43 protein-coding genes and 1 pseudogene (2 of these 44 only partly in view) are annotated in these 57,671 nt (G+C 68.7%); 18 read left to right on the top strand and 26 right to left on the bottom strand.

Annotated elements, in window-relative coordinates:
* Nucleotides 1-562, top strand: the 3' end of a protein-coding gene (locus tag AC5Y5Z_RS15730) for an acyl-CoA dehydrogenase family protein (RefSeq protein WP_473138949.1). The gene continues 566 nt to the left of window position 1, outside the view; 562 of the gene's 1,128 nt are visible here — the last part of the coding sequence; the start codon falls outside the window, past its left edge; the stop codon is at nt 560-562.
* A gap of 9 nt (nt 563-571) precedes the next feature.
* On the opposite strand, the gene AC5Y5Z_RS15725 is transcribed toward AC5Y5Z_RS15730, so the two are convergent.
* The 6 genes from AC5Y5Z_RS15725 to AC5Y5Z_RS15700 form a co-directional block, all read right to left on the bottom strand.
* Nucleotides 572-1,504 (bottom strand): enoyl-CoA hydratase/isomerase family protein, encoded by a 933-nt coding sequence (locus tag AC5Y5Z_RS15725; protein WP_499926116.1) that lies wholly within the window; start codon nt 1,502-1,504, stop codon nt 572-574.
* Complete coding sequence (fadD4, locus tag AC5Y5Z_RS15720) at nt 1,501-3,021, bottom strand: fatty-acid--CoA ligase FadD4 (protein ID WP_499926114.1); 1,521 nt, start codon at nt 3,019-3,021, stop codon at nt 1,501-1,503. The genes AC5Y5Z_RS15725 and fadD4 overlap by 4 nt, the downstream gene beginning before the upstream one ends.
* Nucleotides 3,022-3,044: 23 nt before the next feature.
* Complete coding sequence (locus AC5Y5Z_RS15715; protein ID WP_499926112.1) at nt 3,045-4,271, bottom strand: calcium:cation antiporter family protein; 1,227 nt, start codon at nt 4,269-4,271, stop codon at nt 3,045-3,047.
* A gap of 372 nt (nt 4,272-4,643) precedes the next feature.
* Nucleotides 4,644-6,467, bottom strand: coding sequence for a phosphoenolpyruvate carboxykinase (GTP) (locus AC5Y5Z_RS15710; protein WP_463827992.1), 1,824 nt, complete (start codon nt 6,465-6,467; stop codon nt 4,644-4,646).
* Nucleotides 6,468-6,635: 168 nt separating this feature from the next.
* A complete protein-coding gene (locus AC5Y5Z_RS15705) occupies nt 6,636-8,168 on the bottom strand; it encodes a hypothetical protein (RefSeq protein ID WP_499926110.1) in 1,533 nt (510 codons plus the stop codon).
* Complete coding sequence (locus AC5Y5Z_RS15700; protein WP_499926108.1) at nt 8,165-9,184, bottom strand: hypothetical protein; 1,020 nt, start codon at nt 9,182-9,184, stop codon at nt 8,165-8,167. Before AC5Y5Z_RS15700 ends, AC5Y5Z_RS15705 begins: the two co-directional genes overlap by 4 nt.
* Nucleotides 9,185-9,282: 98 nt before the next feature.
* On the opposite strand from AC5Y5Z_RS15700, the gene trmB reads away from it, so the two are divergent.
* The 3 genes from trmB (at nt 9,283) to mmpL3 (ending at nt 13,647) form a co-directional block, all read left to right on the top strand.
* On the top strand, nt 9,283-10,020 hold the full coding sequence (gene trmB / locus AC5Y5Z_RS15695; protein ID WP_463827989.1) for a tRNA (guanosine(46)-N7)-methyltransferase TrmB: 738 nt from the start codon (nt 9,283-9,285) through the stop codon (nt 10,018-10,020).
* Entirely contained in the window at nt 10,017-10,760 is a 744-nt protein-coding gene (locus tag AC5Y5Z_RS15690) for an NYN domain-containing protein (protein WP_463827988.1), read from the top strand. The genes trmB and AC5Y5Z_RS15690 overlap by 4 nt, the downstream gene beginning before the upstream one ends.
* A 70-nt stretch (nt 10,761-10,830) precedes the next feature.
* The gene (gene mmpL3 / locus AC5Y5Z_RS15685) at nt 10,831-13,647 is read left to right on the top strand and encodes a trehalose monomycolate exporter MmpL3 (RefSeq protein ID WP_463827987.1); all 2,817 of its coding nucleotides are present in this window, start codon (nt 10,831-10,833) and stop codon (nt 13,645-13,647) included.
* A 156-nt stretch (nt 13,648-13,803) separates the two neighbouring features.
* Here mmpL3 and mymT read toward each other — a convergent pair whose 3' ends face one another.
* The 3 genes from mymT to ilvD form a co-directional block, all read right to left on the bottom strand.
* The gene (gene mymT / locus AC5Y5Z_RS15680; protein ID WP_246398338.1) at nt 13,804-13,950 is read right to left on the bottom strand and encodes a copper-binding metallothionein MymT; all 147 of its coding nucleotides are present in this window, start codon (nt 13,948-13,950) and stop codon (nt 13,804-13,806) included.
* A gap of 119 nt (nt 13,951-14,069) precedes the next feature.
* Nucleotides 14,070-17,381 carry a PE family protein gene (locus AC5Y5Z_RS15675; RefSeq protein WP_499926104.1) on the bottom strand — a complete coding sequence of 1,104 codons (3,312 nt, stop codon included), beginning with the start codon at nt 17,379-17,381 and terminating at the stop codon, nt 14,070-14,072.
* Nucleotides 17,382-17,500: 119 nt separating this feature from the next.
* Nucleotides 17,501-19,219 (bottom strand): dihydroxy-acid dehydratase, encoded by a 1,719-nt coding sequence (ilvD, locus tag AC5Y5Z_RS15670; RefSeq protein WP_499926102.1) that lies wholly within the window; start codon nt 19,217-19,219, stop codon nt 17,501-17,503.
* Between the two features lie 100 nt (nt 19,220-19,319).
* Here ilvD and ricR point away from each other — a divergent pair, with 100 nt between their 5' ends.
* From ricR to AC5Y5Z_RS15655, 3 genes are all read left to right on the top strand, one after another.
* On the top strand, nt 19,320-19,610 hold the full coding sequence (gene ricR / locus AC5Y5Z_RS15665) for a copper-sensing transcriptional repressor RicR (RefSeq protein ID WP_463827984.1): 291 nt from the start codon (nt 19,320-19,322) through the stop codon (nt 19,608-19,610).
* Between the two features lie 81 nt (nt 19,611-19,691).
* Entirely contained in the window at nt 19,692-20,954 is a 1,263-nt protein-coding gene (locus tag AC5Y5Z_RS15660) for an MFS transporter (protein ID WP_463827983.1), read from the top strand.
* Nucleotides 20,955-21,072: 118 nt separating this feature from the next.
* Nucleotides 21,073-22,083 (top strand): L,D-transpeptidase, encoded by a 1,011-nt coding sequence (locus tag AC5Y5Z_RS15655; RefSeq protein ID WP_463827982.1) that lies wholly within the window; start codon nt 21,073-21,075, stop codon nt 22,081-22,083.
* Between the two features lie 9 nt (nt 22,084-22,092).
* On the opposite strand, the gene AC5Y5Z_RS15650 is transcribed toward AC5Y5Z_RS15655, so the two are convergent.
* Both AC5Y5Z_RS15650 and AC5Y5Z_RS15645 read right to left on the bottom strand, forming a co-directional pair.
* The gene (locus AC5Y5Z_RS15650) at nt 22,093-22,665 is read right to left on the bottom strand and encodes a serine acetyltransferase (protein ID WP_499926099.1); all 573 of its coding nucleotides are present in this window, start codon (nt 22,663-22,665) and stop codon (nt 22,093-22,095) included.
* Between the two features lie 123 nt (nt 22,666-22,788).
* The gene (locus tag AC5Y5Z_RS15645) at nt 22,789-24,774 is read right to left on the bottom strand and encodes a M13 family metallopeptidase (RefSeq protein WP_499926097.1); all 1,986 of its coding nucleotides are present in this window, start codon (nt 24,772-24,774) and stop codon (nt 22,789-22,791) included.
* A 42-nt stretch (nt 24,775-24,816) separates the two neighbouring features.
* Here AC5Y5Z_RS15645 and AC5Y5Z_RS15640 point away from each other — a divergent pair, with 42 nt between their 5' ends.
* Nucleotides 24,817-25,437, top strand: coding sequence for a hypothetical protein (locus tag AC5Y5Z_RS15640; RefSeq protein ID WP_473138903.1), 621 nt, complete (start codon nt 24,817-24,819; stop codon nt 25,435-25,437).
* A complete protein-coding gene (locus tag AC5Y5Z_RS15635; RefSeq protein WP_499926095.1) occupies nt 25,434-26,123 on the top strand; it encodes a hypothetical protein in 690 nt (229 codons plus the stop codon). Before AC5Y5Z_RS15640 ends, AC5Y5Z_RS15635 begins: the two co-directional genes overlap by 4 nt.
* Here the strand turns inward: AC5Y5Z_RS15635 and AC5Y5Z_RS15630 are convergent.
* Nucleotides 26,120-26,638 carry an XRE family transcriptional regulator gene (locus AC5Y5Z_RS15630; protein WP_463827977.1) on the bottom strand — a complete coding sequence of 173 codons (519 nt, stop codon included), beginning with the start codon at nt 26,636-26,638 and terminating at the stop codon, nt 26,120-26,122. The genes AC5Y5Z_RS15635 and AC5Y5Z_RS15630 overlap by 4 nt on opposite strands.
* Nucleotides 26,635-29,610: an MMPL family transporter gene (locus AC5Y5Z_RS15625; protein ID WP_499926093.1), complete on the bottom strand. Its 2,976-nt coding sequence runs from the start codon at nt 29,608-29,610 to the stop codon at nt 26,635-26,637. The genes AC5Y5Z_RS15630 and AC5Y5Z_RS15625 overlap by 4 nt, the downstream gene beginning before the upstream one ends.
* Before the next feature lie 381 nt (nt 29,611-29,991).
* On the opposite strand from AC5Y5Z_RS15625, the gene AC5Y5Z_RS15620 reads away from it, so the two are divergent.
* Nucleotides 29,992-30,495 (top strand): hemophore, encoded by a 504-nt coding sequence (locus tag AC5Y5Z_RS15620; protein WP_499926091.1) that lies wholly within the window; start codon nt 29,992-29,994, stop codon nt 30,493-30,495.
* On the opposite strand, the gene AC5Y5Z_RS15615 is transcribed toward AC5Y5Z_RS15620, so the two are convergent.
* Nucleotides 30,496-31,698, bottom strand: a complete 1,203-nt coding sequence (locus AC5Y5Z_RS15615) for a lysylphosphatidylglycerol synthase transmembrane domain-containing protein (RefSeq protein WP_473138900.1) — start codon at nt 31,696-31,698, stop codon at nt 30,496-30,498. It abuts the gene before it with no gap.
* 233 nt (nt 31,699-31,931) lie between these two features.
* Here AC5Y5Z_RS15615 and AC5Y5Z_RS15610 point away from each other — a divergent pair, with 233 nt between their 5' ends.
* Together AC5Y5Z_RS15610 and AC5Y5Z_RS15605 are read left to right on the top strand one after the other, a co-directional pair.
* Entirely contained in the window at nt 31,932-32,909 is a 978-nt protein-coding gene (locus AC5Y5Z_RS15610) for a YihY/virulence factor BrkB family protein (RefSeq protein WP_499926088.1), read from the top strand.
* Nucleotides 32,910-32,956: 47 nt separating this feature from the next.
* Nucleotides 32,957-34,099: an AI-2E family transporter gene (locus AC5Y5Z_RS15605; protein WP_499926086.1), complete on the top strand. Its 1,143-nt coding sequence runs from the start codon at nt 32,957-32,959 to the stop codon at nt 34,097-34,099.
* A 15-nt stretch (nt 34,100-34,114) separates the two neighbouring features.
* On the opposite strand, the gene AC5Y5Z_RS15600 is transcribed toward AC5Y5Z_RS15605, so the two are convergent.
* On the bottom strand, nt 34,115-36,592 hold the full coding sequence (locus AC5Y5Z_RS15600) for a PE family protein (protein WP_499926084.1): 2,478 nt from the start codon (nt 36,590-36,592) through the stop codon (nt 34,115-34,117).
* A gap of 320 nt (nt 36,593-36,912) precedes the next feature.
* On the opposite strand from AC5Y5Z_RS15600, the gene AC5Y5Z_RS15595 reads away from it, so the two are divergent.
* Complete coding sequence (locus tag AC5Y5Z_RS15595) at nt 36,913-40,158, top strand: PE family protein (RefSeq protein ID WP_499926082.1); 3,246 nt, start codon at nt 36,913-36,915, stop codon at nt 40,156-40,158.
* 40 nt (nt 40,159-40,198) lie between these two features.
* Here AC5Y5Z_RS15595 and AC5Y5Z_RS15590 read toward each other — a convergent pair whose 3' ends face one another.
* From AC5Y5Z_RS15590 to AC5Y5Z_RS15575, 4 genes are read right to left on the bottom strand one after another with little or no spacing between them, the layout of a single operon-like run.
* Complete coding sequence (locus AC5Y5Z_RS15590) at nt 40,199-42,307, bottom strand: glycoside hydrolase family 3 protein (RefSeq protein WP_499926080.1); 2,109 nt, start codon at nt 42,305-42,307, stop codon at nt 40,199-40,201.
* Nucleotides 42,304-42,798, bottom strand: coding sequence for a TIGR04338 family metallohydrolase (locus tag AC5Y5Z_RS15585; protein WP_473138894.1), 495 nt, complete (start codon nt 42,796-42,798; stop codon nt 42,304-42,306). Before AC5Y5Z_RS15585 ends, AC5Y5Z_RS15590 begins: the two co-directional genes overlap by 4 nt.
* Nucleotides 42,795-43,544 (bottom strand): DUF2786 domain-containing protein, encoded by a 750-nt coding sequence (locus tag AC5Y5Z_RS15580; protein ID WP_499926077.1) that lies wholly within the window; start codon nt 43,542-43,544, stop codon nt 42,795-42,797. The genes AC5Y5Z_RS15585 and AC5Y5Z_RS15580 overlap by 4 nt, the downstream gene beginning before the upstream one ends.
* A gap of 32 nt (nt 43,545-43,576) precedes the next feature.
* Nucleotides 43,577-44,416 (bottom strand): alpha/beta hydrolase, encoded by an 840-nt coding sequence (locus AC5Y5Z_RS15575; RefSeq protein WP_499926075.1) that lies wholly within the window; start codon nt 44,414-44,416, stop codon nt 43,577-43,579.
* 72 nt (nt 44,417-44,488) lie between these two features.
* Between AC5Y5Z_RS15575 and AC5Y5Z_RS15570 the strand changes: the two genes are divergently transcribed.
* The 5 genes and pseudogenes from AC5Y5Z_RS15570 (at nt 44,489) to AC5Y5Z_RS15550 (ending at nt 50,323) form a co-directional block, all read left to right on the top strand.
* Nucleotides 44,489-45,478 carry a sigma-70 family RNA polymerase sigma factor gene (locus AC5Y5Z_RS15570; RefSeq protein ID WP_499926073.1) on the top strand — a complete coding sequence of 330 codons (990 nt, stop codon included), beginning with the start codon at nt 44,489-44,491 and terminating at the stop codon, nt 45,476-45,478.
* Nucleotides 45,475-46,893 carry an alpha/beta hydrolase domain-containing protein gene (locus AC5Y5Z_RS15565; RefSeq protein ID WP_499926071.1) on the top strand — a complete coding sequence of 473 codons (1,419 nt, stop codon included), beginning with the start codon at nt 45,475-45,477 and terminating at the stop codon, nt 46,891-46,893. The genes AC5Y5Z_RS15570 and AC5Y5Z_RS15565 overlap by 4 nt, the downstream gene beginning before the upstream one ends.
* Nucleotides 46,894-46,948: 55 nt before the next feature.
* Entirely contained in the window at nt 46,949-47,674 is a 726-nt protein-coding gene (locus tag AC5Y5Z_RS15560; protein WP_463827963.1) for a pirin family protein, read from the top strand.
* 45 nt (nt 47,675-47,719) lie between these two features.
* Entirely contained in the window at nt 47,720-49,129 is a 1,410-nt protein-coding gene (locus AC5Y5Z_RS15555; protein ID WP_463827962.1) for a YhgE/Pip domain-containing protein, read from the top strand.
* A 71-nt stretch (nt 49,130-49,200) separates the two neighbouring features.
* Nucleotides 49,201-50,323: pseudogene (locus tag AC5Y5Z_RS15550) on the top strand (phosphodiester glycosidase family protein).
* Between the two features lie 147 nt (nt 50,324-50,470).
* Here the strand turns inward: AC5Y5Z_RS15550 and AC5Y5Z_RS15545 are convergent.
* The 7 genes in view from AC5Y5Z_RS15545 to AC5Y5Z_RS15515 are tightly spaced (at most 59 nt apart) and all read right to left on the bottom strand, a layout consistent with a single transcriptional unit that may run on beyond the window.
* Nucleotides 50,471-51,193 carry a mammalian cell entry protein gene (locus tag AC5Y5Z_RS15545; protein ID WP_499926068.1) on the bottom strand — a complete coding sequence of 241 codons (723 nt, stop codon included), beginning with the start codon at nt 51,191-51,193 and terminating at the stop codon, nt 50,471-50,473.
* On the bottom strand, nt 51,160-51,711 hold the full coding sequence (locus AC5Y5Z_RS15540) for an Rv1363c family protein (RefSeq protein ID WP_499926066.1): 552 nt from the start codon (nt 51,709-51,711) through the stop codon (nt 51,160-51,162). Before AC5Y5Z_RS15540 ends, AC5Y5Z_RS15545 begins: the two co-directional genes overlap by 34 nt.
* Complete coding sequence (locus tag AC5Y5Z_RS15535; protein WP_499926064.1) at nt 51,708-52,685, bottom strand: RDD family protein; 978 nt, start codon at nt 52,683-52,685, stop codon at nt 51,708-51,710. Before AC5Y5Z_RS15535 ends, AC5Y5Z_RS15540 begins: the two co-directional genes overlap by 4 nt.
* A complete protein-coding gene (locus tag AC5Y5Z_RS15530; protein ID WP_499926062.1) occupies nt 52,682-53,437 on the bottom strand; it encodes an Rv1363c family protein in 756 nt (251 codons plus the stop codon). Before AC5Y5Z_RS15530 ends, AC5Y5Z_RS15535 begins: the two co-directional genes overlap by 4 nt.
* Entirely contained in the window at nt 53,407-54,963 is a 1,557-nt protein-coding gene (locus AC5Y5Z_RS15525; protein WP_499926060.1) for an MCE family protein, read from the bottom strand. The genes AC5Y5Z_RS15530 and AC5Y5Z_RS15525 overlap by 31 nt, the downstream gene beginning before the upstream one ends.
* Nucleotides 54,957-56,063, bottom strand: coding sequence for a virulence factor Mce family protein (locus AC5Y5Z_RS15520; protein WP_499926172.1), 1,107 nt, complete (start codon nt 56,061-56,063; stop codon nt 54,957-54,959). Before AC5Y5Z_RS15520 ends, AC5Y5Z_RS15525 begins: the two co-directional genes overlap by 7 nt.
* Before the next feature lie 59 nt (nt 56,064-56,122).
* Nucleotides 56,123-57,671, bottom strand: partial view of a virulence factor Mce family protein gene (locus AC5Y5Z_RS15515; RefSeq protein WP_499926058.1) — the 3' portion only. Its footprint extends 62 nt past the window's final position; the window shows 1,549 of its 1,611 coding nt (coding positions 63-1,611); the start codon falls outside the window, past its right edge — the gene reads right to left on this strand; the stop codon is at nt 56,123-56,125.

Below are 57,671 nucleotides of genomic sequence, written 5' to 3'. Positions count from 1 at the left end.
CCTGCCCAAGTTGGGTTACAAAGGCGTGGAGTCGTGCGAACTGTCCTTCGACGGTTACCGCACGCCTGCCTCGGCAATATTGGGTGGCGTTGCGGGACAGGGCTTTTCCCAGATGATGAAAGGCCTGGAGACGGGTCGCATCCAGGTTGCCGCCCGCGCGCTGGGCGTGGCCACCGCCGCGCTGGACGACGCGCTCGCCTACGCCCAGCAACGCGAGAGTTTCGGCCGGCCCATCTGGAAACATCAGGCCGTCGGCAACTATCTGGCCGACATGGCGACCAAACTCACCGCCGCCCGGCAACTGACCCGCTACGCCGCCGAACGCTACGACAGCGGGCAGCGCTGTGACATGGAGGCGGGCATGGCGAAGTTGTTCGCCTCCGAAGTAGCCATGGAGATCGCGTTGAACGCGGTGCGGATCCACGGCGGTTACGGCTACTCCACCGAGTACGACGTGGAACGCTACTTCCGGGACGCGCCGCTGATGATCGTCGGCGAGGGAACCAACGAGATTCAGCGCAATGTGATTGCCGCGCAGCTGGTGGCCCGCGGCGGCCTCTGAGCGGCACCGCTACGCAGCCGCGAGCTCGTCCACCAGCCCCCACGCCAGGGCGGTTTCGGCGTCGATCGTCCGGCCGGAGAGCACCAGATACGCGGTGCGCCAGCGTCCGATGCGCCGTGTGACGCTCACCGTGCCGCCGGCGCCGGGGATCAACCCCAGGCTCAGCTCCGGCAGCCCGAACACCGAATCGCGCTGCGCCACCACCCATCCGCAGAACGCGGCCATCTCCAGACCGCTGCCCAGCACCTGTCCGTGCACCTGCGCGCGGCAGGCTCGCCCGAGCCGGCCGGTCAGCTCGTCGAGCACCAGCGCCGGGCTGTGCCGGGTGCGGGCCAGGTGCGCACCGGCCGGGTCGGCGAAGGTACCGAACTCGGCGAGGTCGCCGCCGCTGCAGAACGACGGACCGTTGCCGCCCAACACGATTCCGGTGACCGAGTCATCGAGCTGTGCAACGCTGAGCGCCTCGAGCAGGGCCGCCCGGGTGTCGGTGGAGAAGGCATTGTGCCGGGCGGGCCGGTTGAAGTCGATTCGCAGTATGTCGTCTTCGCGTTGCACCGCAACCGGATCGGCGCTGTCCGGCAGTCGCGCGGGACCGCGTTCGGCAAGCCAGCGCGCGAATTCCGGACCGGCCTGCAGCGTGGAATAGGCCAGCGATTCGGTCAGCAATCCGGCCGACGTCCCGGGTTGGACGCACCGCAACACATCGTCACAGATGGTGCTTGCGTGCGGCCAGCGCGCACAGCGCGCCGCCAGTTCGGCCAGCGTGTCGGCAACCGAGTCCACGGTGACCACCCGGCGATCGGGGCAGGGATGCTCGGTCAGGGTGAAAGTCGCTGCATCGAGCCAGTATTCGTTGTCGACCGACCCGTGGGCGACGATCACACCCGGCAGCGCCGCATCGTCCGACGCGGGGGCGCTGCGCAGGTCGACGGCCCGCATCATGAATACTTGTCGACCAGCTGGTTCTTGTAGAGCTTGCCGGTGTCGGTACGCGGCAGTGTTGCCTCGAAAGCGATCGTCCGCGGACATTTGTAGTGCGCCAACCGATCTCGTAGCCAACCGAGCAGTTCGTCAGCGAACTCATCGGTGGCGTCGGCCGGATCGACGGTCTGCACGACCGCCATCACCCGCTGGCCCATCTCGTCGTCGGGAACCCCGAACACCGCCGCGTCCAACACCTTCGGATGAGTGACCAGCAGGTTCTCCGTCTCCTGCGGATAGATATTCACCCCACCGGAGATGATCATGTGGTGTCGCCGGTCGGTCAGGTAGAGGTAGCCCTCTTCGTCGAGGTAGCCGATGTCGCCGACGGTCATCCAGCCGTGTTTGTCGCGTGAGTCAGCGGTTTTCGACGGGTCGTTGAGGTACTCGAAGGAGTACCCGCCTTCGAAATAGATTTCGCCGGGGTGGCCGGGGGGCAGTTCGGCACCGTCTTCGCCGACGATGTGCAAGGCACCCATCATGGGTTTGCCCACCGAGCCGGGATGCGTCAGCCAGTCCTCGGCGGTGATCAACGTCGAACCGATCGCCTCCGAGGAAGCGTAGTACTCGTCGACGATCGGCCCCCACCAGTCGATCATCTGCTGCTTGATCTGCACCGGGCACGGCGCGGCGGCGTGCATCACCCGTTTCAGGCTGGACAGATCATACGAGTTACGCACGGCCTCCGGCAGTTTCAGCATCCGGACGAACATCGCCGGCACGAACTGGCCGTGGGTCACCCGGTAACGCTCGATGGCGGCCAGCGTCTGCTCGGGATCGAACTTCTCCATCACCACGGTGGTCAGTCCGGCGCCCTGCACCGTCATCGACCACACCGAGGGGGCGGTGTGGTACAGCGGCGCCGGACTCAGATACACCGTGTCGGAGTCCATCCAGAACCCGACCAGCGCCGCCATCATGCCGGGCACCTCCGCCGGCGGCAGGTGCGGCAGTTCGCGTTTGATGCCTTTGGGCCGGCCGGTGGTACCCGAGGAGTACTGCAGCAGGTCTCCTTCGATCTCGTCGTCGATCGGTGAATCCGGTTGCTCTGCAACGCATTCCGGGTATCGCTGCCAGCCGTCCAGATCGGTGTCCGCGATCAGCAGCAGACCGGGGAGGCCGCCGGGCAGGTGGTCGCCGAGCCCGGCGCAGGTCTCCCGCAGCGCGGCGGAGCCGATGATAACTTTGGCGTTGCTGTTGTCGACGATGTAGGCCGCCTCGGCGGCGGTCAGATGGGTGTTGATCGGCACGTAGTACAGCCCGCTGCGGCGCGCCGCCCACATCACCGCGTGCAGGTGTTCGTTGTTCTCCATCAGGATCGCCACCGCGTCGCCTTCGCGCAGCCCCGCCTGACGGAAGGCGTGCGCCAGCCGGTTGGCGCGCGCTTCGAGTTCGCCGAACGTCACCACCGTGCCCGACGGATGCAGGATGACGGCCGGTTTGCCGGGATGTGCCTGTGCGTGCGGACGAATCTGCATGGGCCGACTTTACGACCCGGCCGTCACGCCCTGGCGAACGGCGCTCGCAGCGTGGGAATCAACTGGCGCCGGTGCACGACCAGCCCAGCGACAGCCACTGCGGCGTAGACGCCGCTGAGCACCAACCGGCCTTCGGTTGACGGGACCGCGAATTGCACCAGGAACAGCGCCAGCAGTGCCCATGCCAGGCGTCGGTGGAAGCGCAGCGCCAGCAGCAACGCCACACCCATCAGGGTCTGCGTCACGGTCAGCAGCATCTCCTCGATCTGCCGGGCGTCCAGCACCAGCGCGGATCCGCCGCCGCCGGCCAGGTGGGCGATGGGCAGCGAGCCGACCAGCAGCGTCCACTGGTTGACTTTCGACGAGATCAGCGTCGCGATGGCCACCGTGCTTTTGCCGCGGGCCGCGAAGATGATCGCGATCACGAACTCCGGTGCTTCGGAAGCCAGCGGCGCCAGCCACTGCACCAGCAGGAACCGGTCGACCCCCAGATCGGTGCCGGCCCCGATCAGGCTCTCGGCGAACGGCTGCGCACAGGCCAGGATCACCATGGCGGCGAAGACGAAGATCGCGACCACACCACCGCGACGGGCGCGGTGCGGCAGCGCGGCCAGGGCCGCGGCCGTCCCGATCAGCTCGGGCTCCTCGACCTCGCCGCGGCTGAGTTTGTAGAGGTAGAACCCGAACCAGGCCAGCAACGCCAGGCCGAGCGTGAGGGAGATGCGACCGGTCGCCGGCACGATCGCCGCGACCACGCCGGCGATCAGCAGGAAGCCGAGCTCGACCCGGTTTCCGCGCCCCAGGATCAGGGCGGCCGCCTTGTGTCCGCTCACCCGGCGGGCCACCCAGAGCCCCAGCAGCACCACGACCGGCCAGCCCAGGCCCATCAGCAGCCGGTTGGATCCCGTCATGTTGGCCGCCGCGTACTGCGCGTACTCCGCGTGCGATCCGGACCGGTACGCGTAGTAGAGGTCGACGGCGTATTCCGGCAACACCGCGATCAGGGCGAGGACGGCGACGGCCAGCCCGCCGGAGACATCGACCTGCGCGGCTTCGGCTGCCCAGGCGAGCAGAAAGCTCGCCGCGACCACCGCCGCGCCGTAGATCACCAACGCGATGACCGGGGTCGGGTGCAGTCCGACGAAGCGGACCACCAGCGCCGGGGCGATGAACGCCAGGGTGAGGAGCAGCGAACGCAGCAGCGTGTCCGCGGGTGTCCGGGTCTTGCGGCGTTCGGCCAGCAGGGTCATGCGGGTGGTTCCTTCGGTTCGGCGGTTGGATGGCCTGGCCGAAGGTCTCGTTCGCCGGAAAACTCTCCGGTGGATGACCGGGCGCCCCTGAAAGCTGAAATCGCCAGTATGTCGACCATCCGCCGCCGCCGGCCGAGGCCGACGAACTGGAACTACTCCCCTTCGATGTCTTAGACGGTAACCCGGTTCTCAGCACATGGCAACTTAGCGAGGCTACGATTTTCGAACAAAGGGTCGCCTTAGATCTGCTGATCAAGCCGCCATATCGATTAGTTCGGCCGCCCGAAACAATAAGTGTGGCAAACCACCATGGGAGCAAGAAGGCAAAAGCCCCGCCACAGGGGTGCGACGGGGCTTCGTGCCTTCCAGCGATCAGGCCTGCGACAAACGCTCCTTCAGGGCGTCGAACTCGTCCTTGACGCCCGTCGGCAGCTTCTCGCCGACGAACTCCAGCCACTCTTCGATCAGCGGCAGTTCCTCGCGCCACTCGTCGGCGTTGACCGCCAAGGCAGCCGCCACGTCACCGGCGTCGACGTCCAGACCGTCCAGGTCCAAGTCCTCAGCAGCCGGGACCGTGCCGATCGGGGTGGTCTTGCCACCCGCCGTGTGCTCGATCCGGTCCACGATCCACTTCAGCACCCGGCTGTTCTCGCCGAAGCCCGGCCACAGGAAGCGGCCGTCGTCGCCGCGGCGGAACCAGTTGACGAAGAAGATCTTCGGCAGCTTGGATTCGTCGGCGTTCTTGCCCAGATCGATCCAGTGCTGGAAGTAGTCGCCCACGTTGTAGCCCAGGAACGGCAGCATGGCCATCGGGTCGCGGCGCACGTTGCCGACCTTGCCCTCGGCGGCGGCGGTTTGCTCGCTGCCCAGGGTGGCGCCGATGAACACGCCGTGCTGCCAGTCGCGGGCTTCGGTGACCAGCGGCACCGTCGTCTTGCGGCGGCCGCCGAACAGGATGCCGGAGATCGGCACGCCCTGCGGGTCGTCCCACTCTGGCGCCAGGATCGGGCACTGCGACATCGGGGTGCAGTACCGGGAGTTGGGGTGCGCGGCCTTCTCGCCGTTGCCCGGCGTCCAGTCGCGCCCCTTCCAGTCGATCAGGTGCTGCGGGTCGCCTTCCAGGCCCTCCCACCACACGTCGCCGTCGTCGGTCAGCGCGACGTTGGTGAACACCGTGTTGCCGCCTTCGATGGTGCGCATGGCGTTCGGGTTGGAGTTCCAGTTGGTGCCCGGCGCCACGCCGAAGAAGCCGAACTCGGGGTTCACGGCATACAGCCGGCCGTCCTTGCCGAACCGCATCCAGGCGATGTCGTCACCCAGGGTCTCGGCGCGCCAACCCGGGATGGTCGGCTGCAGCATGGCCAGGTTGGTCTTGCCGCACGCCGACGGGAACGCCGCGGCGAAGTAGTACGCCTTGTTCTCCGGGGAGATCAGCTTGAGGATCAGCATGTGCTCGGCCAGCCAGCCCTCGTCGTGGGCCATCGCCGACGCGATCCGCAGCGAGTAGCACTTCTTGCCCAGCAGCGCGTTGCCGCCGTAGCCCGAGCCGTAGCTCCAGATCTCGCGGGTCTCCGGGAAGTGGGTGATGTATTTCGTCTCGTTGCACGGCCACGGGACGTCCTTGGCGCCGTCTTCCAGCGGCGCACCCACCGAGTGCAGCGCCTTGACGAAGAAGCCGTCGTCGCCGATCTTCTCCAGCGCGGCGGTGCCCATCCGGGTCATAGTGCGCATGGAGACGACGACGTACTCGGAGTCGGTGATCTCCACACCCAGCTTGGGGTCCTCGGCGCCGAGCGGACCCATGCAGAACGGGACCACGTACATGGTGCGGCCGCGCATCGAACCGCGGTACAGGTCCTTCATCAGCGACCGCATTTCGGCCGGGTCTTTCCAGTTGTTGGTGGGGCCGGCGTCGACTTCGCGCTCCGAACAGATGAAGGTCCGGGACTCCACCCGGGCGACGTCGGACGGGTCCGACAGCGCCAGGAACGAGTTCGGGTGCTTGTCCGGGTTGAGCCGGGTGAACGTGCCCGCCTCGACCAGCTGGTCGGACAGCCGCTTGAACTCCTCGTCGGACCCGTCGGTGAACACCACCCGATCGGGCTGGGTCAGCTCGGCGACCTCCTCGACCCAGGACAGCAGCCCTTGATGGTTGGTGGGTGCGGTGTCCAGGCCGGGGATGGTCGCTGAGGTCATCGAACTCTCCTGAATTCTGCGGTTCGGTATTCGTCGGTTCCAGAGGGGTGCGCGCTCGACACGCACACTTAACGCTTTCTTATACAGATTAACGCGCATCACTTGTCGGGTAAGTCCCAGGAGGGTATAAGCCTGCTCACAAGACCGATTCAGAAGATACCGGCCCGGTCAGTCGGAGTTACTATCCGGCTTCGGCCGCGACGGGCCCGCTGGGCCGGGCACGCGGGGACGCGAGCCATTGCGCGGCGCCACCGATTCGCCCAGTTCGGTCCGCACCGCGTCCAGCGCCGCCTGCACGGTCGGTTTCTCCCGGTCACGCGCCGCGGCGGCCCGGGCCGCGGCCAGCGCGTGTTCCCGCAACTCGGCGTCGATCACGCTGACCTGTTCGTTCACCCGGGCATTCTCGACTTCGTCGCGGGCGGCGGCAGCACTGGTCAGCAGCGATTCGCCGACCAGCACCCGACTGGACACCAGCTGCTCCAGCACCGACCGCAGCGACGACGCCGCCTCCCCCGCCCAGCGGTCCAGCGCGTTGCGATCGCCCAGCAACGCCCGGATGTGCACCACCCAGACGGTCATCGCCAATCCGAGCGTGACGCACGCCGCGACGCCGCCGGCCAGATAGGCCGGGTGCAGCCGCGGGGCCAGACCGGTCACCAGCCGGCTCAGCGTCAGCGCCACGCCGAGGCCGAACACCACGCCGAACACCATCATCAGCCGGGTCTCCAGCTGTCGCGCTTTGCGTTGCGCAGGCGGAATGGGGACCGGCGGCAGCTCGAGGGGCATTAACTCCAGCGGCAGGCCCGCCGTCCGCGCGATCTCGGCGAGATCGGCGTCGACGGCCGCGCCGACCTCGGCGACCACATCCTCGAAGCGGTGCCGCGCGTCCTCCTCGACACCGGCCATCGCCCGGCGCGGCAGGCCCGCGATGTCCTCCTGCAACTCGGTGCGCACCGACGAACTACGGGCGCGGGCCAGATACGACAGCTGCACGCGGGCCTGCTGCAGCTGACCGCGCAGCGTGATCATCCGCTCGGATTTCGTTTCCCGGCGTTGCCGCAACACCGCGCTGCGCTCGTCGCGCAACGAATCGACGCGGGCCCGGCGCCCGGCGCCGTCGGCGTCCCGGTCGAAGCGCTGGGCAGCCTTCTGCAACCGGGACTCCCACGCCCGCAACCGATTTCGGCGGGTAACGTCGGGATCAGCCAGCTGCGCGCGGACCGTCGCGATCAGTTCGTCGACGTGCGGCTCGCCCACATCGGGCACCGCGGCCACCCCTATCCAGGGCACCCGGGCATAGCGCCGCGCGTGCCGGGTCAGCTTCTTCGCGTTCGCGGCCAGCACGTCGCGCCACGCATAGTGCACGTCGATCTTGGTGACCACCGCCACCACCACGTCGGTGTTCTCGGCGGCGGCATCGAGCAGCGTGCAGTCGGACTCGGTCACCGGGGCCGCCGCCGACACCACGAAGACCACCGCCCTGGGCGCGGCGCCGGGCGCCAGCTCCGCGGATTCGACGAAGGTGTGCTCGGGCAGCCGCTCGCGTAGTGCGGTGGCCACCCCGGTCACCCCGGCCAGCCAGGGACCGGTCACCAGCACCACGTCGCGACGGTTGACCACCGGTGCATCCAGATTCGACCCGATGGACGTCACCAGGGCGTCGACGTCGGCGACCGGATCGTCGCGTGCCGCGCCGGTCATCGCGACTCCCGGGGCACCGCGCCGCCGCTGCGCGACCACAGCCGAAGCGAGCCTCTGGCGATGTCCGCCGCGCACGCACCGTGCGGCCCAGCGCGGTGCCGTTGCCAGTGCACCGCCCGCGCCAGCGGCGCCTCCGGGCCGGCAGCCTGGCCGGCGGCGGTGACAACGTCCAGGGCGGCCGCCATCCGGGCGATCACCGTCTCGTCGCGGGCCAGAAAGTCCCCCACGGCCGGGTCGGAAACGGCCAGCGCCTCCAGTTCGGTGACCGCGTCCAGCACCCGCCGGTACCGCACCGCGGCGCCGGCGCTCAGCAGCCGCTCGAGCACCGCGTCCACTCCGCTGACCCGGTGCCACAGCGCCCGCACCTGCGCCGCACCGGCGCCCTGCCGCAGCGCCGCCACGCCCAGCGCGATCCCGAACAGGTCCAACACCCGCAGCAACTGCGTTCGCACCGCGACCGGCACAGGCAGCTGTGCTCCCAGGAACCCGTCGAAGGACCCGTCCAGGCAGCTGAGGCCACCGGGATGGGCGGCCAGCGCCCGTAACGCCGCCCAGCACCGGGTGTCCAGGTCGTCCAGCGCCGCGCCCGCGAGCAGCCCGCACATCGGCAACACCGGCACTCCGACGTGGTCGGCCAGCCGGTCGCAACGCGCTTCCACCCGGGCGTCCCCGGCCAGGCGCAGCACGTCGGCCTTGGTCAGCACCACCAGCGCCGGGCTCGTTCGGTCCTCGGGTTTCACGACGTCGGCGATCACCTGAACCACCAGGTCCGCGCTGCGTCCGGCCGCTACCACCGAGATGCCCGACGCCCGGTCCAGAGCACGTGCCACCGTGCGGGCCCCGACACCCGGGCGGCCGCGGACGGCTACCCGCAACGGCGCGCCGGCCTGCTCGGCGAGCGCCCTGATCCGCTGGTCAGTGGCCTGCCGCGCGTACCGCGTCAGCTCGTCGACGAAAATATGCGGCTCCTGTCCCCTGCTTTTCCCGCTCCTCGCGATCCCACCGAATGGTGGCATCCCCGTCGCCGGCCCGCGAGCCAGGTGTCCCCGCTGTTACCAGCCGAAGGCAACTGTTGGGTATCAATCTGGACCAGAGGCGGCTACACCTATCGATCATGAGCCACCATGGACAAATGCACGCGCAACCCAGGGTGGGGCTACGGCCCGACACGCCCTGGGGCTATCTCCCGCCCACGAGTTTCCGGTCGCGGCGGTCGGCCCTGTCCCACGCCCAGCGCGAAACCTGGGAGCGGCGCTGGCCGGAGTTGGGCCGGCAGGCCGACGAGCCGCTGGACATCCGCTCCTGGTTCGGCCGGGACGCGCCGCTGGTGCTCGAAATCGGGTGCGGCAGCGGGACATCGACGCTGGCGATGGCGCAAGCCGAGCCCGACATCGACGTGATCGCGGTGGAGATCTATCGCCGCGGCCTGGCCCAGCTGCTGTGCGCGATCGACGATGCCGGCGTCGAGAACATCCGGCTGATCCGCGGAAACGGCGTCGACGTGCTCAAAGACCTGATCGCCCCGGCATCGCTGACCGGCGTGCGGGTCTTTTTCCCGGACCCGTGGCCCAAGGCCCGCCACCACAAGCGGCGCCTGCTTCAGCCGGGCACGGTTGCTCTGATCGCGGACCGGTTACTCCCCGGTGGTGTCCTGCATGTCGCGACGGATCACCCTGGCTACGCCGAGCACATCGCCGCCCTCGCTCCCGCACCGCACCTCGTCCGCGTCGACCCCGGCTCCGAATACCTGCCGATCTCCGTGGTTCGGCCCATGACCAAGTACGAGACGAAGGCCCAGGAAGCGGGCAGCAGCGTCTGCGAGTTCGTATGGAAGAAGCCCGAAATCAGATGAGCCTCACCGAAGACGTCGGCACCGCCGCGTCGGAAACCCTGGACCGCCCGATGCTGGCGGCGGGAGATCTGGCGCAGGAAGGGTTGGCCGGCTTCACCGACCCCACCCCACAGCGGGTCCAGCGGGTGCTGCTGGTGTGGGACGCGCCCAACCTCGACATGGGTCTGGGTTCCATCCTGGGCCGTCGGCCGACCGGGGTGGAACGGCCCCGGTTCGACGCGCTGGGCCGCTGGCTGCTGGCCCGCACCGCCGACGTCTCGGCGCAGACACCCGATGTCCGGGTCGTCCCCGAGGCGACCGTGTTCACCAACATCGCACCCGGCAGCGCCGAGGTGGTCCGGCCCTGGGTGGACGCGCTGCGCAACGTCGGATTCGCCGTCTTCGCCAAACCCAAGATCGACGAAGACAGCGACGTCGACCGCGACATGCTGGAGCACATCGAGCTGCGCTACCGCGAAGGACTCGCGGCGCTGATGGTGGCCTCCGCCGACGGCCAGGCCTTTCGGTTACCGCTCGAGGAGGTGGCGCGCGGCGGAACCCCTGTTCACGTGCTTGGATTTCGTGAACACGCTAGTTGGGCGCTAGCGTCGGATAGCTTGGAGTTCGTCGACCTGGAGGACATCGCAGGTGTGTTCCGGGAGCCACTGCCGCGGATCGGCCTGGATTCGCTACCCGAGCAGGGAGCATGGTTGCAGCCGTTCCGGCCGCTGTCCTCGCTGTTGACCTCGCGTGTGACGTGATGAGGGTCTGACAATAAAAGAGCAGTGCACAGCAATGCGCGGGTCGCTACAGATCCAGTAAGGAGCTTAAGTGTTCGCCTGGTGGGGTCGAACTGTGTACCGATTGCGCTACATCGTAATCGGGGTCACGGTCGCGTTGTGCCTGGGCGGCGGCATTTTCGGGCTCAGCCTCGGCAAGCACGTCACGCAGAGTGGTTTCTACGACGACGGCAGCCAGTCGGTCAAGGCGTCGATCCTTGGTGACAAGGTCTACGGCCGCGACCGGACCGGACACATCGTCGCGATCTTCAAGGCTCCGGACGGCAAGACGGTCAACGACCCGGCCTGGTCGAAGAAAATCACCGACGAGCTGAACAAGTTCGTCGCCGACCATCCCAAAGAGGTGTTCGGCTGGGCCGGGTATCTGCGCTCCCCGGACAACACCAGCCCGGTCATCAAGGGCATGGCCACCGACGACAAGCACTACACCTTCGTGTCGATCCCGCTGAACGGCGACGACGACGACACCATCCTGACCAATTACAAGACCATCGAACCCGCGCTGCAGAAACTCGACGGCGGCACCGTCCAGTTGGCCGGCCTGCAACCGATCGCCAGCGCCCTGACCGGCACCATCGCCACCGACCAGCGGCGCATGGAAGTGCTGGCGCTACCCCTGGTCGCGGTGGTGTTGTTCCTGGTGTTCGGTGGCGCCGTCGCGGCGTGCCTGCCGGTGATGGTCGGCGGTCTGAGCATCGCCGGCTCGCTGGGCATCCTGCGGTTGATCGCGATGTTCGGGCCGGTGCACTTCTTCGCCCAACCGGTGGTCTCGCTGATCGGTCTGGGTATCGCAGTGGACTACGGGCTGTTCGTGGTGAGCCGCTTCCGCGAGGAGATCGCCGAGGGCTACGACACCGAGACCGCGGTGCGCCGCACCGTGATGACGGCCGGGCGGACAGTGGTGTTCTCGGCGGTGCTCATCGCCGCCTCAGGCGCCAGCCTGCTGTTGTTGCCGCAGGGCTTCGTGAAGTCGCTGACCTATGCCCTGATCACGGCGGTCACCCTGGCCGCGATCCTGTCCATCACGCTGCTGCCGGCCTGCCTGGGTGTGCTGGGCAAGCACGTCGACGCCCTGGGGGTGCGGACCGCGTTCCGGGTGCCGTTCCTGCGCAACTGGAAGGTGTCGCGGGCCTACCTGAACTGGCTGGCCGACCGGCTGCAGAAGACCAAGACGCGTGAGGAGGTCGAGGCCGGCTTCTGGGGCAAGCTGACGAACTTCGTGATGAAACGCCCGCTGGCCTTCGCCATCCCGATCGTGGTCGGGATGATCCTGCTGATCATCCCGCTGGGCAATATGTCACTGGGCGGCATGAGCGAGAAGTACCTGCCGCCGAACAACGCGGCGCGCCAGGCCCAGGAGCACTTCGACCAACTCTTCCCCGGCTACCGCACCAACCCGCTGACGTTGGTGATCCAGTCGGAGAACCATCAGCCGGTCACCGACCAGCAGGTCGCCGACATCCGCGCCAAGGCCATGTCGATCAGCGGTTTCATCGAGCAGGACAACAACCCGGCCAACATGTGGCAGGAACGCCCGCAGGCGCCGGGCGGCACCAAGGACCCGTCGGTGCGGGTGCTGCAGAACGCCCTGACCAATCCGGCCGATTCGGCCCGGAAGCTGGGCGAGCTGCGGTCGATCACCCCACCCAAGGGCATCGACATCTACGTCGGCGGCACACCCGCGCTGGAGCAGGATTCGATCCACAGCCTGGTGGACCGGGCGCCGCTGATGGTGATCGTGCTGATCACCACCACCATGCTGTTGATGTTCCTGGCGTTCGGTTCGGTGGTGCTGCCGATCAAGGCCGCGGTGATGAGCGTGCTGACGCTCGGTTCCACCATGGGCATCCTGACTTGGATCTTCATCGACGGGCACGGCGCCGGTCTGCTCAATTTCACGCCCACCCCGCTGATGGTGGTGATCATCGCGCTGGTGGTCGCTGTCGGTTACGGCCTGGCCACCGACTATGAGGTGTTCCTGGTGTCCCGCATGGTCGAGGCCCGGGAGAACGGCATGTCCACCCAGGAGTCGATCCGGATCGGCACCGCCACCACCGGGCGGTTGATCACCGCGGCCGCGTTGGTTCTCGCCGTGGTGGCCGGGTCGTTCGTGTTCTCCGACCTGGTGATGATGAAGTACCTGGCGTTCGGGTTGATGGCGGCGTTGTTGTTGGACGCGACCGTGGTCCGGATGTTCCTGGTGCCCTCGGTGATGAAGCTGCTCGGCGACGACTGCTGGTGGGCGCCGCGCTGGATGCGCCGCCTGCAGACCCGCATCGGTTTGGGTGAGATCCAGCTGCCCGACGAGCGCAAGCGACCCCCTAACGCCGGTCGCGGCCCACGGCCGCCGGTGACGGCCGGCCTGGTGGCTGCGACGCCGCGGGCCCCGCACGACCCCACCCATCCGGCGCCGTTGCCCCGGCCCGCGCGTCCGGAGCTGACGTCCGACGGGCCGGCCTCCACGAGCAGTCCGCAGGTCCCGGTCCGGTCCGGGCAGACCGCAGGCCAGCCGCAGAACACGCGGAACGGCCCCGCCCCGACCCCCCGGGGGCCGGCACCCAAGAACGCGGCGCCGAAGAATGCCGCGCCGAAACCGCCGACCCCGTCGACCGGTGCGACCAACAAGATGCCCATCGCGGGTAGCCGGCCCGACGCGCCGGAGGATTCGGACAAGACCGCTGCCATACCCGCACAGCGGCCCGACGCCGACGCCGAGACGGCCACCGAGAAGCTCAACGCCCGCGGCATCCAGGACGACGATGCGGTGGACGGGCGCCAGCGTCGCCGCGGCGGCGGGGGCGGATTGTCGGCCCAGGATCTGCTGCGCCGCGAAGGCCGCCGGATCTAGCCGTTCGATTCTCCGGTCGTTCGCCGAGCGTCCGCAGAATGCCGCTCACACCGGCGTTTTGACGCACCTGTGAGGACGCTCGGCGCCTTACACGTGTTGACCGGGCGCACGTTCGGGTGCGCAGGGGCGACCCGAACGCACGCCCGGAAGTGGTGACTACTGCACCGGCACCAGCGCTTCGCCGCACGTGCAGCGATACGGCTCGGTGGCCCCGGAGCAGTGGCACGGGACCTCGACGCGAACGCGACAACCGCAACCCTCGTGGCCGCAGGTCAGCTCGGTTCCAGCTTCGTGAGTTGTCATTCGATATCACCTCATCTTCGGGACATAAACGGAGGGGGAACCTCCGCCCCGTCAGTGTATACCCCATAGGGGTATCCGGTAAAGGACGTTGACTGCCCCGGTAAGGCGAACTTCGCGGATCAGCCGTTCTGGCCGCTAGCGCCGCCGAGGCCGCTCGCGCCGCCGAGACCACCCGGGTCGGTGCCGACGCCGCCGTAGCCGCCGATGCCGCCCCCGCCGCCGAGACCGCCTGCCGCACCGTCCCCGGTGCCGCCGTCGCCACCGTCGCCGCCCAGCCCGCCGGGGCCGCCATTGCCGCCGTTGCCGGTGCCGGCGGAATGCCCGCCCGCGCCGCCGCTGCCACCCACGCCGCCGCCACCGCCGTTGCCGCCGCCCTGGCCGTTCACGACTCCGTCGCCGCCGTCGCCGCCGTCGCCACCATTGCCGCCGAGACCGCCTACGCCGCCATCGCCATTGCCGGTTGCGCCACCACCGAGTCCGCCGGTGCCGCCCGGTCCACCCTTGCCGCCCGCCTGGCCCGCTCCGCCGGTCGCCCCGGCGCCGCCGTGACCGCCCGGACCGCCCTGGCCGGCATCGGCGTTGAAGTACCCCGGCCCGCCGATGCCGCCGGTGCCGCCCAGCCCGCCGGCGCCTCCACCACCCTGTTGGCCCGCGGTGCCCGAACCCGAGCCGGGTTGCCCGAAACCACCGCCGTCGCCGCCCTGGCCGCCGACACCGCCGGTCTTACCCGAGTCGCTGCCGTCGTTGTAACCGCCGTAGCCACCGACACCGCCCCGGCCGCCCTGACCGCCGCTGCCGCCGTTGCCGTTGGCGGCGCCGACGGGCGCGGCACCGCCCTCGCCGCCGGAACCGCCCAGGCCACCGGCACCACCGGCGAATCCGGTTTGGTCGCTGCCGCCGCTGCCGCCGTAGCCGCCCACACCTCCGAGGCCGCCCTGACCCCCGTTACCGGCAGCGGCACCACCCGGTCCCGGCGTGCCGCCGGTGCCACCGGTGCCACCGACACCACCCGCCCAACCATCCGTCGAGTCACCGGTATCTCCGTAGCCGCCCTGACCTCCGATGCCGCCGTCACCACCGTTCCCGCCGAGGGCACCGGCACCCGGGTTGCCGCCGGTGCCCCCGGTGCCGCCCATGCCGCCCTGGGCGCCGACGGATTCCTTACCCGTACCGCCGTAACCGCCACCGCCGCCGACGCCACCGGTGCCGCCGTCTCCGCCCAGCGCCGCGGTACCACCGGTGCCCGGGTCACCGCCGGTGCCGCCGGTGCCGCCGGCGCCACCCGCCGAGCCGTTCTGCTGGTAATCGCCGGGTCCGCCATAGCCGCCGCCACCGCCGGTACCGCCGGCGCCACCAGTGCCGGCCGTGCCACCGGTGCCACTGTTGCCGCCGTCGCCACCGTTGCCACCCTCACCGCCGGTACCGCCGGGTTGATTGATCTTGCCGGCGCCGCCGAAGCCGCCCTGACCGCCCTCACCGCCGGTGCCACCGGAGCCCCAGGCCATCTGGCTGCCGTCCCCGGAGGTACCGCCGGCCGCGGCGTTTCCGCCGTTGCCGCCGTTGCCGCCCTTACCGCCGGTGGTGTGTTCGCTGTTGCCGCCGTATCCGCCGTCACCGCCGTACCCGCCGTCACCGCCGTAGCCGCCGTAATTGCTGGACCCGGCGATCGCGTCGCCGCCGACGCCGCCGTCCCCACCGACTCCGCCGTCCCCTCCGATTCCGGCGTTGGCGCTGCTGCCGGGGCCTCCACCGCTCCAGCCGCCGCTGCCACCCTGGCCGGCGTCACCGCCGTACCCGCCCTGACCGCCGCCGGAGCCGGTGTCGGCGGTTCCGGAGCCGCCTTTGCCACCGTCACCGCCGACACCGCCGCGGCCACCGTCGCCGTTGACCCCGCCGAGGGTGGCGCCGCCACCCCGGCCGCCGTCACCACCCATGCCGCCTTCGCCGCCCGCGCGGCCGGTGCCGTCCGCCCCCGCGGCACCACCGCCGCCGGCGCCACCTACACCGCCCACGCCGCCGGTCCCCACGCTGCCGCCGGTGCCGCCCTTGCCGGCCAGGCCGTTCTGGCCACCGGTCCCGCCGTCACCACCGTTGCCGCCGGCTCCGGGGCCGCTGCCGGTGTCGGCCGCGCCGCTGCCGCCGTCGCCGCCGTCGCCGCCGACGCCACCGGTGCCACCGCTGCCGTTGGTGCCACCGGCGCCACTGTTGCCGCCGGTTCCACCCCACCCGCCGGCCGCGCCGTTGGTACCCGTACCGCCCGAACCGGCAGCCGCGCTGAGGCCGGCCCCACCCTGTCCGCCGGTGCCACCCTGCCCGCCCGTGCCGTAGACGCCTACCGTCCCGCCGCTGCCACCGGTTCCGGCGGCTCCACCTGCGGCGGCATTGCCACCGTCGCCGCCTTTGCCGCCGACGGTGGCGCCGCTGCCGGTGTCTGCCGCACCCTGTCCACCGGAGCCACCCATTCCGCCGTCACCGCCGCGCCCGCCGTCACCGTTCGCTGCGCCCGATCCGGCATTGCCGCCGTCACCGCCCAGGCCGCCGGCACCGCCGGCTGCGCCCTGCTGGCCGGTGAGGCCGGTACCCCCCTTGCCGCCGGTGCCCCCGATGCCGCCATCACCACCGGCGCCGTTGTGGCCGAAGTGTCCGGCGGTGCCGCCGTTCCCACCGGCACCCGCGGCCCCGCCCGCGCCACCCTGCTGCCCGGTCGCGCCCGCGCCGCCTTGGCCGCCGTCGCCACCGGCACCGCCGGCCCCGGCGTGACCCTGCATGCCGGCATTGCCGCCGGCGCCCCCGTTGCCGCCCGCACCGCCGACGGCGCCGGCCAGGCCCGCGACACCCGTCCCGCCCATGCCACCGGCCCCGCCGTTGCCGCCCAGCGAGCCGCCATTGCCACCGGCGCCGCCGGTGCCGCCCGGTCCGCCGAGCCCGCCGAAGCCCCCATTGCCGAGCAGGCCTGCCGACCCGCCGGCACCGCCGACGGCGCCCACATTCGTGCTGTTCCCGCCGTTGCCGCCGCTGCCGTAGATGATGCCGCCGGGACCGCCGGCGGTGCCCACGCCGTTGACAGTCATCCCGTCGGCGCCGTTACCGATCAACGGGCGACCCAGCACCGCGTTGGTGGGGGCGTTGATCAGGCCGAGCAGTCCTCTGTTGGCGTTTTCGGCGGACAGGTACGCGTTCGAGGTGGCGTACAGGGTGGCGGTGAACTGATCATGGAACGCGCCCATCTGCCGGGCCAGCTCCTGGTAGCCCACCGCGTGCTGGGAGAACAGCGCCGCGACGGCCTCGGACACCTCGTCGGCCGCCGCGCTGGCCACGGCGGTCGTGGTCGCCGCAGCGGTCGCGTTACCACTGGCGAGCAGGGCGCCGAGGCCCTCCAATTCGGCTGCCACCGAGGTGAGGAGCTGGGGTGAAACCAGTGCGTACGTCAACGGGCACCTCGCTGTGGTAACGCGCTGCTGACGACACAGCATCGCTGGACGCGCCCGATGTTAGCGTCGGAGATTGCCGGTTGCGGCCAAAATAGCGGGAATTCAACCGGCCGCCGGTGCTAGCCGCAGACCGCCCCGGTTGCGGCCGAATTGACCAGCTTGACGTACTTGGCCAGCACCCCGGTCCGGTAGCGCGGCGCCGGGGGCGTGAACCCCGCCCGGCGGGCCGCGAACTCGTCGGGATCGACCAGCACGTCCAGCGTGTGGCTGGCCACGTCGAGGCGGATCCGATCGCCGTCGCGCAGGAACGCGACGGGACCCGCGTCCACCGCTTCGGGTGCGATGTGGCCCACGCACAGGCCCGTCGTCCCGCCGGAGAACCTGCCGTCGGTCAGCAACAGCACGTCCTTACCGAGCCCGGCGCCTTTGATGGCGCCGGTGATAGCGAGCATTTCGCGCATCCCGGGACCGCCCTTGGGCCCTTCGTAGCGGATCACCACTGCGTCGCCCGAGGTGATGGTGCCGTCCTCGAGTGCATCGAGGGCCGCCCGCTCGCCGTCGAAAACCCTGGCGGTGCCTTCGAATACGTCAGAATCGAAGCCGGCCGACTTGACCACCGCACCTTCCGGCGCCAGCGACCCGTGCAGGATGGTGATGCCGCCACTGGGGTGGATCGGGTTGTCCAGCGCGCGCAGCACCTTGCCGTCCGGGTCGGGTGGGGCGATGTCGGCCAGGTTCTCGGCGACGGTCTTGCCGGTCACCGTCAGGCAGCCCCCGTGCAGCAGGCCGGCGTCCAGCAGCGCTTTCATCACCACCGGCACCCCGCCGATGTGGTCCACATGCGACATCACGTGCCGGCCGAACGGCTTGACGTCGGCCAGGTGCGGCACCTTGGAGCCGATCCGGCTGAAGTCGTCCAACGACAACTCGACTTCCGCCTCGTGCGCGATGGCCAGCAGGTGCAGCACCGCGTTGGTCGACCCACCGAACGCCATCACCACCGCGATCGCGTTCTCGAAGGCCTCCCTGGTCAGGATGTCGCGCGCGGTGATGCCGTGCCGCAACAGTTCGACGACCGCCTGGCCGCTGCGGCGGGCGAACCCGTCGCGGCGGCGGTCGGTCGCCGGGGGTGCCGCGCTGCCCGGCAGCGACATGCCCAGTGCCTCGGCGGCGCTGGCCATGGTGTTGGCGGTGTACATGCCGCCGCAGGCACCCTCGCCGGGGCAGATGGCGCGTTCGATGGCGTCGACGTCGGCGCGGCTCATCAACCCGCGCGAGCAGGCGCCGACGGCCTCGAAGGCGTCGATGATGGTGACTTCGCGCTCGCTGCCGTCGGACAGCTTGGCCACCCCCGGCAGGATCGAACCGGCGTAGAGGAACACCGAGGCCAGGTCCAGCCGCGCGGCGGCCATCAGCATGCCCGGGAGCGACTTGTCGCAGCCGGCCAGCAGCACCGAGCCGTCCAGGCGCTCGGCCTGCATGACGGTCTCGACGCTGTCCGCGATCACCTCGCGCGACACCAGGGAGAAGTGCATGCCTTCGTGACCCATCGAGATGCCGTCGGACACCGAGATGGTGCCGAACTCCAGCGGGTAGCCGCCCGCCTGGAAAACGCCCTCCTTGACCGCCTTGGCCAGTCGGTCCAGCGACAGGTTGCACGGCGTGATCTCGTTCCAGGACGAGGCGACCCCGATCTGCGCCTTGGCGAAGTCCTCGTCCACCATGCCCACCGCGCGCAGCATGCCGCGGGCGGCGGCCTTCTCCAGACCGTCGGTGACGTCGCGGCTGCGGGGCTTGATGTCGACTTGACCAGGGGCTTGCTCGGGAACTGGGGCCATCCTGCAAGTATGCGGTGCGGGGCCATCGCGCCAAAATCAATGACCGCTCCGGTCTGATACCCTAGCGGGGTATATAGTGACCAGTTCGTCGGGAGAGTAGATGAGCGCACCGCACGGATACGCGCAGCAGAAGGACAACTACGGCAAACGGTTGCGGCGCATCGAGGGCCAGGTGCGCGGCATTGCGCGCATGATCGAAGAGGACAAGTACTGCATCGACGTGCTGACCCAGATCAGCGCCGTCAACAGTGCCCTGCGGTCGGTGGCGCTGGGATTGCTCGACGAGCATCTCAATCACTGCGTCACCCGGGCGGTGACCGAGGGCGGCCCCGATGTCGACGACAAGCTGGCCGAAGCGTCCGCAGCCATCGCGCGCCTGGTTCGGTCCTGAGTGCTGCGTTGCGTACGGTAAAGGTGCGAAACCGCGCCGGCCAGCTACCGTAGCTGCCCCGGCGGTTTTGCACTTCACACCATGACTGCTCAAGCCGCCAGTGCCGCCCGAACGTGGACACCACGGATCGCGGTTCAACTGTCGGTATTGGCCGCGGCGGCCTTCATCTATGTCACCGCCGAACTGCTGCCGGTGGGTGCCCTGTCCGCCATCTCGCGGGACCTGCACGTGAGCGTCTTCTGGGTCGGGGCGCTGGTCTCCTGGTATGCGCTGGTGGCAGCGGTGATGACAGTTCCGCTGGTGCGCTGGACGGCGCACTGGCCGCGCCGCTCGACGCTGTTGCTCAGCCTGGCCTGTCTGACCGTCTCGCAGCTCATCTCGGCGGTGGCACCCAGTTTCGCGGTGCTGGCCGCCGGGCGGGTGTTGTGCGCGGTCACCCACGGGCTGCTGTGGTCGGTGATCGCCCCGATCGCCACCCGGCTGGTACCGCCCAGCCATGCCGGGCGGGCCACCATGTCGACCTACATCGGCACCAGCCTGGCGCTGGTGATCGGGAGTCCACTCACCGCTGCGCTGAGCCTGATGTGGGGTTGGCGGGTGGCAGCCGAGTGCATCACGGTGGTCGCCGCCGTCATCACCGTGGCCGCGCGAGTGGTGCTGCCGGAAATGACGTTGACGCAAGACCAGCTGCAGTTCGTGGGCCGCCGCTCGCGCCACCACCGCAACCGGGCGTTGGTCATCGTCAGCCTGATCACCATGATCGGGGTCACCGGCCACTTCGTCTCCTACACCTACATCGTGCGGATTCTCGCGGAGGTCGTCGGGGTCCGGGGCCCCAACCAGGCCTGGCTGCTGGCCGCCTACGGCATCGCCGGGGTGCTCGCGGTCGCGTTGGTGGGCCGGCCGCTGGACCGCCGCCCCCGCGGTGCCGTCATCATCTGCATCGCCGGGCTGACGACCGCCCTGGTGTTGTTGAGTGTGCTGGCCTACCGCTGGCACGACTCCGCCCGCACGGCGCTGATCGTGGGGACCGCCGCGATCGTGCTGTGGGGGGCGATGGCCACCGCGGTGTCGCCGATGCTGCAGGCCGCCGCTATGCGCGCCGGAGCGGACGACCCCGACGGTGCCTCCAGTCTGTATGTGACGGCGTTTCAGGTGGGCATCATGGCAGGCTCGCTGGCCGGCGGGCTGCTGTTGGAGCGCAGTGTGGCGATGATGCTGACCGCGTCGGCGATCCTGATGGGCCTGGCGTTGCTGGCGATGTCGGCGCTCGGGCGGGTGATCGAAGCGCTGCCGGCGGACCCTGCCCAGGGGGCCGGGACGGCAATTTCACAGGACGATTAACACCGCAGGTCAGCGGCCTGAACTGGGGTTGGTAACGGTTGGCCGGAGCTCGCCGATTGGCTAACCGGTGGTGCTGCTGTGCCACACTGGGTCGGAGAATTTGACCGGAGGGATCGATATGTCGCGCAGGACGAGAGACTTTTCGAGGGGACGTCTCTGGGCCTTTGTCGCTGCCGCTCTGAACGTTTTCGGGGTGGTCGCAGTGCTGGCGCTGGGTGCCGGTCCGGCAGTGGCTGACCCGGACGAGCCGCCCGGCGACCCCGGCCCCGTCGTGGTCGCGCCGGGTGACCCCGTGCTGCCGGATCCGATAGCCCTGCCGCCGCTGCCCGACCCGCTGGCACCGATTCCGGGCATCCCGGGCGCGGCGCCGGTGGCCAGCGGACCCGCGCCGGCCGGTCAGGACAACACCCCGTTCATCGGCGAACCGCCGTTCCGGCCGCCGGCCTTCAATCCGGTGAACGGCGCGATGGTGGGCGTGGCAAAACCGATCATCATCAACTTCCAGGTACCGATCGCCGACCAGGCGATGGCCGAGCGCGCCATCCACATCTCGTCGGTCCCGCCGGTGCCGGGCAAGTTCTACTGGCTGACCCCGTCGCAGGTGCGCTGGCGGCCGCTGGCGTTCTGGCCGCCCAACACCGCGGTGAACATCGATGCGGCCGGCACCAAGTCGAGCTTCCGTACCGGCGACTCGCTGATCGCCACCGCCGACGACGCCACGCACCAGATGACGATCACCCGCAACGGGACCGTCGTCCAGACGTTCCCGATGTCGATGGGTATGGCCTCCGGCGGTCATCAGACCGCCAACGGCACCTATTACGTGCTGGAGAAGATGCCGACCGTGGTGATGGACTCCTCGACCTACGGGGTCCCGGTCAACTCGGCCAACGGCTACAAGGTGACCGTGTCCGACGCCGTCCGGTTCGACAACAGCGGCAACTTCGTACACAGCGCACCGTGGTCGGTGGGCGATCAGGGCAAGCGGGACGTCAGCCACGGCTGCATCAATCTGAGCCCGTCCAACGCCAAGTGGTTCTTCGACAACTTCGGCAGCGGAGACCCGATCATCGTCAAGAACTCCGTCGGTGTGCCGAAGAATGACGGCTCCAACGACTGGCAGTTGTAGCCCCGGCGGTTACGAAGCCGAACGGCTGAGCAGCGACGGTACGGCGGGTTGGCGCCGGTCGTAGATGATCCGGGCGGGCACGCCGGCGACCTCGACATCGTCGGGAACCGGCTTGGTCACCACCGCTCCGGCACGAATGCTCGCGCGATCGCCGACGTCGACGCCGAGGATGATGGCGCCAGGAGAGATGAACACGTCGTCGCCGATGACGGGATACTGGCCGGGGAGCCCCTCTCCGATTGAAACCCCTTGATGGATACGGCAATTGGCGCCAATCTTCGCCCGGTAGTGCACGTGCAGCGGGCCCACGTGGGCGATCGACAACCCCGGGCCGAAGACGTTGCGCGAGACGACGAAGCCGAGTCGCTCGCCGAGCAGCTTGGTCCGTAGCTGGAAATAACCGGCGATGAGGCGTCCTACCGGCGTGCGCGCGGTGTTGGTCCAGTATTCCGATTTGCGCAGCAGCCGCTGGAAATGTGTCGGGCGCTGCGTCAGCCGGTACCGCAGCCGCCAGCGTTCCAGCCCCTGGGCCTTGAGGTCCGCCGCCAGGTAGAACGTCAAGTCGTCCCGAGATTCGATCACGTGTACCCCCGTGTCGTGGTTTTCAGTGTCTGTTGACCACGACAACTTAGGTTAAACCATACTTGAGGTACTGAAAAGTTACTAGTGAGTCACCTTGCGGTTTGGTGCGGGCCGGGGGTGCGCCTAGTTCCAGATGCGGACGCGGCTGCCCGGGTCGAGGAACAGTTGGTCCTCCTCGGACACGTCGAACGCCTCGTAGAACGCATCCACGTTGCGGATCACGCCGTTGCAGCGAAACTCCGGCGGCGAGTGCGGGTCCACCGCCAGGCGCCGGATCGCTTCGGCGGCACGGGATTTGGTGCGCCACACCTGAGCCCAGCCGAAAAAGACGCGCTGCACGCCGGTGAGACCGTCGATCACCGGCGCCGGCCGGCCGTTCAGCGACAACTGATACGCCAGCAGCGCGATCGACAGTCCGCCGAGGTCGCCGATGTTCTCGCCGACGGTGAATGCGCCGTTGACGTGGTGCCCACCGTCCAGGTCGCGCGGGACATACGCCTCGTACTGCTCGATCAGGGCCTTGGTGCGGGCGCCGAACTCGGTGCGGTCGTCGTCGGTCCACCAGTCCACCAGGTTGCCGTCACCGTCGTACTTGGCGCCCTGGTCGTCGAAACCGTGCCCGATCTCGTGGCCGATCACCGCACCGATGCCACCGTAGTTGGCGGCGTCGTCGGCGTCGGCGTCGAAGAACGGCGGCTGCAGAATGGCGGCGGGAAAGACGATTTCGTTCATCCCGGGGTTGTAGTAGGCGTTGACGGTCTGCGGTGTCATGAACCATTCGTCCCGGTCCACCGGGCCACCCAGCTTGGCCAGTTCCCGATCGTGGTTGACGGCGTAGCCGCGCTGGTAGTTGCCGTACAGGTCGTCGCGGCGGATCACCAGCGCCGAGTAGTCCCGCCAGCTGACCGGATAGCCGACCTTGGCGGTGAACTTGGCCAGCTTGGTCAGCGCACGCTCGCGGGTCTGCGGCGTCATCCAGTCCAGGTCGCTGATGCTGATCCGGTAGGCCTCCTGCAGATTTTCCACCAGCGCGTCGATGCGGTCCTTGGCGCCCGGCGGAAAGTGTTGCTGCACATACAGTTTCCCGACGGCGTCGCCCATCAGGGTCTCCACCAGCGAAACCGCCCGCTTCCAGCGGTCCCGGATCTGCTCGGTGCCGGTGAGCCGGCGGCCGTAGAAATCGAAGTCCGCGTCCACCAATTCACTGGTCAGCCACGGGGATCGGGCACGAATCAACCGCCAGCGCGCCCAGCTCTTCCAGTCCTCGAAATCCGCACTGCTCCACAGCTCGGCGAAGGTGGTGAGGTAATCCGGTTGCCGGACAACGACTTCCGCGACACGTTCCGGCGTGGTGCCCAGCCCTGCCGTCCATCCGGCCCAGTCGAAGCCGCCGCCCTCGGTCTGCAGGTCGGCGAAACTGCGCAGGTTGTAGGTGAGGTCGGCGTCGCGGCGCTTGACCACGTCCCAGTGCGCGGCGGCGAGTTTGCGCTCCAGCGCCACGATGCGGGCCGCGGTGTCGGCGTGCTCGTCGGCGGGGCCGCCAAAGACCAGCCCGAACATCGTCGCGATGTGGCCCGGGTAGGCCGCGAGCACGGCGGCGTGCTGCCCGTCGCGGTAGTAGGACTCGTCGGGCAGGCCGATCCCGGACTGGCTGAAGTGCACCAGGTAGCGGGTGGAGTTCTTGGAGTCGGTGTCCACGTAGAACCCGACACCGCCGCCCACCCCGGTGCGCTGCAGGGCCCCGACCGCTGCGGCCAGCGCAGCACGATCGGCGGCGCTGTCGATGACCTGCAGTTCGTCGTGCAACGGTTGCAGCCCCCGGCGCTGCACGGTCTCCTCGTCGAGGAAGCTGGCGTAGAGGTCGCCGATGCGCTGCTCGTCGGTCCCTTGCGCGGCCTGGCTGCGGCTCGCCTCCACGATCAGGTCGCGCACCTGCTCCTCGGCGCGGTCGAACAGGGTGCGGAAGGCGCCGTCGGTGGCGCGGTCGGCGGGAATGTCGTACTCGGTCAGCCAGCGGCCGTTCACATGACCGAAAAGGTCGTCCTGCGGTCGGGCGGCTGGGTCGACGTAGCTCAGATCGATACCCGAGCGGATGGCCTCTACTGTCACCCCGCCATCCTTCCATCTGGTTTCGGGTGCAACGATCGGGCCATGCCTGACCAGGAGAAAACTGAGGCGGACAGCGAGACCGCAGACGCCGACGACGCCGAGTACGGCAGCGGGGTGTTCTCCCCCTACGGCATCGCGTCGGCGGTGCTGGGCCTGGTCTGCGTCGCGGCGGTGGTGCTCGGCGTGCTCATCTGGACCAACCACAAAGACGACTCCGGCGAGCGCATCTACCTGTCCAAGGTCATGCAAACGGCCTACGAGTGGTCCAACGTGCTGATCAACATGAACAGCAGCAACATCGACGCCAGCCTGCAACGGCTGCACGACGGGACGGTCGGCGAACTCAACACCGACTTCGAGGCCACCATGCAGGGCTACCGGCAGGTGGCCGCGAAGCTACAGGCACAGAGCGTCGGCCGGGTGGAGTCGGTGGCCATCGACACCATGCACCGCGACCTCGATACCGTCCCCGGATCGCCGCGACAGGTGGTACCCACCAAGCTGCCCGCCTTCGCCACCCGAACCGACTCGGTGATGCTGGTGGCCGCTTCGGTGGCCGAGAAGTCCGGCGGACAACCGCAGGTGGTGCGCTGGAGCCTGCGGTTGGACGTCTCGCAGATCGACGGCAAGCTGATGATCTCCAAGCTGGAGCTGATCAAATGAGGAACGCCTGGCGGTTCGCGGCGTTCGACATCCTGGCGCCGCTGGTGGCGATCGCCGCGCTGGCGGCGATCGGCGTGGTGCTGGCCTGGCCGCGGTGGTGGGTGGCGGTCGGCACCGCGCTGGTGCTGCTGATCGTCGAGGGCGTAGCCGTCAATTTCTGGTTGATGCGCCGTGATGCGGTCACCCTCGGCACCGACGACGACGCGCCCCGGCTGCGGCTCGCGGTGGCGTTTCTGGCCACGGCGGCCGTCTGCGCGGCGGTGCTGGCCGGCTACACGCATTGGACCGCCAACGACGACCAGTTCAAGCGGGACTCGGTGACGGTGGTGCAGGTCGCCACCGGCGCCGCCGAGGCGGTGGCGTCGTTCTCGCCGACGGCTCCGGGGGTGAATATCGACCGTGCTGCCTCGCTGATGGTGCCGGAGCAGGCCGGCAAGTTCAAAGAGGAGTACACCAGGACCAGCGCGGACCTGTTGCAGCGCAAGGTGACGGCGCAGGCGTCGACCTTGGCGGCCGGGGTCGAGGCCATCGGGCCGTCGGCGGCCAGCGTTGCGGTGATCATGCGGGTGACGCAGAACTCGCCCGGCCAGCCCACCAGTCAGGCGGCCCCGGCGGTGCGGGTGACGTTGACCAAGCGCGGCAACGACTGGCTGGTACAGGACATCGCGCCGATCAGTGCCCGCTAGTTGGCGTGCGGCGAGCGCTCGTTCTTGACCCGCACGAACCGGTCGGACAACCGGCGCATCCGGATCATCAGGGAAGCCGACGGGCTGACGCGGCCGTCCAGGTAGTCGGCCAGGTCTTCGGCGGTGACGCCGATACGCGAGGCGAACTCCTGCTGCACCAGGCCGGAGCGGTCCATCAGCAGCTTCACGTGGCGGGCGACCTCGGCGCGCTCATTGGCCTCCAGGTGCGCACGAGCCCGCTCCAGCACCTCCCACAGCGCCTTGGCGATGCCGGCCGGGCGCGCACCGCCGAGGATCTCCTCGACCTGACGGGCGGTGCGGCCGTACGGGTCCCGTTTGAGCGCGCTGGCAATGCGCTTCCAGGTGGCGATGTCGCCACCCTCCAACGACGAGCGGATAGCGGCGGTGGACCAGAATTCGACCGGCTGATCCGGGTCGGGGTGCCCGGCCGCCTCGGGCCTGGACCTGGCGCCGCGGGCAGGCGCCGGTCTGCGCTGGTCGGCTGCCAACGTCACCTCGCCTCCTCCAACATCGCGACGGCCACCGACAGACAGCGCTGCCGGACCTCCTCCCAGTTTGCCTTGACACCGGAATCTGTCGACACGTCGTCGAGGTCGCACGGATCGGGATCGGCCAGCCGGCGGACCAGCTGGCTGGCGACCCAGTACCGCCGGGGAGACGAGCCGGGAGGCTGACAACAGTAATACCTATCCATCCCGGACAGCACCACCGCTGCGGTCTCCGGTTCCATCACCTCCACCATGTCAGCAAAGTCGGCATAATCGCGGCTGCTGTTACGGCTCATGATCAGGTAGCCCTTGAGCCGCAGCGTTTCGGCGCCGGTGGGCACCTGCAGGCGATCGCCGGTGGGCAGCTGGACATTCGTGGTCTCCACCGGGCTCTGCCGCCGGTACCGGGGCCGTGCCGACCTGGGCTCCCGGCTCTGCAGGGCGTCGAGGGCAACGGCCAACCGTCCGCGCCACAGGGTGACGGGGTGCACCGGCCGGTCGGTCCACGGCATGGCCCGGGCGATGCTGGAGCGGTAGGACAGCCCGACTTTGCGTGCGGTGGCCTGCCCCACCGGGCCGGTGGCGAGCGTCAGCGTCACCGAGTCGGTGTCTTCGGCCGTCGCCGGGTCCCGGTTCGGCTCGGTGCGCCCGCAGCCGGTGAAAGCCAGCGGGTCGGTCACGCAAATGGCATCGGGGGCAAGGGTTTTGAGCTTAGCGGCCGACTTGATCACCATGCGCAGATCGGCGCTGGGCGCGATCGCGGCGGTGATGTCCTCGGGGATCACGACGACGCCGCCCAGGTCGACGTCGGGCAGCGGACGGTCGAAGTCCACCGACGGCAGGACCCGGCCCAGCCAACCCGGTATCCACCAGTTCCACTTGGCGAACACCGCCATCAAGGCCGGCACCAGGACCAGCCGGACGATGCTGGCGTCGACGGCGATCGCGACCGCACATGCCACCCCGATCTCGGCGACCAGCGGCATACCGGCAAACGCGAACCCGCAGAACACCGCGATCATGATCAGCGCGGCGCTGGTGATGGTGCGGGCGCTGGTGCTCACCCCGTAGGCGACGGCGTCGCGGGTGTGCCCGGTCTGCAGGAAACGCTCCCGGATCCGGGTGAGCAGGAAGATCTCGTAGTCCATGGACAACCCGAACGTCATCGCCAGGACCAACGGGGGCACGGTGCTGTCGATCGAGGTCAGGTGCGGGAAGCCGAGCGGTGCGGCCCACCCCCACTGGAAGACCATCACCAGCGATCCGTAGGCGGCCGCCACCGACAGCAACGTCATCAGCACGCCCTTGAGCGCCAGCAGCACCGAGTGGACCGAGAGCAGCAGCATCAGGAAGGCGATCAGCGCCACGAAGCCCAGCACCAGCGGCTGGGTTTCGGCGACCCGATCGTCGAAGTCCTTGATCAGCGCCGTCGACCCGCCGACCGCCACCTTCGCGTCCCCGGCGGTTCGCGGCAGCTGGCTGCGCATCCAGTCCACCGTGTGCCGGGCCCGCATGTCTTCGGGGTCGACCGACAACACCGCACTGAGCAGGGCACTCTTCTTGTCTTCGCTGTAGACCGGGGGTGGCACCGACGCGACGTCGGGCGCCTTGGCCATCTGCTCGCGCAGCGCCGCCATGATCTGGGCGTGCGCGGGCGGGGCGTCCGGTCCCTCCGGCCAGTCGGGGAAGGTGACCAGCACCTGGACCGGACCCATCGAGCCCGGGCCGAGGGCCTGCGATGCCGCGGCCACCCCGGCGCGGATCTCGTGCGACGAGTCGAACTGCCGCAGCAGGCTGTTGCCCAGCACCATCGCCGTCGCCGGCGCCGCCATCAGCAGCAGCACCGCCGACGCCGCCAGCGCCGAAATCCAGGGCCGGCGCATCACCCAGCCGACCCAGCGCGTCCAGAACCGCGAGACGGTGCTCTCCGGTCGCCTGGACCAGTGCAGCAGCACCGACCGTTTCGCCGCCGCGCGGGAGAAGGTGGCCAGCAGCGCCGGCGTCAGCGTGGCGGAGGTGAGCATCGCGACCGCGACCGCCAGGATCGCGCCGGTGGCCATCGACTGCAGCGCCGGGGTGTTGATCAGGTAGATACCGGTGAGCGAGGCGATGACCGTCATGCCGGACAGCACCACCGCGAGCCCGGACGTGGCCATGGCGGCGTCCACCGCCTCCTGCGGCTGCCGTCCGGTGCGCAGTTCCTCGCGGAAGCGCATCAGGATGAACAGCGAATAGTCCACGGCCAGCGCAATGCCGAACATCGACACCGTCGACGTCACGAATACCGACATGGTGGTGTGCATGGACAGCAGATAGACCAGTCCCATGGTGACCACAACGGTGCACACGCCCAGTGCCAGCGGGATCGCCGCGGCCGCCAGCGAACCGAAGACCGCCAGCAGCACGATCAGGATGATCGGCAGGTTCCATTCCTCGGCCTTGGCGATGTCGTGCTTGGTGTTGGCCGCCGCGGCGGCGGATAGGGCGCCCTGACCGATGACGTAGAGGCGCACGTGACCGTTGGCGGTCTCCCCGGACCGGTCGTCTTCCACGCCGATCCGTTGGCGCAGTTTCTTGGCGACGTCGCTGGTGCCCGGATTGCGGGCGTCCAGGCGCAGCGTCACGACGTAGGGCCGGTCGGGTTGCGGTGGATGTTGGGTGGGATTGGGCGCGACGGTGACGCCGGGCAGGTCGGCGGCGATCTTCTTCAGTTGCGCGACGGCATCGTTGATGTCCTGGTAGGTGGCGTCGGCGCGGGGGGCGGCCACCAGCGCCAGCGGGGAGGCGCCGAGTTCGGGGTACTGCGCGACGAGTTGGTCGTGCACATTGAGCGACTGGGAGCCGGCGACCTCGAATCCGCCGCCGGTCAGATTCCCCGACTGCGACATCGCCAGATACACCGCCGGAACCAGCGCAAGTAACCAGCCGGCGAAGACGAGCCAGCGAAATCGGCGCAGGTTGCGGCTCAGCCGCATCATGAACTGCTGGATTTCCCACTCCCCGTATTCCGTGATTTCGTACGCAGCGCGCCCGCGAGCCTACCGGAGGACGTTGTGCCCGAAGTTTGCTTATCGGTTCCTGAGCTGCGGTGACAGCAGTTCCCCGGGATCGTTGTTAAGTCGTGACGGTCATCTGCCGACCACAGCGTCAGAACAACGGTTCGGTCTGTGATCCGCAATGCTTGCGAATCCCCTCGTAGCCGCGATCGCAGCGGGTTACCGGGACGCTGAGTCGCAGCGCCGTCGCAGCCACCGCGCAATCGTTCAGGTTGCGTTGGCGACGTATCGGCCGCCGATGGCAGGATGGTCGAGGCCCGCGGGTCGGCAGACATCGCGAGGCGAACCACCGAGGAGTTACCCATGCAAGCAAGCACGCGTCGCGGGCTTTTCGCAGTAGTGATCGCAGCCGGTCTGACCGGCGCCGGCAGCGCATTCGTCGCGGCACCCGCAGCAACAGGTTCGACGGACCCGTGCGCGGCCAGCGAAGTGGCCCGCACCGTGGGCACCGTCGCAAAGCAGACCGGTGATTACCTGGATTCGCATCCGGACACCAACCAGGCCCTGACGTCGGCCTTGCAGGAACCCGCGGGCCCGCAGTCGGCCACCACGCTCAAGAGCTACTTCGAGACCCACCCGAAGGTCGCGCTGGATCTGCAAGGCCTCGCCAACCCACTGAACAAGCTGGGCACCCAGTGCAGACTGCCGATCACGTTGCCGCAGGCACTGAGCCTGTTCCAGGCGGCCCAAGGCGCGGGCGGCGCGCTGCCGGGCCTGCCGGGCGCCGCCGCGGTGGGCGGCCAGCCGGCCCCGCTCGCGGGCCCCGGGCCCGGTCCCCGTCCCGGTCCGGCACGCGCCGCCGGCTGATCAGCCTCGCTGGTTGGCGTCGGCCGCCGGCTCATGCTCCGGCGGCGGCAACGGACCCTGCAGCGCGCTGTCGGACGGATCGACAACAGCGTTCAGCCCGCGGCCGCGGACACCTGGATCGGTGGGCGGGTCGTCGGAGTCGCTGTCGGTGACCCGGCGGAACATGAAGAAGAACACCACCCAGCCGACCGCGGCGATGAACAGCCAGCTGATCAGCCGGTAGATCAGCATCGCCGAGATGGCGTTGGGCAACGACATTCCGCTGGACACCAGACCGGGGACCAGCACTGCCTCCACCACCAGCAGACCACCCGGCATCAGCGGGATCGTCCCCACCGCGCGCGCCGCGGCGTAGGCGACCGTCAACCCTGCCAGTGAGGCATGATCTCCCGCGGCGTAGGCCGCAAAGGCCAGGCACGCGACGTCGGCGACCCAGTTGAACAGTGACCAGCTGAACGCCGCCCCCAGGTCGCGTCGGCTCAGGCTCACCGACTCGAGCTGCATCAAGATCTCGCGCCACTTCTCCACACCGGTCTCGGCGGGTTTGCCGCGAATGGAGTTCACCCAGGACAGCACCTTGATGCCGATGCCTTCGATCAACTCCGGCCGCGACGCCACCGCCTGCGCCAGCAACAACAGCGCGACGAACCCGCCCAGCGTGAACAGCAGCGAAAAGGGGTTGTTCTTCGCGCCCAGCAGAAACGCCCCACCCAAACCCAGCACCGCCAGCCCGACCGCCTGCAGCGCGCCCGACATGACCAGCTGCCACGACGCCACCACCGTGGATGCGCCCCACAGGCGCTGCTGGCGCAGCAGGAACGTCGCCGAGATCACCGGCCCGCCGGGCAGCGTGGTACTCAACGAGTTCGCGGCGTAGAACGCTGCTTCCGAACGCAGTTGCTTCACCTGTACGCCGGCCGACGCCAGCAGGGTGCGCTGGATCTGAGCGAAACTGTGCATCGACGCCGCCGCGGCGATCATCGCCGCGACCAACCACCACCACTTGGCGTCGAACAAGCTCATCCAGGCCTTGGCCAGTTGATCGCGCACCAACACGATCTCGACGCCGAGCACGAGCACCACGAGGGACAGTCCCACCCACCGCAGCCACCAGTACTTGCCGCGCGGGGGCGCGTCTGCTGGGCGGGAGAGCGTCTCCAACCACCCGCCCACCGGTTTGCGGGCAGCGGCGTCCGGTGACATCGGACTAGGGTAACCGCGCAGGTGGCGACACCATACCTGCACGTCGCCGAGCGTGTCGGGGTCGTTCCAGGGTCGTAACCGAACCGTGGCGGCCCGCGTCGGCGGTTTTGGGGGAATGACACCGATGACCGGCGCGATTGACCACCGGCAAATCGGGGTATGACCGGGCGCAACCCTGCGGGCAGGGTGTCGGGTCGGCGTGATATCTCGGCGTGGGAATGAAGTGATCGGCGATGGTCGGCTGGTTGGACAGGCTGCAACGGCGTAACCGCGGCGTCGGGGTGGCCGTCGCCGTCATCTACAAGTACCTCGACGACCAGGGCAGTTACCTGGCCGCCCTGATCACCTACTACGCGTTCGTGTCGCTGTTTCCCATGCTGTTGCTGTTGACCACCGGCCTGGGAGTGTTGCTCGCCGACCGGCCGGATCTCAAGGCGAAGGTGCTGCAGAGCACCCTGAGTCAGTTCCCGGTGATCGGTAGCCAGCTGCAGCAGCCGGAGGGACTCAGCGGCGGGACGGTCGCTGTGGTGGTCGGCATACTGGGCGCGCTCTACGGGGGCCTGGGTGTGGGCCAGGCGGTGCAGAACGCGATGGATTCGGTGTGGGCGGTGCCGCGGGACCAGCGCCGCGACCCGTTCCGTTCCCGGGCATTCAGCCTGCTGCTGCTGTTCGTGCTGGGTTCGGCGGCCGTCGCGTCGACTCTGCTGTCCGGCGTCGGGCACGCGACGGGATCGCTCGGCGTGTTCGGGAAAATCGGCATCGCGCTGGTCGCCATCGGCATCAATGCGTCGATCTGCCTGGTGGCCTTCCGCCTCACCACCGCACGCGACCTCAGCTATCGCCAGGTGCTGCCGGGGGCCCTGGCCGCGGCGTTCATCTGGCAGATCCTGCAGTGGTTCGGCGCCGGTTACGTCGGCCACGTCGTGAAATCGGCCAGCGCGACCAACAGCGTGTTCGCGCTGGTGCTGGGCATGCTGGCGTTCCTGTTCCTGGTGTCGTCGACGTTGGTGTTGTGCGCCGAGATCAACGTGGTGCTGGTGGAGCAACTCCACCCGCGTGCCCTGCTGACGCCGTTCACTGACGACGTGGACCTGACCCCCGCTGACCGCAAGACCTACACCAGGCGGGCGAAAGCCGAACGGGTCAAACGCTTTCAGCGGGTCAGTGTCCGGTTCGACGATGCCGATTCCACGACCACCGACGTGTCGTGAGGAAGCGCGTGCGACCCACCGCACCGGCGTCCAGCTACGCTGATCCGATGTCAGCAACTATCGATGACGATGCGGTAAGCCCGCTGGTCCGCAAGACCGCCGCATGGTCGTGGCGGCTGGTGGTCATCGTGGTGGCCGCGGTGGCGCTGCTGTGGGTGGTCGAGAAACTCGAAGTCATCGTGGTGCCGGTGCTGCTGGCCCTGATGTTCAGCGCGCTGCTGATGCCGTTGGTGGACTGGCTGGACATGCGGGGTCTGCCGCGCGGCTTCGCGGTGGCGCTGGTGCTGCTGGCCGGATTCGCGATCCTCGGCGGCATTCTGACGTTCGTGGTCACCCAGTTCATCGTCGGCGTCCCGGACCTCGTCACCCAGGTCGAGCACAGCATCGACTCCCTGCGCCGCTGGCTCATCGAGGGGCCGGCGCACGTGCGCCGCGAACAGATCGACAACGCCGGCAACTCCGCGATCGAAGCGCTGCGGAACAACCAGGCGAAGCTGACCAGCGGAGCGCTGTCTACCGCGGCCACCATCACCGAGCTGGCTACCGCCGCGGTGTTGGTGCTGTTCACCCTGATCTTCTTCCTCTACGGCGGCCGCAACATCTGGCAGTACGTTCAGCAGATCTTCCCGGCCCATGTCCGCGACCGCGTCCACGAGGCCGGCAAGGCCGGATACGGCGCCCTGACCGGCTACATCCGCGCCACGTTCCTGGTCGCGCTGACCGATGCGGCCGGGGTGGGCGCCGGTCTGGCGATCATGGGCGTACCGCTGGCGTTGCCGCTGGCCTCCATCGTGTTTCTGGGCGCCTTCATACCGCTGATCGGTGCACTGGTCTCTGGCCTGCTGGCGGTGGTGGTGGCGCTGCTGGCCAAGGGCATGGTCTACGCGCTGCTCACCCTCGGCCTGCTGATCGTGGTGAACCAGCTCGAAGCGCACGTGCTGCAGCCCGTGGTGATGGGACGCGCGGTCTCGATCCATCCGTTGGCGGTGGTGCTGGCCATCTCCACCGGTGGGGTATTGGCCGGGATCGTCGGCGCGTTGCTGGCGGTGCCGACGGTGGCGTTCCTGAACAACGCCATGCAGGTGTTGCTGGCCAAGGATCCCGAGGTGGAGGCCGAGGAACAGGCCGAAGGCGAGACGGGCGCGATCGTGTCGGCGCGGCCGGACCAGCCGGACGACAGCGACCCGTAGTAGCCGACCGGCCCGTTACGGAGAGCCATTGGTGCCGGGGGCACCGGGCTGACCGCCGGGACCGCCGGCCCCGGCGGCTCCGCCGAGACCTCCTTGAGCATGCGCACCACCCACCGCGTTTCCGCCGTCTCCGCCGTCGCCCCCGTCGGTGAGTGGGCTGGCTGCGTTGCCGCCGTCCCCGCCGCGACCGCCCAGACTATTGCCGGTTCCCGCGTTGGTTCCGTCGCCGCCCCGACCGCCGTTTCCGCCGTCGCCGGCGATGCCTGCACCGCCCGCCCCACCGCGCCCCCCAACAGCATCTGCTGCGGAACCCGGCTCAGTGACACTCGCGTCACCACCGCGTCCCCCGATTCCGGCGTGACCACCGGTCGCGGCGCCGCCGGCCCCGCCGGCGCCGCCGACCGCGTCCGTCAACGAGGTGCCGGAGTTCACCGCCGCACCGCCGTTCCCGCCCGCGCCACCCGCGCCGGCGGTGCCATAGCCGCCCGCACCTCCGGTGCCGGCGGTCAGTATGTCGGTGACGTTGCCACGCGTGATTCCACCATCGCCGCCCTTTCCGCCGGTGGTGCCGGTGCCGCCCTGCCCGCCGGCGCCGGCGACCGAAGCTTGCCCGCCGACGGAGTAGGCGTTCCCGCCGCGGCCGCCGTTGCCACCGGCCACCGCGGTCCCACCGTCGGCACCGGCCCCGCCGGCGCCCCCGGTGGCATTCCCGGTGCCGCCGGCGATGGCCGTGCCCCCGCCTCCTCCGTCGCCGCCACCGGCCGCGCCGGCACCGCCGTCACCACCCTGACCACCGGTGACGTTTCCTGGACCATTGTTCAGCGTCGCGAAGCCACCGCCACCGCCGGTGCCGCCGAGATGAGTGGTCCCGGTACCGCCTGCGCCGCCGTTCCCGGAGATCGCGTCCGCCGTGCCGCCGCTCACCGCCGCACCGCCGTTCCCACCGGTGCCGCCCCACGGTCCCTCGCCGCCGGAACCACCGGCGCCTCCGTGGGCGGTTCCGTTGCCGGTGCTTGTCGCAACGCCACCGTCGCCGCCGCGTCCGCCGACACCGGTGTCGTCGGCAGTTCCGGCGCCGCCGGTGCCGCCCTTCCCACCGAAAACGTCGTCGTCGCCCGCGGTAGTGGCGGTACCTCCGGCTCCCCCGTCGCCGCCGTCGCTGCCGTCGCCGCCTCGTCCTCCGGTGCCGCCGGCGCCCGTGCTGCCACCGGTACCGCCGGTGCCCGGCGTGCCTCCGGCACCTCCGGTGCCGCCGTTGCCACCGTCGCCGTCCTTTGCGGACCCGTTGCCACCCTGGCCGCCTTCACCGCCGGTACCGCCGGTCCCGCCGTTGCCGTTGATGCCACCGTTGCCCGCGCCGCCGGTACCTCCGGTGCCGCCTTGGGCGCCGGACGTGCCATTGCCACCTTCGCCGAGGAGGCCGACGCCCGCGATCCCTTGCATGCCCGCACCCCCGGTGCCACCGGTGCCGCCTTTGCCCCCGGTGCCGATAGCCCCGGGTGCTGCGCCGTCAGCGCCGGCTCCGCCGATGCCGGCAGTTCCGCCGGTGCCACCCTGACCGCCGTTGGTGGCCCCGGAACCGGTGTCGGCAAGTCCTTCGCCGCCCTGACCGCCCATTCCGCCAGTGCCACCGACTCCGCCGGCACCGCCCCCGCCATGGGCGCCCTGCGTTCCACCGAACAGACCCGGGGCTCGCCCGCCAGCGCCTCCCCCAGCGCCATTACCACCGATGCCACCTTGACCGCCCTGACCGCCCTGCTCGCCGATGCCGCCCGGGCCGCCGCCAGCAATGCCATTGATGCCGGTGCCTCCGGTACCGCCTGTTCCGCCGACGCCACCGGCTCCGCCCGGGCCGCCATTGCCCCAGAGCAGACCTCCGGTGCCGCCGGCGCCGCCTGTACCGCCGGCACCGCCGCTACCGCCGACTGCGCCCTGGGCGCCGATCGATCCTGTGACACCGGTTCCGCCGGTACCGCCGGCGCCCCCGTGTCCGATGAGGCCGGCGTCGCCACCCCGGCCGCCGGTCTGTCCGGGTGCCCCGGACCCGCCGTCGCCACCGTTACCCCACAGCAGACCGCCAGCTCCGCCCGCTTGTCCGGTTCCCGGGGCCCCGTTGACACCGTTGCCGATCAACGGACGCCCGAGCAGCAGATTGGTCGGCGCGTTGATGACATCCAGAACGAGGTGCTCGAGAAGCACCAAGGGGGAGGCACTGGCGGCATCGGCGGCGACATAGGCGCCGGCTGCGGTGGCCGTGGCCTGGACGAACTGTGCATGGAACTGCGCCGCTCGGCCACTCAGCGCCTGATACTCACGGGCGTAATTGCCGAAAAGTTCGGCAATAGCCAGGGATACTTCATCGCTGGCGGCGCTGAGGACAGCTGTAGTGGAACGTGCGGCCGCTGAATTGGCTTGCGTCACCGATGACTGGATTCCAGCGAGTTGCTGCGAAGCGGAAATCATTGTTTCTGGTACCGCAATTACGTGCGTCATCGGGCCGGTGTGCCTTTCCTGAGACCGATTGAATTTTCGCCTCGGGAGCGTAGTCCGGAACAGTTCGGTATGAACTGGTTTTTACGTAGATTTATGCTGATCAGCACGCCGGTACCGCTTTCCGGATATCGCATACACAGATGCATTCCCATTCACAAGTGCATTCTGGTTGCTGCGCTCAGCGTTGTTGTACACCTATGTTTTTCAAATAAACTTCATTACCCGTCGGCGATCAGAAACTTCAACTAATGTCGCCCGCGGTGTCCGGCGTCGTGCCGGATCAACCTTCCCGCTTGCCCACACACCACTGAGGTATCGCCGTGTCGTTTCTGCGTTTATCGCCCGATGTGGTGGCCTCCGCGGCTGCCGACCTACGCCGAATCGGCACCGGTGTCGCGGCTGGCAACGCCGCTGCGGCCACCGTCACGACCCAGGTGGGCAGCGCGGCCGCCGACGAGATATCCCTCGCCGTCGCTGAGCTTTTCTCCCAGCACGCCGCCAACTACCAGAGGCTGGCCGCCGATGCCTCGGCATTCCACAGCCAGTTCGTCGGCAACCTGCTGTCCGGCGCGGACAGCTACCTGTCGAATGAGGCGGCGAACACCGGCCTGCTCGGGCTGCTGAACGGTCCCAGCAACGTTCTGCTCGGCCGGCCGCTGATCGGCAACGGCGCCAACGGTGCCACCGTCGACGGCGTCGGCACCGCCGGCGGCGCAGGCGGGATCCTGTACGGCAACGGCGGCAGGGGCGGCACCAGCACCAAAGCCGGGGCGACCGGTGGAGCCGGCGGGGCCGCCGGACTCATCGGCAACGGCGGTGCCGGCGGCCTGGGTGGCGCGGGCGGGACCGGCGGCGCAGGCGGCAGCGGCGGATGGCTGCTCGGCAACGGTGGCGCAGGGGGCACAGGTGGGGCCGGACTGGCCGGGACCACCGGCCCGGGTGGCCAGCAGGGCGGCGACGGTGGGAGTGGCGGCCGCGGCGGAGTCGGTGGCACCGCCGGCCTGTTCGGCGCCGGGGGTACCGGTGGCGACGGTGGTCGGGGCGGCGACGGTGGCGCCGGCGGCAAGGGAGTGACCGGCAGCGCGAACTATTCCGACGGCGGCAACGGCGGCCAAGCCGGTACCGGCGGCGATGCCGGAGCCGGTGGCAATGCGGGCCCGTTCGGCACCAATGGCAGCGGCGGGCGCGGCGGCCACGGCGGGTCTGGTGGAATCGGCGGCCTCGGGGCTCCTGACTCCTCAGATGCCTTTGGCGGCAGTGCCGGAGGTGTCGGCGGCGATGGCGGGAATGCCGGCGCCGGCGGTGCCGCCGGGACCGGCGGCAGCGGCGGATCCTCGGGCGCTTATGGCGACGGCGGCAAGGGTGGCACCGGTGGCGAAGGCGGAGCCGGCACGCACGCGACAACGACCGGCAGTCCCAACGGCGGCAAGGGCGGTCCAGGTGGGCAGGGCGGATCCGGCGGCGACAGCGGCGCCGGTGGTCGCAACGGAGATGGCGGTGACGGCGGCGTTGGAGGCGTCGGTGCCGACGGTGCGGACGGCGCCGCCGACACCGGCAGCGGCGCGGGCGACGGTGGCAGCGGCGGCGACGGCGGCACCGGCGGAACCAGCGGCATCGCCGGTACCGGCGGCAGCGGCGGAACCGGTGGTACCGCCGGTAGAGGCGGTACCGGGGGCAACGGTGGCCAAGGGGCGGCCGGCCTGGCGGGATCCGGGCACCTGGGCGGCCACGGCGGCCACGCCGGCGACGGCGGCAACGGCGGAAACAGTCCGGCCGGCGGTACCAATGGCGACGGCGGCGTGGGCGGCCGCGGGGGCAACGGCGGTGCCGGTGGCAGTGGTGCCGCCGACAGCGGCAGCGGCGGCCAGAACGGCGGCAACGGCGGCAACGGCGGTCACGGCGGCGTCGGCGGTGCCGACGGCCACGGTGACGGCGCCGTCGGCAAAGCCGCCGCCGGTGGCGACGGCGGCACCGGAGGGGCAGGCGCTGTCGGTGGCGACGCGACGGCAGGTTCCCAGCGTTACGGCGGCTATGGCGGCTATGGCGGTTTCGGCGGAAACGGCGGATACGGCGGCGGCGGTGAAATCGGTGCCGGCGGCGACGGTGGCAACGGTGGCAAGGGCGGCGACTCGGCCGCCGGCGGACTCCACGGGGACGGAACGCGCAACAGCTGGGGTGCCGCCGGCACCGGCGGCGACGGCGGTAACGGCGGCAACGGCGGCAACGCCGCACTCGGGCAGGCCGGACCAGAGGGTGGACACGGCGGTCACGGCGGACTCGGCGGTAACAGCGGCACCGGCGGCACCGCGGGCACCGGCGGCGACGGTGGACAGGGCGGGGAAGGCGGCGACGGCGGCGGGGACGGCACCACCGGCCAGCCCGGCCTGATCGGCGGCACCGGTGGCAATGGCGGCGACGGCGGCGACCCGGGAACAGGTGGCGCCGCCGCGACCGGCGGCAGAGGCGGCAACGGGGGCGCCGGTGGCGAGGGCGGCTGGGGCGGCGCCGGCAGCAACGCGGCAGGCCTGCCCGGTGCCACCGGGGGCACCGGCGGCGACGGCGGCAACCCGGGGACCGGCGGCACCGCCGGGAACGGTGGCGACGGCGGACAAGGCGGCTGGGGCGGTGACGGCGACGGAGGTGTCGGACGACCGGGCTATGCCGGTGGCAACGGCGGCATGGGTGGCACCGGCGGGCTTCCCGGCCCCGGTGGCACCGCCGGCAACGGTGGCGAGGGCGGATTGGGCGGCCAGGGTGGCGAGGGCGCCGTCGGCGGACCCAACCAGCAGGGATACCAAGGCGGAATCGGCGGACAGGGCGGACTAGGCGGCCTCGGCGGCTCGGCCGGACTGGGTGGCACCAACGGCAACGGTGGCCTCGGCGGCACGGGCGGCCAGGGTGGCGACGGCGGCCTCGGCGGCAACGGGGACAACACCTCGCCGTTGCCGGCGGGCGTCGGCGGTACGGGCGGACTCGGCGGCGACGGTGGCGGTGGCGGACAACCCGGGTCGGGGACCGGTAAGTCCGGTGCGGTCGGCGGAGCGGGTACCGGCGGCATCGGCGGTACCGGTGGCGTGGGCGGCAGCGGCTATGACGGCGCGGTCGGCGGCGTGGGAGGTGCAGGCGGTCAGGGCGGTTCCGGAGCACCCGGCCTGCCGGGCCAGGCCGGTGGAACCGGCGGTAACGGCGGTATCGGTGGCGGCGGCGGGCCGGCAGCCGGTGGCGGTGGCGCGGGTGCGGGCGGCATTGGTGGCATCGGCGGCACGGGCGGAAAGGGCGGTGACGCAACGACTTCCGGCGAGTCCGGTGGCCACGGCGGGCACGGTGGCAACGGCGGCGGTGGTGGCGGCGCCGGAACCCCCGCCGACGGCGGGAAGGGTGCCGACGGCGGCGACGGCGGCGCCGGCGGTCCGGGCGGCGCCGGTGGCGACGGCGAGGCTGCGCCGGGAGGCACCGGCGGAACCGGCGGCACCGGTGGCGCCGGTGGCCACGGCACCCCGCCTGGTGGTGTCGACGGCTCCGCCGGCGACCCCGGACTGGATGGATTGGACGGCGGAACCGGCTGAGTCACCCCGGTGCCCGCGGGTCGTACGTTCGGGGCGTCCCTCAGCACCCGAACGTGCGGCCGGTTAACTCGACCTCGCCGGTCAGCCTCAGGTCCACCGCCGACGCGCCGACGGTCACCGCGTGCCGGCCCGCCGCGATCCGCCAGCTCCCCGCCTCGAAGCGGGCCAGCAGCCGCGGCTCGGCGTGGATGTGTACCCGGCGGGACTCCCCGGGCAGCAGTTCCACCCTGTCGAAACCCAACAGCCGCAACCGCTTTCCATCGGGCGCTGCGGTCAGATACAGCTGCGGCACTTCGGTGCCGGTCCGCTCGCCGGTGTTGACCACGGTGCAGGTGACGGCCACCGTATCGCCGCCGACAATCTCGAGCTCGCGGTACTCGAAGCTGGTGTAGGACAACCCGTGGCCGAACGCGAACAACGGTTCCTGCTCGGTGGACGCGAACCACCGGTAACCGACCTCGGCGCCCTCGGTGTAGTGGATCGTGCTCGGCGTCCCCAGCCCCGCGACCTCGGGCAGTTGCGGGCGCGGCGTCTGGCCGAGATCCGCCGGAAAGGTGACCGGCAGCCGTCCCGACGGATTGACCTGTCCGGCAATGACTTCGGCGATGGCCTGACCACCCCGCTGCCCGGGATACCAGGCCTGCAGGATTGCGTTCACCGCAGCGCGCCACGGCATCGCCACCGGGTTGCCGGTCTCGAGCACCACCACCGTGTTCGGGTTGGCCGCCGCGACTGCGGCGATCAGCGCATCCTGGCCCCACGGCAGCGACAGGTCCGCGCCGTCGAATCCCTCCCCTTCGGCTCGGGTTGCGAACACGATCGCGATGTCGGCGCGGCGGGCCACCGGGACCGCCTCGGCGGGGTTGATGCCGGGGTCGAATTCGATTTCGGCGTGCGGGAATTGCTTTCTGAGTTCCTCGAGCGGGCTCGACGGCAGTAGATACAGATTGCGCATCCCGGCTTCCAGCCCGGCGCCCCCGATCGGGACCACACCCGCATAGCCGCCGGGCGGCAGCACGGTGCTGGAGCCGTATCCGGCCGGCACACCGAGCTGAGCGTGACCGCCGATCACCGCGATCCGGGCTGCGGACGTCACCGGAAGGACTCCCCGGTTCTGCAGCAGCACGATGCCCTGACGCGCGACTTCGGTCGCAATAGCGTTGTGCGCGTGCATATCCGGCTCCGGCACCGGCCCCCATCGGTCCGCCCCGACGGCGAAGATGGACCGCAGGATGCGGCGCACCATGTCGGACAGCCGCTCGGCGGGCAACCGTCCATCGGCGTACGCCGCGCGCAGCGGCTCGCCGAAGGTCTCTGCCTGCCAGAGCAACGCATCGATCTGCGCGCCGCATTCCTGGTCGAGCCCGGCCAGCGCACATTCCCAACTCGGCGTGCCGCCCCAGTCCGACATGACCCAGCCGCGGTATCCCCACCCGCCTTTGAGTATCTCGGTGAGCAGGACTGCGTTGGCCGCGCAGTAGGCGCCGTTGACCTTGTTGTAAGCGGCCATCACCGCCCCGGGGCGGCCCCGCTCGATCGCAATCTGGAAAGCCAGCAGGTCGGATTCGCGGTGCGCGTCGGGGTCGATGACCGCGTCGAGCCAGTGCCGATTGGTCTCGTTGCAGTTCAGCGCGAAATGCTTCACCGTGCTGATGACACCGTGCTGCTGGATGCCGAGGATCTGTTCGGCGGCCAGCACCCCACTCAGCAGCGGATCTTCGGAGAAGTATTCGAAGTTGCGGCCGTTGCGCGGGTCGCGGGCCAGGTTCATCGCACCGGCCAGTTGTACGTTCAGTCCGCGGCTGCGTGCCTCCGCGCCGATCACCGATCCCGCGGCGCGGGCCAGCTCCGGGTTGAAACTGGCCGCCAGCGCCAGCCCGGCGGGCAGGGCGGTGGCGGTGTCACCCGGGCGGAAACCGGGATTGGTCACCCCGAGTCCGGCGTCGCTCATCCGCAGTGCCGGCACGCCGAGGCGGGCGATGCCCGGCACATATCCGGCGCTCATCGGTACCTCCGGCGGGATGCGCTCGTCGCGCAGCGGCCACATGTCCCCGGCACCCATGACGCCCACCAACAGGGCGAACCGCTCGTCGTCGGTCAGCTGCGCTTCGACTTCGTGTGCGCGCGCATCGGCTTCGTGGTCGTTCATCGCACTCCCTCTTTGGCGTACACCACCCGCAGCACATGCCCTACTTCGGGACCCATCACCAACTCCGTCAACGTGCACATCGTCGCCACGAACTCCGGCCCGTGTGCCGGGGCGACCTGGCTCAGATGGTGCGCCACCTCGTGCAGCACCACCAATTCACGCATCGCCCAGTCGGCGCTGACCCGGTCCGGAACAGCGATAGTGCCGGCGCCGCCGCGGTTTTCGTAGTGCGCGGCGCTGGCCGCGCGTCGCGCCCGGACCCGCAGCGGTGACACCGCCGGCCACTGCAACCGCACCGCGGGCAGCGCCAACACGTCGTCGACGTAGCGCTGCACCGACTCGACGGACGCGAACCGGGCCTCGGGCGGCAGCGTCAGCTGCGTACCGAAGAACTCCACGCTCGGCAACCCGTGCTCCCGGGCGCGGTCGAACATCGCCCGGACGAAGACTTCGGCCCCATAGACCTTGGCGCGCTGGGTATCTCGCGTCACCGGCCCAGCGCGGTCCGGGCGCCCGGTAACTCGGGACTGTTGCCCAGCCGGGCCCGTCGACCGGCCCGGTCACCCGCGCGTCGGGCAGCCGACGAGTACCCGGCCGTGGCCCGGCTGGCCTGCCAGGTGCCCCGCGCCCTCGATGCGCTCCGGTAGTGATCACGCAGCTCGACTTCTTTGTCCCGCAACGCGATCGCCGTCCCCGGCGCGCGACTGCGATCCCTGGTCACTTCCTGACGGGTCTGCTCGCGCGCTTCGGCCAGCCGCTGACCGACCCGCGCCCCGAACGCGAGCTGGAAGTTGAGCCGGGCGGTGATGGTCGGCGTGGGACGGTGCGCGCCGGACGCCAGGTAGGCATCCGAGGCGCGCACCATCTGCACCACCAGGCTGGCGTACAACGCGTGGGTGGCGTCGATGTCCTCGGCGAACCCGTAGGCGTAGATGAACGTGGAGTTGGACGCGATGTCGCAGCGCACGTCGTTCGCCGCGGCGATCAGCACGAAAAGCTGTGCGTACGTGCGCAACCCGCGCGTGCCCGCGTTGCCGATGGTAATGGTGCGCTGGGTGGGGATCTGCACGGCGGATCGGTTGGAGGAATGCGAACGCGCCACCGCCAGGTCGATGGACGCGGCCGTCGCCAACCGCTGTGCGGCACTCAGAAACGCGTCGGCTTCGTGGGTGTTGTCGGTACCCTCCGCCTGGCGTAGCAGTGCCGCGATACGGGACAGCATCTTGTCGTCGGTCATGGGGCCAAACTAATCCGGCGGTCCGACACGCTTCACAGCCGCAGGTTGATCCACGACACCACGTCGCCCAGCACCTGATCCCGCTCGGGCTCGTTGAAGACCTCGTGGTATAGCCCCGGGTACTCCTTGAGCTGGACATCGCCGGAACCCACGCATCTGATGACCTGTCGACTGCCCTGGATCGGGGTCAGCCGGTCCTCGGTGCCATGCAGCACCAGCAGCGGAGCCGTCACCGCCGGCGCCCGCTGGGACATCGTCTCGCCGACCGCCAGCAACGCGCGGCCGATCCCGGCCGGGACCTTGCCGTGGTACACCAGGGGATCGTCGTAGTAGGCCTTGACCACCTCGGGGTCCCGCGAGATCGCGTCGGTGTCCAGCGGCTGCACCGGCAAGCCGGGGGCCAGCGCGCCCAGCACCTTGGCGGCCAGCGCGACCACCGCGGGCACCATCTCCTGCGCGGCTATCGCCGGGGCCGAGAGCACCATCAGGTCGTAGTTGTCGGGACGTTCCACGCCGTAGGCGAACACGATCGCGCCGCCCATGCTGTGTCCCAGCACGATGCGCTTGAGACCCGGGTATTCCCGGGTGGCGATGCCGACGAGGGTGTCCAGGTCGGCGGTGTACTCCGCGATGTTCTTCACCTGCACCCGTTTGCCGCCGGAACGGCCGTGGCCGCGATGGTCCAGGGCGTAGGTGACCAGCCCGGCCTTTCCCAACCGCGTCGTGACGTGGTCGTAGCGGCGGGCGTGTTCGCCGAATCCGTGGGCCAGGACCACTACCGCGCGCGGTGCGACATCCGGCGACCACACGTCGTAGACGATGCGCACTCCGCCGACACCGTCGAAGGTCCGTTCCGTGCGGGTGGTAGTCATTGAGGGCAGCTTAGGCGACGGAAGGCGTCTCCTGCCTATGAGTTGTCACAGCGTCTGCGTAGTCTCGACCGGGTGAGTGTGCTCACCGAAAACACGGCCGGTGGCGAGGGTGCTTCGGCCTCCGATTTCGCCGCCCACGCCGAGCCTTATCGGCGTGAACTGCTCGCACACTGCTACCGGATGACCGGCTCCCTGCACGACGCCGAGGATCTGGTGCAGGAGACCCTGCTGCGGGCCTGGAAATCCTATGACCGGTTCGAGGGCAGATCCTCGGTGCGCACCTGGCTGTACCGCATCGCCACCAACACCTGCCTGACGGCCCTGGAGGGTCAGCAGCGTCGGCCGCTGCCGACCGGGCTGGGTACCTCCAGCTCGGACCCGACGGCGGAGCTCGTCGAGCGGGCCGAGGTGCCCTGGCTGGAGCCCCTGCCGCAGGCAGACCCGCACGATCCCGCGGAGGTGGTCGGCCGGCGCGAATCGGTGCGGCTGGCGTTCGTGGCCGCCCTGCAGCACCTGTCGGCGCGGCAGCGGGCGGTGTTGCTGCTGCGGGATGTGTTGCAGTGGAAGGCCGCCGAGGTGGCCGAGGCCATCGGCACCACCACCGTCGCCGTCAACAGTCTGCTGCAGCGGGCCCGCACCCAGTTGGAAGCTGTCGGGCCCAGCACGGAAGACCGGCTCGCGGACCCCGACTCGGCCCAGGCCCAGGATCTGCTGGCCCGCTACATCGCCGCGTTCGAGTCCTACGACATCGACCAGCTGGTCGACGTGTTCACCGCCGAGGCCATCTGGGAGATGCCGCCCTACACCGGCTGGTACCGGGGCGCGCGCGACATCATCGCGCTCATTCACCAGAAATGCCCCGCCGAGCTGCCGGGTGACATGCGGATGGTCCCGTTGCTGGCCAACGGACAGCCGGCGGTGGCGATGTACCTGCGGGTGGGCGAGCGGCATGTGCCGTTCCAGCTGCACGTCCTGGACATCCGCAGCGACGGTGTGTCGCATGTCGTCGCGTTTCTGGACGGGTCGTTGTTCACAACATTCGGACTGCCGGAGTCGCTGTGACAGATCCGCCTACCGCCACACCTGTGCCAGGTCAGCCGCTGCTGCTGTTGGGCGCCTTCGACATCGGCGAGGTGGGCTACGTCGCGCACGAGTTCTTCATCTCCGGCACCGCGCGGTCCTACACCCCCGAAGGCGAGCTGGACCCGGGCGGCCGGTGGCCGGTAATCCCTTCGCAGACAGCGGATTACATCACCCGGATGGTGGTGCTGACTCCTGCCGATCACACCAGGTTCAACGGCTCCGTGCTGGTCGAATGGCTCAATGTCAGCGGTGGCATCGATGCGCCGGCCGTCTGGATGATGGCTCACCGCGAGGTGATCCGCGCGGGCTACGCCTACGTCATGGTCTCGGTCCAGAAGGTCGGCGTCGACGGCGGAATGAATCTGCTGGGCATGGATATGTCGCTGAAAAGTCAAAGCCCGCAACGGTATGCGAGCCTGGAGCACCCCGGCGATGCGTTCGCCTACGACATCTTCTCCCAGGCCGGCCGGCTGGTCACCGACTCCGGCCCGGCCGTCCTGGACGGGCTGACCGCCGAGCACGTCATCGCCCTCGGTGAATCGCAGTCCGCGATGTTCTTGACCAGCTACATCAATGCCGTGGATCCGCTGGCTGAGGTGTACGACGGTTTTCTGGTGCACTCCCGCTTCGGCCCCGCCGCGCCGGTGGACAGCCGGTCCATCTTCGAGCTGCTCAACGCCCCCTCGACGCCGGTCAGGTTCCGGCCGGACCTGCGCGTGCCGCTCGTCACGGTCATCACCGAAACCGATCTCTTCGGCGCCACGCCGCAGGGGTACTACTTCGCCAGGCAACCCGACAACGAGCTGCTGCGGGTGTGGGAGATCGCCGGCGCCGCGCACGCCGACAATTACACGATCCAGGTCGCAGCCATCGACTCCGGGTCGGCGTCCATCGAGGACCTCGCGGCGGCCTACACCCCCACCCGCAGCCTGATGGGCCAGCAGCTCGACCACTACATCAACTTCGGGCCGCAACACCACTACGTGGTGCAGGCTGCGCTTGCCGCACTGCACAACTGGGTGCACACCGGCGCGCCGCCGCCCAGCGCGCCATTGCTGGAGGTGCATGAGGACGACCCGCCCGCGCCGGTGCTGGACGCCCATGGCATCGCCGCGGGTGGCGTGCGCACCCCGTGGGTGGACATTCCGATCGCCCGGACGTCGGGGGTCAGCGACGACGCAAACATCATGTCGGCGATCTTCGGTTCCGGCGAACCATTCGACGAGGACACCCTGCGCCGGCTCTACCCGGGGGGCGCGCCGGATTACCTGGCCGGGTTCACCCTCGCGCTGGACGAGGCGATTCAGTCCGGTTTCATCCTGGCGGCCGATCGCGACGAGATCCTGCAACTGGCCGCCGCGACGTACCCCGGCCATCAGGACGCCCGACCGTGACCGGGCTCGATGACGCGCACGCCCGAGCCCTGCCGGCCGCACGACGGTAGCGCCCGTGCCTGCCACCGTGGACATCCGGCGAGCCGTGGATCGCGCTGTCACCAGGACTGATTGGCTGCAGTCCCGGCATTCTTTCTCGTTCGGCGATCACTACGACCCCGACAACACCCACCACGGACTGCTGCTGGTCAACAACGACGACCGCGTGCAGCCGGCCACCGGATTCGACAGCCATCCACACCGGGACATGGAGATCGTCACCTGGGTACTGGACGGCGAACTCACTCACCGGGATTCGGCCGGCAACCAGGGTGTCATCTATCCCGGCCTGGCACAACGGATGTCGGCCGGCAGTGGCATTGTCCATTCGGAGAAGAACGAATCCTCTTTCAAGCCAGTGCATTTCATCCAGATGTGGATCGCGCCGGATCAGACCGGCATCACCCCCGGCCACCAGCAGGTCGATGTCGACGACCAACTGTCCCGCGGCGGTCTTCTCACCATCGCCTCGGGCATCCCCGGACACGACGGGGCCCTGACACTGCACAACCGCTCGGCCGCACTGCACGTCGCGCGGCTGGGCACCGGCGACTCGGTGGAGCTACCCGCGGCACCGTATCTGCACGCGTTCGTCACACGCGGCGAAGTGCGACTCGAGGACGCCGGCGAACTCGCGGTCGGTGACGCCGCCCGGCTCACCGACACCTGCGGCCGGCGGTTGACGGCGCTGCGGAACTGCGAAGTGCTGGTGTGGGAGATGCACGCGAAACTGGGCGGCTGACGGTCGGTTCGAGCCGATACAGTGGGCACGACAGACAGGAGCCCCATGTCTCAGAAGCAGGCTCGGCACGCGCTGCCCAAGCCCGACCGGAACACCAAGTCCCTTCGCACGGTGCGGTTCTGGGCGGCGCCCATCGTCATCACGTTGGCGTTGCTGTCCGCGTTGTCCGCGCTGTATCTGGGCGGCATCCTGAATCCGACCACCAACCTGCGGCATTTCCCGGTCGCCGTCGTCAACCAGGACGCCGGGCCGTATGGCAAACAGGTGGTGGACGGTCTGCTGGCCAACGCGGACAAGGACAAGTTCGACGTCCGCGTCGTGACTCAGGCCGAAGCCAGACAGTTGCTCGACCGAGCCCAGGTGTACGGCGAGCTGGTCATCCCGGTGTCGTTCTCGTCGACGCTGCATGAGCTCGGCGAGAGTGCGTTGTCGCCCAGCCGCGGGCAACGGGCGACCATCACAATCTCGACCAACCCGCGGGCCGGCACCCTCGGGTCGAGCATCGCCGGTCAGGCGCTGACCCAGGTGGCGACCACGGCGAATGCCAAGATCGGCGAACGTCTTTCGGCCGAAGTCCAGGCCCAGGCCGCGGGTACGCCGCTGGCCGGCGCGACCATCCTCGCCGTGCAGAGTCCGATAGAGATCAAGTCGGCCGTGTACAACCCGCTACCCAATGGCACCGGAAACGGGTTGTCGGCCTTTTACTATGCGCTGCTGCTGTTGCTGGCCGGTTTCACCGGCAGCATCGTGGTCAGCACCCTGGTGGATTCGATGCTGGGTTACGTGCCAGCCGAATTCGGCCCGGTCTACCGCTTCGCCGAACAGGTCCGCATCTCGCGGTTCCGCACCCTGCTGATCAAGTGGATGCTGATGGTGGTGCTGGCGTTGCTGACGTCGGGGGTGTACATCGCCATCGCGCACAAGCTCGGCATGCCCATCCCGTCGGTCTGGCACCTCTGGCTCTACGGCGTGTTCGCCATCTGCGCGGTGGGCATCACGTCCAGTTCGCTGATCGCCGTGCTGGGTTCGATGGGCCTGTTGTTCAGCATGCTGATCTTTGTGATCCTGGGCCTGCCCTCGGCCGGGGCGACGGTGCCGCTGGAAGCCGTGCCGCCGTTGTTCCGCTGGCTGGCCGAGTTCGAACCTATGCACCAGGTTTTTCTGGGTGTGCGTTCGCTGCTCTACCTCGACGGCCACCCGGAAACCGGCCTGTCCCAGGCCCTGCTGATGACCGCCATCGGGCTGGTGATCGGGCTGCTGCTGGGCGGCATCGTCACACACCTGTACGACCGCAAGGGTTTTCACCGGATCCCGGGCGCAGTCGAGCTCGCGATCGCCGCGGAACATCAGGCACAGCACCAGGCGCGCACCGAGAAGGCGCGCAACGCCGAGGCCGCGCCCCCCACCGAAGACGACCCGGACGAGAAAGCCGAAACCCCAAGCGAGCAAACGTAATTCCGGCGCGGCCGAACCGTCACGCACCTGTGACATAAGTTGACAGTGTGACAGATGTGACTAATCCTGGGATGGTTCCTGTTCACCCGAACCGGGCCGAAAGGGTTTCCCGTGCTGACGCCATCTGCCGTGTTGCGCAGGCTGACGGCGAGTTGCGCCACCCTCGCGGTGTGCGTCGGCCTCGCAAGCACCGCTGGGCAACCGCTGGCCCGCGCTGCCGATGCGCGCGAGTTGCTGGAACAGGCCATCGCCACCACCAAGGGAACCTATCTGGTCTACAACTTCGGCGGCGGTCACCCGATGCCACTGCTCGACGGCTCGGGTCGCGCATACGAGATGAACAACGGCGGGCATCTGGTGATCATCAAGAGCGCGTCATCGCGCCTGCAGCCGCACCTGCTGGTCGACAGCCACACCGGCGACCAGGCCAAGTGCGAGAACAACCCCGGCGCGCGCACCGGTGAAGGCCTCTGGCAGGCCTCGGAGACCTATGCCCCGCTGCAGGCCTGGGCCCGGATGGGACAGCCGACCGTCGCGATCAACGCGAACTTCTTCGACGTGCGCGGCCAGAAGGGCGGGTCGTGGCGCGACACCGGCTGCAGTTCGCCGCTGGGCGCCTTCGTGGACAACACCCACGGGCAGGGCCGCGCCAACCAGGCCGTCACCGGCACCGTCGCCTATCCGGGTAAGCAGGGCCTCTCCGGTGGCAACGAGTCCTGGACGTCGCTGACGACGATGATCATTCCGGTCGGCGGAGCGCCATATGTGTTGCGGCCCAAGGGCAGAGAAGACTACGACCTCGCCACGCCAGTGATCCAGGATCTGCTGAACAAGAACGCGAAGTTCGTGGCGGTGGCCGGCATCGGCCTGCTGTCGCCCGGCAGCACCGGCCAGCTCAACGACGGTGGACCCAGTGCGGCGCGCACTGCACTGGCCTACAACAAGCAGAAGGACGAGATGTACATCTTCGAGGGTGGCAACTACACCCCCGACAACATCCAGGACCTGTTCCGCGGCCTGGGCAGCGACACAGCGATATTGCTCGACGGTGGTGGCTCGTCGGCGATCGTGCTGCGCCGCGATACCGGCGGCATGTGGGCCGGCGCCGGGTCACCCAAGGGCTCGTGCGACACCCGGCAGGTGCTGTGCGACTCGCATGAACGCGCGCTGCCCAGTTGGCTCGCCTTCAACTAGTCCCGTACCGGAAGATCAGCATGCTCGAGGCGGTGATCGCCGCCGCCAGTGCAAACACCGGAGCCACCGCCAACTGGGTCAACGTAGTACCTGAGTGGATTCCGGGGTGTGGACACCACTGCGGGAGCCTCACGCAAGCCGGAACTGCTACAGGTGCGGCGTGACGTCCAGCGAGGTGACGGTGTTCATGCGGATGACCTTCCAGCGGCCGTTGTTGTACTTCATAGTTAGCAAATAGGCCAGGTACTTCAGCGACGGGATATTCTTCGTCAGCGGGCTGGTCGTGGTGGTGTTGGTGTACACGATTACGGTGGCGTCAGAACCTTTCAGCGTCTCAACCGCCACCGCGGTGACCTCGGTGTTGTTGGTCACCTTGGCCTGCTTGTTGGGGGCCGCGATCTGATCGATGTATTTGCGATACTGAGCGCCGAAATCGCCGGTCAGGTAATTGGCGGCGCGATCGGACAATGTCTCCATGTTGTCCGGCGTGTAGGTCCACAACGTGGTGATCGCATTCGCTGCCGCGCGGGCGACCTTGAGTTTGATCTCGACGTTGGCCCGCTGGGCAAGGTAGGGCTGGACCGTCGCCCCGGCGAAAGCCGCGGATCCCACGAACAAGGTGCTCAGGAGCGCGACCACCACCACCGCCCACCGCCCGGTCCGCCTCTTGTTGGTAGTGGACTCCGCCTCGGCGGTTCCCGCTTCGTCGTCCGTCGCGGTTTCTCCGACCTCTCCGGCCTCGTCTGTTGCGGAGCCGGTTTCGTTGTCCGAATCGTCCGTCGTCGCGTCGTTGGCAGCAGGCTCGGCTTGGGTGTGGTCGTCGTTGACTGCGCGGGTCAGATCACTTGTAGCAGGTTGCTGATCTTCCACTGATTCCCTTCCTGCTCAGCCGTTGCCGACCAACGGTTGGTGTTTTCCAAGACCTGTTTGCCGTCCGGCGCTCTGGAGGTGACGTCGGTGGCCACCAGCACGGTGACGCTGCCGTCGTCGTTCCACCGTTCTACCCCGGCCTCCAGTACCGTCCCGGAGGATTTCTCAGCGCGGGCGACCTGCAAGAGGATTTCGTTCGCCTTGGATTCGAAGTCCTTATGGAAATCCCCGGTCGCCTGGCCCAGTACCCGATCGATGTAATCGTTGGCGTGAAACGGATCAAGGGTGGTGAAGCCGGTCATGAACCATTTGACGTAATTGACAGCCGATGCCGCTCGCTCCGCTTGCCGCGCCCGCTGCATGTGATTGATCAGCATCAGGGTGGACAGCGTTACCGCGGCAACCATCAACAAGCTCGCTGCGCTTGCCACAATCCGCAGCTCCGTGTGCCGAGGCGGCACCGGTTGTGCAACCAGTAAGGATTGCTCACCCGGCCGAAATTTGCGGCGCGGGCTCACCTTTCGCCCCCGGGCGGTTTCGGCTTCGCCAGCACGGCGAGATCGTCGACGCGCCAGTGACTCTGCCGGTCTTTGAGGAACTTCACCCGAACGCTGGCAGTGATGTAGCGGGTAGCCTCCCCGGATCCCCGCCGACCTTGCATAAACAGCAACATGGTGGCGCGGTCCACGCCGGCGGTCAGGACCGACGCCGCAGTCACCCAGTATTCGTTGATGACAGGATGCCTCTTCTCCACCGATTGCTGCTGAGCGGCCAATTCGGGGCGATACCGGTCTGTGGTCAGAGCCAGTGCGCGGGCGAAATCGTCGTGCAATGTCGCCGGATCGTAGGTCAACATCTGTGCGACCATCTTGGGTCCCTGTATCGAGACTTCGGCCCGCGTCTGGTCCATCGCTCGCGCGGGAGCGTAGCCGACCTCGTACCCGACTCCGACGGTGTCCATGCACACCGTGGCAGCGACGAGCAAGGTAAGCACGGTCCATTGCCGCACCTTGTCGGGGTGTTCATGGGGCACAACCTGAAGTACCTCGGTGCGGGTGAGCAGGTCGGCGAAAGTGCGGCGCTCGGCATCCCAAAGCGGCCACAGCCAGCCGATGAACAATGCCGCAGTATCAAGCAGATGAGCCAGCTCCCTGAGCAACAGTCGCCACGGGCTGAGCACGGCGCCATCGCACCGCGACACCGCGATGCCAAACAGCGCGCGTCCCAGACTCCAGCCGGTGATCATCGGGAGCAGCAACCGGTTGACCAACACCGCCAGGACGACTGCGCCCAGCACCGATACACACACCCACCACCAGGGGCCACGCGACGGCAAGCTGAACGACACCGCCCCAAGCGACATCGCCGCGGCTGATCCCGGCACCATGTCCACGCAGAACGCAGCGGCACGCTCGCGCCACGGAGCTAGTGCTTTCTCGGGTAAGTCCTGAGAGATCTTCGTGGTCTCGATGTCGTCGACCACCACCGTCACTTTGTCACCTGTTCGAGTTTGGAGATCTTGTAGCTGGCGTCCGTGGGCGCCATCTTCACCCGCAGGCGGTAACCCGCCTCCTGATCCTGCGCCTGGTCGTTGGACACCTTGACGCGTAGCGCGACCAGCACGTCGACCGTTCCATCGGGATTGTTCCGCTCCACGGCCGCTCTCAGGTCGGTCACCTTCAAATGCACATTTGCGGCCTGATATGCCTGAACCAGCATGCTGCTGTAGAGCAAAGCCTGAGTGCGGTACTGGTCGGTGCCGCAGTCGATGATTTTCTGTTCGCTGGCGGCCATGCTGTTGGTGTCCGGTGCCTGGGTTGCGGCGACGCAGTCCTTGGCAATCTGCATTGCCGCGGCGTCGTTGCGCGTCGTCGCCCAAACGTCCTTGTGATAGCGCAGCGCGACGTAGCCGCCGAACCCGACGGCACCGCTCGCGATGATCAGCAACGCCGCGAAAGTCGCCAGCCAGGCACGGTTCACCCGAGACGGGCGCCGCTCCGTGACCGCGGCGGTGGGCTCGGGTGAACCGTCTGACTCGGGTTCTGCTGCGGCGTTGGCCTCGTCGGCCGGGTCGGCCGATCCGGCTCCGACCTCGGCTACCTCAGGAGCTTCCGTCGTCGCCTTGGAATCCATCGCATCTGCTTCGACCTCGGCTAGCTCCGTAGCCTCCGTCGTCGCAGCGGAGCCTCTCGAATCGTCCCTGTCGATGGGGTTCAGCCGGCTGGTGCCAGCATCTCCTTCCATCCGTCGTCTCCTGTTTTGGTTGAGTTCTCGACGGAGTATCTCACGCCGTCTGGGCCTACCAGCAGACCACTCTGCGGGCTGTATACCGCGGACGGCGGTCCAGGGGTGTAGACGCACGGGTTGGGCTGTTGGCCGTTGCAATTCACGGCGCCCGAACCGGGTCGCGTCAGTGGGTCACTCATCGGCGGCGGAGTCAGGCCGCCCGGTGGTAGCCGGTCCGCCGGCAGCGGATTTAGTCCGTTGTTCACCGAAGGTGCGGGCGCCACCAGACCCGGCTTCACCGGTTGGTCGCATCGCGCCGCGGGTGCCGGGCAGGTCAGCAGCTGATTTGGGTCGCCGTACCAGGGGTTGGTGCCCGCCGGCTCGTACGGCTTGGTACTGCGGCATTCCTTCGGCGTGGCGGCCCGCTTGCCGGGCACATCGACACATGGAATGTTGCGTGACCCACGCACGCTGTTGGCCGGAGTGTCCATCGGGATCTTGCAGTAGGTCCCGACCGGCAGCGGTTGCACGCTGGTGTCTGCGAACGAGCGCCACTGCTCGGGCGGGATGAACCCCGTCAGACACGGCGGCGGTTGGCCGATCGCCAGCGCTAGGTCCAAGTCGGAATAGTTCGGGAACGGAGTTCCGACCGCCTGCGCGATCGACGCACCCTGTGGCAGAAACACCACTACCTGTTCGAGGCCCTTGTGGTAGCGCTTGAGCAACTCGAACACGACTTCCAAGTTGGCCAACGTCTGCGGCAGTGATTCCCGGACGTCGGTGAATACCGAGTTGAGCTGGTCCGCCGTCGGCGCCGCCTGGGTCAGCACGCTGCGCAGATGCTGATCTTCGGCCGCGCTCTGGGCTGCCAGCACGTTGAGGTTGTGCGACCACCGCTGGATAGCGTCGCCCGAGGTCGCCTGGCTCTGCAGGATCGGACCGGAGTGCTGGATGATGTCGTTCACGTCTCCGATCTGCGTGTGGAAATCGCTGACGATCGCCTGGGTGGCATCCACCAACCGTTGCAACGCTGGACCCAGTCCGCCCACGGCCAAGGCGGTCTCGTCGAGCAGCACCGGAATTTTCTCCTTCGGCAACACCGCGAGGCCTCTGTTGGCGGTGTCCAGCGCCGGGCCGATCTCGCTGGGCACGGTGCCCTTGGTGATGGTCTGACCGGACGCGAAGAACTTCCCCGGGTTGCCGTCCGATACCAGATCCAGGTACTGCTCACCGACTGCGGAGACGGAGTGCACGTTCGCCACCGCATCGATCGGGATCTTGTAACGGCTGTCGATGCTCAGCTTTGCCCGAGCGCCCCAGGCTGTCGGTTCGACCTCGTCGACCTTGCCGATCGTGATGCCGCGGTATGTCACGTTCGCCGTCGGATACAGGCCGCCTGACGCAGGTAGGTTCGCGCTCAGTTCGTAGCGCCCGATGCCGACCAGGGTGGGCACCTGTAGGTAGTAGATACCCAGCACCGACAGTGCGACCACTGTCAAGGTCAGGAACAACAGCAACTGGCGTTTGATGAAGGGTGTCAGCATTGGCCTCGCTCCGCCCTCTCCACCAGTGGCCCACCCGGGGCGTCGTTCGGGTTCGACGTGTATCGGATGTCCGGAATCATCGACTCGGGGTCGCGCCCGAAGGACTGCTCGATCGCTCGCAGCAGGCCCGAGAACCCTGTTCCACTCAGCACCGCGTTGTCCACCGAACTGAGCGTGACGTCTAGTACCGCGTTGATGTTGAGGTAGTCACCGCGGAAGGTCTTAGGCACCGAGTCGACGTCAAACGGCTGGGTCAGGATCAGTTTCAGCGCACCCAGCAGGTACGGCGAGCCCTTGCCCAGTTCCCGCAGCGGGCACTGCAGGGATTGGAGGTCGCTGTGCAGGTTGCCGCGCGCCTCCGACAGATATTGCGCGGCGACCCCGCTCAACCGGCCGACCGAGTCCACTGCGTTGATCAGCAGATTCCGGGTGTCGGCGAAGTGCTTGATCAGCGGCGGGAAGTCGGTGAGTACCCGCTCCAGCACATCGTTGCGGTTGCCCACGTAGCTGAGCAACCGGTTCGTGGAATCTATGGCGTGCGTGATGTCATCTCGCTGTTCGTTGAGCTGCCTGGTGAAGGTGTCGAGTTTGCCCAGGAACCCTCTGATCTGTTCGCCGCGACCCTTGAAGATGGCGTAGACCTCGTTCTGCAGCACTTCCAGGTTGGGGATGCCGCCGCCACGCAAGATCAGCGAGACTACGGCCAGTGTCTGCTCGATGTTCGGGTATACCGACGAGTTCCGCAGTGCGATGGTGTCGCCGTTCTTCAGTTGCCCCTGCGGGCGCTCCGGAGCAAGCAACTCCACATGCTGCGAGCCCAGCAGGCTGGTCTGGCCGATTTTTAGCAGCGAGTTCCTGGGAAGCTTAGTGTCCTTCTTCAACCCGAGCGTCAGGGTGGCAATCCAGTTCTTCAGTTCGATTTTGCGGATCGAACCCACCTCGACATCGGCGACCATCACCTTGCTGTTCCCGTTGATGGCCAGCGTGTCCGGCACCTGGGCGTAGACGACGAACGCTCCGTCGCCACTGCCGGGCGCGCCTGGGATGGGTACCTGAGAGATGCCCTTCCACCCGCACGAACTGAGCATCAATGCCACCATGAGCAGCACCGACACCTGCCAGGCCCCGCGACGGAACCTCCGGAGCACGCCTGACTCGGTCACGGGTTGCCTCCTGCCTCAGCCGGCAGCGGGGCGCCCACCGGCGCTGGTGGCGGGCCCGGCGCAGCTGGTGTCGGAGCGACCGGACCAGGGATTACGTTCGGCCCCGGCAGGGGCGGCTGGACGGGTACCGGAGCGTTCAACGCCACCGGCGGGACAACGGGGTACTCGTCGTAAGCGTTGGGCGGTCCCGGCGGGGTCTGCAGGTTCGACTGGATCGGACCGATGTCGGGTCCACCCATCAGTTCGGCGAGCGATTCCGGTGTCATCAGACCCGCGGTTATGGGTCCCACCTGCTGCCCCTGCATACCCGGGGCGACCACCCATCCCGGCTGAGTATTGCGGTGCGACAACGGGGTGTCGGGCACCCAGATCCCGGGCACCGTGGTGTCTTTGTAACCAGGCGGAGGACGCAACCGTTCCTCGGAATAAGCGACCATCTTGGGCAACACCTCCGCAGTGCTGAAGGCGTTCAGGCCAAAGGGTAAGTAGTTGAACTTGATCGAGTCCAGGATCGGCGCCAAGTACTGCGCACACAGTTCCGCTGACTCCTGATATCCCAACCTGCTACCGGCCTGCACCGAGCTGCAGATGAACTGCATCGGGTTGGCGAAGCTGGTGATCTCCGGGATAGCGACCACCGAACCGTGCGAGGGGTGATAAATCTGGTTGATGTTGGCTGCTGCCGTCGGAAGGACGTGTAATGCGGTCTCCAGCCCGTTGTAAGGCTCCGGTTGAAGCAAGGTATTGGTGACGTCGGCCAGGTTGTTGACGTCGTGGGTCAACACCTCGCGGTTCTTGTCCAGGAACGGCCGAATCGTGGTCAGTAACTCATCGAACTGCCGGATCGCTGCGGCCAGCGCACCGTCGGTGCTGGCCAGCCGACCAGTGACATCAGCCAGGTTCTGGTTGAGCGCCACAAATTGTTTGTCGTCCTGGTGCAACGCGTTGACAAACAGCGCCAGACTCTTGACCACGGCGAAGAAGTCCGTGCGCCCTTCGTTCAACGCCGTTAACGCCTTGGAAAGGTTGTCCAGCGTGGAGTTGAGCTGCCGGCCTTTGCCGGAGAGACCGTTTGCGAAGGAGTTGATCGCCTCGCCGAACGGACCCGTCGGCTGCTCATTGGTCGGACCGAGCTTGGAGATGATGTTTGTGATGCTGTTGCGCAGTTCGTCCCATTCGACCGGAACCTGGGTGCGCTCGATCGGGATGACCGCGTTGTTGGCCAGCACCGGGCCACCCTTGTACGCCGGCTCTAGCTGGATCGCCCGGGACGCCACCAGCGTGGGATTCAAGATCATCGCCGACGCATTCGCCGGCACTTTGTACTGGTTCTCGTAGTGAAAGGTAACCCGCATTTTGTCGCCGGCCGGTTCGATCTTGTCGATCCGGCCCACCTTCAGGCCCATGATCTGGACTTTGTCGCCCGCATAAAGCGCGTTGGCTTCGGAGAAATAGGCGACCACCGTGTTGGTCGTCAACCTCATGTACAACTTCCATCCCACAAACGCGGCGACGAGTCCCAGGATCACCACCAGCGCGCCAATG

The organism is Mycobacterium sp. NGS29 (genome assembly GCF_059812965.1).
The sequence above is the reverse complement of the archived record's forward strand: the minus strand, read 5'-3'. Positions and strand labels throughout refer to the sequence as shown.

Bases quoted from the DNA above. Each gene is read 5' to 3' on its own strand.
- AC5Y5Z_RS15725 (WP_499926116.1), bottom strand. From the start codon at position 1,504: ATGATGCGGGCCGTCGACCTGCGCAGCGCCCCCGCGTCGGACGATGCG.
- fadD4 (WP_499926114.1), bottom strand. From the start codon at position 3,021: ATGCAGATTCGTCCGCACGCACAGGCACATCCCGGCAAACCGGCCGTC.
- AC5Y5Z_RS15715 (WP_499926112.1), bottom strand. From the start codon at position 4,271: ATGACCCTGCTGGCCGAACGCCGCAAGACCCGGACACCCGCGGACACG.
- AC5Y5Z_RS15710 (WP_463827992.1), bottom strand. From the start codon at position 6,467: ATGACCTCAGCGACCATCCCCGGCCTGGACACCGCACCCACCAACCAT.
- AC5Y5Z_RS15705 (WP_499926110.1), bottom strand. From the start codon at position 8,168: ATGACCGGCGCGGCACGCGACGATCCGGTCGCCGACGTCGACGCCCTG.
- AC5Y5Z_RS15700 (WP_499926108.1), bottom strand. From the start codon at position 9,184: ATGCCACCATTCGGTGGGATCGCGAGGAGCGGGAAAAGCAGGGGACAG.
- trmB (WP_463827989.1), top strand. From the start codon at position 9,283: ATGAGCCACCATGGACAAATGCACGCGCAACCCAGGGTGGGGCTACGG.
- AC5Y5Z_RS15690 (WP_463827988.1), top strand. From the start codon at position 10,017: ATGAGCCTCACCGAAGACGTCGGCACCGCCGCGTCGGAAACCCTGGAC.
- mymT (WP_246398338.1), bottom strand. From the start codon at position 13,950: ATGACAACTCACGAAGCTGGAACCGAGCTGACCTGCGGCCACGAGGGT.
- ilvD (WP_499926102.1), bottom strand. From the start codon at position 19,219: ATGGCCCCAGTTCCCGAGCAAGCCCCTGGTCAAGTCGACATCAAGCCC.
- ricR (WP_463827984.1), top strand. From the start codon at position 19,320: ATGAGCGCACCGCACGGATACGCGCAGCAGAAGGACAACTACGGCAAA.
- AC5Y5Z_RS15660 (WP_463827983.1), top strand. From the start codon at position 19,692: ATGACTGCTCAAGCCGCCAGTGCCGCCCGAACGTGGACACCACGGATC.
- AC5Y5Z_RS15655 (WP_463827982.1), top strand. From the start codon at position 21,073: ATGTCGCGCAGGACGAGAGACTTTTCGAGGGGACGTCTCTGGGCCTTT.
- AC5Y5Z_RS15640 (WP_473138903.1), top strand. From the start codon at position 24,817: ATGCCTGACCAGGAGAAAACTGAGGCGGACAGCGAGACCGCAGACGCC.
- AC5Y5Z_RS15635 (WP_499926095.1), top strand. From the start codon at position 25,434: ATGAGGAACGCCTGGCGGTTCGCGGCGTTCGACATCCTGGCGCCGCTG.
- AC5Y5Z_RS15625 (WP_499926093.1), bottom strand. From the start codon at position 29,610: ATGATGCGGCTGAGCCGCAACCTGCGCCGATTTCGCTGGCTCGTCTTC.
- AC5Y5Z_RS15620 (WP_499926091.1), top strand. From the start codon at position 29,992: ATGCAAGCAAGCACGCGTCGCGGGCTTTTCGCAGTAGTGATCGCAGCC.
- AC5Y5Z_RS15615 (WP_473138900.1), bottom strand. From the start codon at position 31,698: ATGTCACCGGACGCCGCTGCCCGCAAACCGGTGGGCGGGTGGTTGGAG.
- AC5Y5Z_RS15610 (WP_499926088.1), top strand. From the start codon at position 31,932: ATGGTCGGCTGGTTGGACAGGCTGCAACGGCGTAACCGCGGCGTCGGG.
- AC5Y5Z_RS15605 (WP_499926086.1), top strand. From the start codon at position 32,957: ATGTCAGCAACTATCGATGACGATGCGGTAAGCCCGCTGGTCCGCAAG.
- AC5Y5Z_RS15600 (WP_499926084.1), bottom strand. From the start codon at position 36,592: ATGACGCACGTAATTGCGGTACCAGAAACAATGATTTCCGCTTCGCAG.
- AC5Y5Z_RS15590 (WP_499926080.1), bottom strand. From the start codon at position 42,307: ATGAACGACCACGAAGCCGATGCGCGCGCACACGAAGTCGAAGCGCAG.
- AC5Y5Z_RS15580 (WP_499926077.1), bottom strand. From the start codon at position 43,544: ATGACCGACGACAAGATGCTGTCCCGTATCGCGGCACTGCTACGCCAG.
- AC5Y5Z_RS15575 (WP_499926075.1), bottom strand. From the start codon at position 44,416: ATGACTACCACCCGCACGGAACGGACCTTCGACGGTGTCGGCGGAGTG.
- AC5Y5Z_RS15555 (WP_463827962.1), top strand. From the start codon at position 47,720: ATGTCTCAGAAGCAGGCTCGGCACGCGCTGCCCAAGCCCGACCGGAAC.
- AC5Y5Z_RS15530 (WP_499926062.1), bottom strand. From the start codon at position 53,437: ATGGAAGGAGATGCTGGCACCAGCCGGCTGAACCCCATCGACAGGGAC.
- AC5Y5Z_RS15525 (WP_499926060.1), bottom strand. From the start codon at position 54,963: ATGCTGACACCCTTCATCAAACGCCAGTTGCTGTTGTTCCTGACCTTG.
- AC5Y5Z_RS15520 (WP_499926172.1), bottom strand. From the start codon at position 56,063: ATGGTGGCATTGATGCTCAGTTCGTGCGGGTGGAAGGGCATCTCTCAG.